69 protein-coding genes, 4 tRNA genes and 1 pseudogene (1 of these 74 running past the window's edge) are annotated in these 55,619 nt (G+C 41.3%); 21 read left to right on the plus strand and 53 right to left on the minus strand.

Annotated elements, in window-relative coordinates; all coding sequences use genetic code 11:
• Positions 1–415: 415 nt before the first annotated feature.
• The 3 genes from FTV09_RS03135 to FTV09_RS03145 are packed head-to-tail and all read right to left on the minus strand — an operon-like array spanning position 416 to position 3,245.
• Positions 416–1,486, minus strand: coding sequence for a DUF6670 family protein (locus FTV09_RS03135; protein WP_180056702.1), 1,071 nt, complete (start codon positions 1,484–1,486; stop codon positions 416–418).
• 28 nt (positions 1,487–1,514) lie between these two features.
• Positions 1,515–2,342, minus strand: coding sequence for a CDP-diacylglycerol--serine O-phosphatidyltransferase (pssA, locus tag FTV09_RS03140; RefSeq protein ID WP_180056704.1), 828 nt, complete (start codon positions 2,340–2,342; stop codon positions 1,515–1,517).
• A 45-nt stretch (positions 2,343–2,387) separates the two neighbouring features.
• A complete protein-coding gene (locus FTV09_RS03145) occupies positions 2,388–3,245 on the minus strand; it encodes a 23S rRNA (adenine(2030)-N(6))-methyltransferase RlmJ (protein WP_067762860.1) in 858 nt (285 codons plus the stop codon).
• Positions 3,246–3,361: 116 nt separating this feature from the next.
• Between FTV09_RS03145 and FTV09_RS03150 the strand changes: the two genes are divergently transcribed.
• On the plus strand, positions 3,362–3,964 hold the full coding sequence (locus tag FTV09_RS03150) for a 2OG-Fe(II) oxygenase (RefSeq protein ID WP_180056706.1): 603 nt from the start codon (positions 3,362–3,364) through the stop codon (positions 3,962–3,964).
• A gap of 71 nt (positions 3,965–4,035) precedes the next feature.
• Positions 4,036–4,563: a hypothetical protein gene (locus FTV09_RS03155; RefSeq protein ID WP_067762862.1), complete on the plus strand. Its 528-nt coding sequence runs from the start codon at positions 4,036–4,038 to the stop codon at positions 4,561–4,563.
• Positions 4,564–4,611: 48 nt separating this feature from the next.
• On the opposite strand, the gene FTV09_RS03160 is transcribed toward FTV09_RS03155, so the two are convergent.
• The 5 genes from FTV09_RS03160 to FTV09_RS03180 form a co-directional block, all read right to left on the minus strand.
• Positions 4,612–4,869, minus strand: coding sequence for a DUF2789 family protein (locus FTV09_RS03160; RefSeq protein ID WP_067762863.1), 258 nt, complete (start codon positions 4,867–4,869; stop codon positions 4,612–4,614).
• A 105-nt stretch (positions 4,870–4,974) separates the two neighbouring features.
• Positions 4,975–5,235 carry a DUF2789 family protein gene (locus tag FTV09_RS03165; protein ID WP_067762864.1) on the minus strand — a complete coding sequence of 87 codons (261 nt, stop codon included), beginning with the start codon at positions 5,233–5,235 and terminating at the stop codon, positions 4,975–4,977.
• A gap of 160 nt (positions 5,236–5,395) precedes the next feature.
• A complete protein-coding gene (locus FTV09_RS03170; protein WP_067762865.1) occupies positions 5,396–6,382 on the minus strand; it encodes a malate dehydrogenase in 987 nt (328 codons plus the stop codon).
• A 170-nt stretch (positions 6,383–6,552) separates the two neighbouring features.
• The gene (locus FTV09_RS03175) at positions 6,553–7,134 is read right to left on the minus strand and encodes a ribonuclease I (protein WP_257222784.1); all 582 of its coding nucleotides are present in this window, start codon (positions 7,132–7,134) and stop codon (positions 6,553–6,555) included.
• A 126-nt stretch (positions 7,135–7,260) separates the two neighbouring features.
• Entirely contained in the window at positions 7,261–9,237 is a 1,977-nt protein-coding gene (locus FTV09_RS03180; RefSeq protein WP_180056710.1) for a lytic transglycosylase domain-containing protein, read from the minus strand.
• Positions 9,238–9,544: 307 nt separating this feature from the next.
• Here FTV09_RS03180 and miaB point away from each other — a divergent pair, with 307 nt between their 5' ends.
• The 4 genes from miaB to FTV09_RS03200 all read left to right on the plus strand — a co-directional run bounded on the left by miaB (position 9,545) and on the right by FTV09_RS03200 (position 13,009).
• Positions 9,545–11,002 (plus strand): tRNA (N6-isopentenyl adenosine(37)-C2)-methylthiotransferase MiaB, encoded by a 1,458-nt coding sequence (gene miaB / locus FTV09_RS03185; RefSeq protein WP_067762868.1) that lies wholly within the window; start codon positions 9,545–9,547, stop codon positions 11,000–11,002.
• 38 nt (positions 11,003–11,040) lie between these two features.
• Positions 11,041–12,123, plus strand: a complete 1,083-nt coding sequence (locus tag FTV09_RS03190) for a PhoH family protein (RefSeq protein WP_067762869.1) — start codon at positions 11,041–11,043, stop codon at positions 12,121–12,123.
• Between the two features lie 18 nt (positions 12,124–12,141).
• Positions 12,142–12,624, plus strand: coding sequence for an rRNA maturation RNase YbeY (gene ybeY / locus FTV09_RS03195; protein WP_180056712.1), 483 nt, complete (start codon positions 12,142–12,144; stop codon positions 12,622–12,624).
• 88 nt (positions 12,625–12,712) lie between these two features.
• A complete protein-coding gene (locus FTV09_RS03200; RefSeq protein ID WP_180056715.1) occupies positions 12,713–13,009 on the plus strand; it encodes an antibiotic biosynthesis monooxygenase in 297 nt (98 codons plus the stop codon).
• Here the strand turns inward: FTV09_RS03200 and FTV09_RS03205 are convergent, their stop codons facing one another.
• Positions 13,010–13,867: an energy transducer TonB gene (locus FTV09_RS03205; protein WP_218949635.1), complete on the minus strand. Its 858-nt coding sequence runs from the start codon at positions 13,865–13,867 to the stop codon at positions 13,010–13,012.
• A 258-nt stretch (positions 13,868–14,125) separates the two neighbouring features.
• On the opposite strand from FTV09_RS03205, the gene FTV09_RS03210 reads away from it, so the two are divergent.
• From FTV09_RS03210 to FTV09_RS03225, 4 genes are all read left to right on the plus strand, one after another.
• Positions 14,126–14,809 carry a hypothetical protein gene (locus FTV09_RS03210; RefSeq protein WP_180056720.1) on the plus strand — a complete coding sequence of 228 codons (684 nt, stop codon included), beginning with the start codon at positions 14,126–14,128 and terminating at the stop codon, positions 14,807–14,809.
• A 158-nt stretch (positions 14,810–14,967) separates the two neighbouring features.
• Entirely contained in the window at positions 14,968–15,681 is a 714-nt protein-coding gene (locus tag FTV09_RS03215) for a DUF3108 domain-containing protein (RefSeq protein ID WP_180056722.1), read from the plus strand.
• 90 nt (positions 15,682–15,771) lie between these two features.
• The gene (locus tag FTV09_RS03220; RefSeq protein ID WP_180056724.1) at positions 15,772–16,347 is read left to right on the plus strand and encodes a xanthine phosphoribosyltransferase; all 576 of its coding nucleotides are present in this window, start codon (positions 15,772–15,774) and stop codon (positions 16,345–16,347) included.
• Between the two features lie 251 nt (positions 16,348–16,598).
• Positions 16,599–17,018 carry a hypothetical protein gene (locus FTV09_RS03225; RefSeq protein WP_180056726.1) on the plus strand — a complete coding sequence of 140 codons (420 nt, stop codon included), beginning with the start codon at positions 16,599–16,601 and terminating at the stop codon, positions 17,016–17,018.
• Between the two features lie 53 nt (positions 17,019–17,071).
• Here the strand turns inward: FTV09_RS03225 and wrbA are convergent, their stop codons facing one another.
• Complete coding sequence (gene wrbA / locus FTV09_RS03230) at positions 17,072–17,668, minus strand: NAD(P)H:quinone oxidoreductase (protein WP_180056727.1); 597 nt, start codon at positions 17,666–17,668, stop codon at positions 17,072–17,074.
• A 115-nt stretch (positions 17,669–17,783) separates the two neighbouring features.
• On the opposite strand from wrbA, the gene FTV09_RS03235 reads away from it, so the two are divergent.
• Positions 17,784–19,031, plus strand: coding sequence for a YihY family inner membrane protein (locus FTV09_RS03235; RefSeq protein ID WP_180056729.1), 1,248 nt, complete (start codon positions 17,784–17,786; stop codon positions 19,029–19,031).
• Positions 19,032–19,095: 64 nt separating this feature from the next.
• Here the strand turns inward: FTV09_RS03235 and FTV09_RS03240 are convergent.
• Positions 19,096–20,026, minus strand: a pseudogene (locus FTV09_RS03240) (DMT family transporter).
• A gap of 103 nt (positions 20,027–20,129) precedes the next feature.
• Here FTV09_RS03240 and FTV09_RS03245 point away from each other — a divergent pair.
• A complete protein-coding gene (locus FTV09_RS03245; RefSeq protein ID WP_180056731.1) occupies positions 20,130–20,945 on the plus strand; it encodes a helix-turn-helix domain-containing protein in 816 nt (271 codons plus the stop codon).
• Between the two features lie 117 nt (positions 20,946–21,062).
• Here FTV09_RS03245 and FTV09_RS03250 read toward each other — a convergent pair whose 3' ends face one another.
• Together FTV09_RS03250 and FTV09_RS03255 are read right to left on the minus strand one after the other, a co-directional pair.
• Positions 21,063–21,704, minus strand: a complete 642-nt coding sequence (locus FTV09_RS03250) for a fumarylacetoacetate hydrolase family protein (protein ID WP_180056733.1) — start codon at positions 21,702–21,704, stop codon at positions 21,063–21,065.
• A 28-nt stretch (positions 21,705–21,732) separates the two neighbouring features.
• Entirely contained in the window at positions 21,733–22,230 is a 498-nt protein-coding gene (locus FTV09_RS03255; protein WP_180056734.1) for a YcxB family protein, read from the minus strand.
• Positions 22,231–22,396: 166 nt separating this feature from the next.
• Here FTV09_RS03255 and FTV09_RS03260 point away from each other — a divergent pair, with 166 nt between their 5' ends.
• Positions 22,397–23,695, plus strand: a complete 1,299-nt coding sequence (locus tag FTV09_RS03260; protein ID WP_180056736.1) for an SRPBCC family protein — start codon at positions 22,397–22,399, stop codon at positions 23,693–23,695.
• A gap of 100 nt (positions 23,696–23,795) precedes the next feature.
• Here the strand turns inward: FTV09_RS03260 and FTV09_RS03265 are convergent.
• Positions 23,796–23,872: transfer RNA gene (locus tag FTV09_RS03265), tRNA-Arg, on the minus strand.
• Positions 23,873–24,222: 350 nt separating this feature from the next.
• On the opposite strand from FTV09_RS03265, the gene FTV09_RS03270 reads away from it, so the two are divergent.
• Positions 24,223–24,363, plus strand: a complete 141-nt coding sequence (locus FTV09_RS03270) for a hypothetical protein (protein ID WP_155857599.1) — start codon at positions 24,223–24,225, stop codon at positions 24,361–24,363.
• Between the two features lie 93 nt (positions 24,364–24,456).
• Here the strand turns inward: FTV09_RS03270 and FTV09_RS03275 are convergent.
• The 3 genes from FTV09_RS03275 to FTV09_RS03285 form a co-directional block, all read right to left on the minus strand.
• Positions 24,457–24,533: transfer RNA gene (locus FTV09_RS03275), tRNA-Arg, on the minus strand.
• Positions 24,534–24,580: 47 nt separating this feature from the next.
• Positions 24,581–24,657, minus strand: a tRNA-Arg gene (locus tag FTV09_RS03280).
• A gap of 15 nt (positions 24,658–24,672) precedes the next feature.
• Positions 24,673–24,762, minus strand: a tRNA-Ser gene (locus tag FTV09_RS03285).
• A gap of 265 nt (positions 24,763–25,027) precedes the next feature.
• Here FTV09_RS03285 and rnr point away from each other — a divergent pair.
• The 5 genes from rnr to FTV09_RS03310 all read left to right on the plus strand — a co-directional run bounded on the left by rnr (position 25,028) and on the right by FTV09_RS03310 (position 31,299).
• Entirely contained in the window at positions 25,028–27,448 is a 2,421-nt protein-coding gene (gene rnr, locus FTV09_RS03290; protein ID WP_180056765.1) for a ribonuclease R, read from the plus strand.
• A 163-nt stretch (positions 27,449–27,611) separates the two neighbouring features.
• Positions 27,612–29,651, plus strand: a complete 2,040-nt coding sequence (locus FTV09_RS03295) for a M3 family metallopeptidase (protein ID WP_180056738.1) — start codon at positions 27,612–27,614, stop codon at positions 29,649–29,651.
• Positions 29,652–29,691: 40 nt separating this feature from the next.
• Positions 29,692–29,901, plus strand: a complete 210-nt coding sequence (locus tag FTV09_RS03300) for a YheV family putative zinc ribbon protein (protein WP_171256675.1) — start codon at positions 29,692–29,694, stop codon at positions 29,899–29,901.
• 16 nt (positions 29,902–29,917) lie between these two features.
• Positions 29,918–30,355 (plus strand): hypothetical protein, encoded by a 438-nt coding sequence (locus tag FTV09_RS03305; protein ID WP_180056740.1) that lies wholly within the window; start codon positions 29,918–29,920, stop codon positions 30,353–30,355.
• Between the two features lie 62 nt (positions 30,356–30,417).
• Entirely contained in the window at positions 30,418–31,299 is an 882-nt protein-coding gene (locus FTV09_RS03310; protein WP_067762889.1) for a DMT family transporter, read from the plus strand.
• A 72-nt stretch (positions 31,300–31,371) separates the two neighbouring features.
• Here FTV09_RS03310 and FTV09_RS03315 read toward each other — a convergent pair whose 3' ends face one another.
• From FTV09_RS03315 to FTV09_RS03335, 5 genes are all read right to left on the minus strand, one after another.
• Positions 31,372–33,573, minus strand: coding sequence for a TRAP transporter large permease subunit (locus FTV09_RS03315; protein WP_180056742.1), 2,202 nt, complete (start codon positions 33,571–33,573; stop codon positions 31,372–31,374).
• A 190-nt stretch (positions 33,574–33,763) separates the two neighbouring features.
• Positions 33,764–34,336, minus strand: a complete 573-nt coding sequence (gene rrtA / locus FTV09_RS03320) for a rhombosortase (protein ID WP_180056744.1) — start codon at positions 34,334–34,336, stop codon at positions 33,764–33,766.
• Between the two features lie 46 nt (positions 34,337–34,382).
• Complete coding sequence (locus tag FTV09_RS03325; protein ID WP_067762891.1) at positions 34,383–35,462, minus strand: hypothetical protein; 1,080 nt, start codon at positions 35,460–35,462, stop codon at positions 34,383–34,385.
• A 519-nt stretch (positions 35,463–35,981) separates the two neighbouring features.
• Positions 35,982–36,368 carry a hypothetical protein gene (locus FTV09_RS03330; RefSeq protein ID WP_067762892.1) on the minus strand — a complete coding sequence of 129 codons (387 nt, stop codon included), beginning with the start codon at positions 36,366–36,368 and terminating at the stop codon, positions 35,982–35,984.
• Positions 36,361–36,618 (minus strand): succinate dehydrogenase assembly factor 2, encoded by a 258-nt coding sequence (locus FTV09_RS03335; protein WP_067762893.1) that lies wholly within the window; start codon positions 36,616–36,618, stop codon positions 36,361–36,363. The genes FTV09_RS03330 and FTV09_RS03335 overlap by 8 nt, the downstream gene beginning before the upstream one ends.
• Positions 36,619–36,798: 180 nt before the next feature.
• On the opposite strand from FTV09_RS03335, the gene FTV09_RS03340 reads away from it, so the two are divergent.
• Positions 36,799–37,971, plus strand: coding sequence for an acyl-CoA dehydrogenase family protein (locus tag FTV09_RS03340; protein WP_180056746.1), 1,173 nt, complete (start codon positions 36,799–36,801; stop codon positions 37,969–37,971).
• A gap of 47 nt (positions 37,972–38,018) precedes the next feature.
• Here the strand turns inward: FTV09_RS03340 and FTV09_RS03345 are convergent, their stop codons facing one another.
• The 31 genes from FTV09_RS03345 to FTV09_RS03495 all read right to left on the minus strand — a co-directional run bounded on the left by FTV09_RS03345 (position 38,019) and on the right by FTV09_RS03495 (position 55,190).
• Positions 38,019–38,807, minus strand: coding sequence for an alpha/beta fold hydrolase (locus tag FTV09_RS03345; RefSeq protein WP_180056748.1), 789 nt, complete (start codon positions 38,805–38,807; stop codon positions 38,019–38,021).
• A 128-nt stretch (positions 38,808–38,935) separates the two neighbouring features.
• A complete protein-coding gene (locus FTV09_RS03350) occupies positions 38,936–40,426 on the minus strand; it encodes an NAD(P)/FAD-dependent oxidoreductase (protein WP_180056750.1) in 1,491 nt (496 codons plus the stop codon).
• A 205-nt stretch (positions 40,427–40,631) separates the two neighbouring features.
• Positions 40,632–40,997, minus strand: a complete 366-nt coding sequence (gene rplQ / locus FTV09_RS03355; RefSeq protein ID WP_005012953.1) for a 50S ribosomal protein L17 — start codon at positions 40,995–40,997, stop codon at positions 40,632–40,634.
• Positions 40,998–41,015: 18 nt separating this feature from the next.
• Positions 41,016–42,023 carry a DNA-directed RNA polymerase subunit alpha gene (locus FTV09_RS03360; RefSeq protein WP_004281489.1) on the minus strand — a complete coding sequence of 336 codons (1,008 nt, stop codon included), beginning with the start codon at positions 42,021–42,023 and terminating at the stop codon, positions 41,016–41,018.
• Positions 42,024–42,040: 17 nt separating this feature from the next.
• Entirely contained in the window at positions 42,041–42,667 is a 627-nt protein-coding gene (gene rpsD, locus FTV09_RS03365) for a 30S ribosomal protein S4 (protein WP_067762897.1), read from the minus strand.
• A gap of 12 nt (positions 42,668–42,679) precedes the next feature.
• Complete coding sequence (gene rpsK, locus FTV09_RS03370) at positions 42,680–43,066, minus strand: 30S ribosomal protein S11 (RefSeq protein ID WP_001040166.1); 387 nt, start codon at positions 43,064–43,066, stop codon at positions 42,680–42,682.
• A 19-nt stretch (positions 43,067–43,085) separates the two neighbouring features.
• Positions 43,086–43,442, minus strand: coding sequence for a 30S ribosomal protein S13 (gene rpsM / locus FTV09_RS03375; RefSeq protein WP_067762898.1), 357 nt, complete (start codon positions 43,440–43,442; stop codon positions 43,086–43,088).
• A gap of 106 nt (positions 43,443–43,548) precedes the next feature.
• Positions 43,549–43,665 (minus strand): 50S ribosomal protein L36, encoded by a 117-nt coding sequence (gene rpmJ, locus FTV09_RS03380; protein WP_000867907.1) that lies wholly within the window; start codon positions 43,663–43,665, stop codon positions 43,549–43,551.
• A 20-nt stretch (positions 43,666–43,685) separates the two neighbouring features.
• Positions 43,686–45,005, minus strand: a complete 1,320-nt coding sequence (gene secY, locus FTV09_RS03385) for a preprotein translocase subunit SecY (protein WP_171256677.1) — start codon at positions 45,003–45,005, stop codon at positions 43,686–43,688.
• A 45-nt stretch (positions 45,006–45,050) separates the two neighbouring features.
• Complete coding sequence (gene rplO, locus FTV09_RS03390) at positions 45,051–45,491, minus strand: 50S ribosomal protein L15 (protein ID WP_067762900.1); 441 nt, start codon at positions 45,489–45,491, stop codon at positions 45,051–45,053.
• Between the two features lie 3 nt (positions 45,492–45,494).
• Positions 45,495–45,671: a 50S ribosomal protein L30 gene (rpmD, locus tag FTV09_RS03395; RefSeq protein ID WP_067762901.1), complete on the minus strand. Its 177-nt coding sequence runs from the start codon at positions 45,669–45,671 to the stop codon at positions 45,495–45,497.
• Between the two features lie 6 nt (positions 45,672–45,677).
• Positions 45,678–46,175: a 30S ribosomal protein S5 gene (rpsE, locus tag FTV09_RS03400; RefSeq protein WP_067762902.1), complete on the minus strand. Its 498-nt coding sequence runs from the start codon at positions 46,173–46,175 to the stop codon at positions 45,678–45,680.
• 2 nt (positions 46,176–46,177) lie between these two features.
• Positions 46,178–46,528, minus strand: coding sequence for a 50S ribosomal protein L18 (gene rplR / locus FTV09_RS03405; protein ID WP_067762903.1), 351 nt, complete (start codon positions 46,526–46,528; stop codon positions 46,178–46,180).
• Positions 46,529–46,542: 14 nt separating this feature from the next.
• On the minus strand, positions 46,543–47,076 hold the full coding sequence (rplF, locus tag FTV09_RS03410; protein WP_180056752.1) for a 50S ribosomal protein L6: 534 nt from the start codon (positions 47,074–47,076) through the stop codon (positions 46,543–46,545).
• 13 nt (positions 47,077–47,089) lie between these two features.
• Complete coding sequence (gene rpsH / locus FTV09_RS03415; protein ID WP_067762905.1) at positions 47,090–47,485, minus strand: 30S ribosomal protein S8; 396 nt, start codon at positions 47,483–47,485, stop codon at positions 47,090–47,092.
• A 12-nt stretch (positions 47,486–47,497) separates the two neighbouring features.
• Positions 47,498–47,803, minus strand: coding sequence for a 30S ribosomal protein S14 (gene rpsN / locus FTV09_RS03420; protein ID WP_067762906.1), 306 nt, complete (start codon positions 47,801–47,803; stop codon positions 47,498–47,500).
• Positions 47,804–47,812: 9 nt separating this feature from the next.
• Positions 47,813–48,349, minus strand: a complete 537-nt coding sequence (rplE, locus tag FTV09_RS03425; protein ID WP_067762907.1) for a 50S ribosomal protein L5 — start codon at positions 48,347–48,349, stop codon at positions 47,813–47,815.
• Positions 48,350–48,364: 15 nt separating this feature from the next.
• Positions 48,365–48,682 (minus strand): 50S ribosomal protein L24, encoded by a 318-nt coding sequence (gene rplX, locus FTV09_RS03430; protein ID WP_067762908.1) that lies wholly within the window; start codon positions 48,680–48,682, stop codon positions 48,365–48,367.
• A 9-nt stretch (positions 48,683–48,691) separates the two neighbouring features.
• Positions 48,692–49,060, minus strand: a complete 369-nt coding sequence (gene rplN, locus FTV09_RS03435) for a 50S ribosomal protein L14 (protein ID WP_067762909.1) — start codon at positions 49,058–49,060, stop codon at positions 48,692–48,694.
• 91 nt (positions 49,061–49,151) lie between these two features.
• Positions 49,152–49,409 (minus strand): 30S ribosomal protein S17, encoded by a 258-nt coding sequence (rpsQ, locus tag FTV09_RS03440; protein WP_067762910.1) that lies wholly within the window; start codon positions 49,407–49,409, stop codon positions 49,152–49,154.
• Entirely contained in the window at positions 49,406–49,603 is a 198-nt protein-coding gene (gene rpmC, locus FTV09_RS03445) for a 50S ribosomal protein L29 (protein WP_067762911.1), read from the minus strand. Before rpmC ends, rpsQ begins: the two co-directional genes overlap by 4 nt.
• Positions 49,603–50,016 carry a 50S ribosomal protein L16 gene (gene rplP, locus FTV09_RS03450; RefSeq protein ID WP_067762912.1) on the minus strand — a complete coding sequence of 138 codons (414 nt, stop codon included), beginning with the start codon at positions 50,014–50,016 and terminating at the stop codon, positions 49,603–49,605. The genes rpmC and rplP overlap by 1 nt, the downstream gene beginning before the upstream one ends.
• 3 nt (positions 50,017–50,019) lie before the next feature.
• Positions 50,020–50,772 carry a 30S ribosomal protein S3 gene (gene rpsC, locus FTV09_RS03455; RefSeq protein ID WP_067762913.1) on the minus strand — a complete coding sequence of 251 codons (753 nt, stop codon included), beginning with the start codon at positions 50,770–50,772 and terminating at the stop codon, positions 50,020–50,022.
• Between the two features lies 1 nt (position 50,773).
• Positions 50,774–51,103, minus strand: coding sequence for a 50S ribosomal protein L22 (gene rplV / locus FTV09_RS03460; RefSeq protein ID WP_067762914.1), 330 nt, complete (start codon positions 51,101–51,103; stop codon positions 50,774–50,776).
• 9 nt (positions 51,104–51,112) lie between these two features.
• On the minus strand, positions 51,113–51,388 hold the full coding sequence (gene rpsS / locus FTV09_RS03465; RefSeq protein WP_004281508.1) for a 30S ribosomal protein S19: 276 nt from the start codon (positions 51,386–51,388) through the stop codon (positions 51,113–51,115).
• Between the two features lie 19 nt (positions 51,389–51,407).
• Positions 51,408–52,232 (minus strand): 50S ribosomal protein L2, encoded by an 825-nt coding sequence (gene rplB / locus FTV09_RS03470; protein WP_067762915.1) that lies wholly within the window; start codon positions 52,230–52,232, stop codon positions 51,408–51,410.
• Positions 52,233–52,243: 11 nt separating this feature from the next.
• Positions 52,244–52,564: a 50S ribosomal protein L23 gene (gene rplW / locus FTV09_RS03475; RefSeq protein ID WP_067762916.1), complete on the minus strand. Its 321-nt coding sequence runs from the start codon at positions 52,562–52,564 to the stop codon at positions 52,244–52,246.
• A complete protein-coding gene (rplD, locus tag FTV09_RS03480; protein ID WP_067762917.1) occupies positions 52,561–53,163 on the minus strand; it encodes a 50S ribosomal protein L4 in 603 nt (200 codons plus the stop codon). The genes rplW and rplD overlap by 4 nt, the downstream gene beginning before the upstream one ends.
• Positions 53,164–53,174: 11 nt before the next feature.
• Positions 53,175–53,813: a 50S ribosomal protein L3 gene (gene rplC, locus FTV09_RS03485; protein WP_067762918.1), complete on the minus strand. Its 639-nt coding sequence runs from the start codon at positions 53,811–53,813 to the stop codon at positions 53,175–53,177.
• 59 nt (positions 53,814–53,872) lie between these two features.
• Positions 53,873–54,184, minus strand: a complete 312-nt coding sequence (rpsJ, locus tag FTV09_RS03490) for a 30S ribosomal protein S10 (protein ID WP_000070912.1) — start codon at positions 54,182–54,184, stop codon at positions 53,873–53,875.
• 268 nt (positions 54,185–54,452) lie between these two features.
• On the minus strand, positions 54,453–55,190 hold the full coding sequence (locus tag FTV09_RS03495) for a type 1 glutamine amidotransferase (RefSeq protein ID WP_180056754.1): 738 nt from the start codon (positions 55,188–55,190) through the stop codon (positions 54,453–54,455).
• 160 nt (positions 55,191–55,350) lie between these two features.
• Between FTV09_RS03495 and FTV09_RS03500 the strand changes: the two genes are divergently transcribed.
• Positions 55,351–55,619, plus strand: the start of a protein-coding gene (locus FTV09_RS03500) for a PLP-dependent transferase (protein WP_180056756.1). It continues 934 nt past the right edge of the window; only the first 269 of its 1,203 coding nucleotides appear in the window; the start codon lies at positions 55,351–55,353; its stop codon lies beyond the right edge, outside the window.

The raw sequence follows: 55,619 nt of genomic DNA on the forward strand, positions 1-55,619 counted from the left end.
CACCAAATCTGGCTCATCAATTTTCTGACATTAATTTCTCAAATAAACTTCGAGTAATTTCTACCATCAATCAATGAAAATAATTTCGACTGATCAACTAGTAAAAATCCACACAAGTTGTTCTTCATAATCTCTTAATGATCTTCTTGCTGATTCGTCACCAGCAAGCTAGGTCGGCTATATTACGCTTTATTTCTAAAGTGTCAACTAGTAATTCAAATTATTTTAAACTTTCTTTCTAAAACCCAACTTAATCAATCTTAACTAAGTCACTGTTTTATCAGAAGTTTTAATCTTCATCACCGCCGATGGATGTGCATTCTACAGCATTTCACACCCAACGCAACACCTTTTCCCATTTATTTTTTAAAATAGGCAACGTTTGTTTATTTATTCTGCAAAATAGGCTTTTTTTCTACTTTTTTAATGCTATTGGTGCTGTTTCTAGCTGTTGTTCTGTGTTTTTTGCTTCATTTTTCTTTTCTTGCCATTTGAGCGGCCTGCAATCAATGTATTCACAATAACCCGCTGTTCCCTCTTCTTCATAATCATTAATTTTAACTTGATAGTTAAAACTCCCCACATATCCTGCTGCTAAACCAAATTTAAAATCTCCGCGACTTTGTGCTTGAATCTGAATAGTGGTTTCTCCATCGCTAAATTGCCACTCAAACTCTCGGGGCAAATACATGTGTTGATGATTAGGCGTAGTCACTTTGGGATAAACACGATGCACTTTAAATAACACCTTTTCATCAAACATTACGGCTTTCACTGACGACACTTCACGCAGATAAATTCGCGACTGAATAATTTGATTAAAATTATTTCTCAACTGTGCCAATAATAGTTGGCGTTGATCTTTTAGATTAATAATTTGATAGGTAAAAAAACACAAAGGTAAATATGGGATATTAATCGCTCGAGCATATTCAAAAGCGCCTAATTGATTAATTTGAAAGCTTTGTTCTTTATAACGAATGCTACCGCGACATTCGCAAAGGAGTGACCAATGTTCAAATAGCCCTAATTTAAGTTTACTAAAATGTGAAAGAATGGGCTTAGTGGTAATCTGTAAATCTACTTCAAGCTCATCATCCTCGCGGTATAAATGAAATTCAGGAAAAGAGCCTGTCAGTGTTTCTCTATTTGCAAATTGAAAATATCCTTCTCGCATTTCACATTCATTTTCTAAAGAATAACTATGAAAGTGTCCAACCATTTGTGGGCTAATACTACTAATAACCGTTGCGGTATCAAGTGACGTAGTATGAATTGCGGATGCATTACGCATCATAGGAATATTAGGCTGTCCTAATATGGTGATGAAATTAAAATAATGTAGCGGTGCAGGTAGGTTTGGAATTACCAATCCTTGATGAATAATTTTAAACCAACCTTTAGGCGGGTGATATGCCAGATCAAATGGGAAACGAGCTTGATTGAGTTGTTTCGATTCATCGACTAGATTCATAAGCAACTGCATATCAAGCTCCTTTCTACATTGGACTAACTCATATTGTTGTATTCTTCTTGGCCATTAAAGTGGTAACAAATCCTGATAATGCATAGATAACAGAAAGTACCAAAATTCCTACAGGAATATTGTAAGTCACCGCCGCTAAAATAAATACGATCACAGGTAGCACTGCGAAAGGAACTCGACGACGATCCACTGTTTTAAATGAATAATATTTCACATTCGAAATCATCAACAAACCAATCGCGATGATTACTACAGCGTTAATTGCTTGAATACCACGCTCACGCAAATCAAATACTTCTGGAATATCAAGACCAACCCAAACCAATGAAATAATCATCACAGCAGCCAAGGGGCTTGCAACACCAATAAAATAACGTTTATCGACCACACCAATTTGTACGTTAAAACGCGCCAAACGGAAAGCTGCACATGCGGTATAAACAAAACATGCAGCCAGGCCGATACGACCTAAATCATTAAGGCTCCAGCTATACATCAAAATAGCCGGTGCAACACCAAAAGCCAGTAAGTCTGACAATGAGTCAAATTGCTCACCAAATGGACTTTGTGCACCAATTGCACGTGCGACGCGACCATCTAAACCATCAAATAGTGCCGCAATAAAAATGGCATAAATCGCTTGTTGGAATTCACCATTCATACTCGCAATAATGGAGTAAAAACCTGACAACAACGCAGCGGTTGTAATTAGGTTTGGCCACAGATAGATCCCACGACGCTTCACTTTCTGCCCTTCATGGGTATGTTCCTCTTCTTCAACTTCAAATGTAATGCCATCAAACGCATTTTCATCCTTCGAAGAAATGTCCCGTTCAGGTTTATTGGTATTTGTCATTCTTTGATCCTAACTGTGACCTATTTTCTTATTTAAATATAACTGTTATTCGCCAACTAACCAGCGTACAGCAGCATGACCACCATTTTCGTTCATACGAAGATGTGGGAATAACCATTGTAGCGCTTCATCAGCATCTTCTGAGAATTTCCAAGGTGGGTTAATCACCAGTAAACCACAACCATTCAAACCAACTGGAGTGTCATCAGGCCACACACAAATTTCGCATACCAACTGACGACGAATACCGGTTTTGTACATTTTCTTTTCAAAACGTTCAATCATCGCGCGATCTTTAATTGGATACCATACTGCAAAAACACCTGTCGGCCATTTTTTATAAGCAGCAACTAATAGCTCTACTAGCTGTGGAAAATCCTTACGTTCAATTTCGTAAGGTGGGTCAATCATAACTAAACCGCGCTTCTCTTTTGGTGGAATAACCCCTAAAAGCCCTTCATAAGCATCACGTTCATGCAGACCAGCACGTTTATCAAAAATATTGTGGCGCAACTGCTGAAATACATCACGCTGCATTTCAAATATTGTTGCTTTATCAATATCACGCATCCCTTCAAGCGCAAACCATGGTGAGCCTGGATATGCCCCTTTACCAAAGTTTTCACGCATCTTTTCAACAACTTTTAAGTATTGTTGAACACCTTCAGGCGCATTACGTTTAATTGAATCATCAAGTTTAACCAAACGATGAATACCATTTAAAAACTCACCAGACTTTTGCGCTTCAGAAGTCGACAAGTCATATTTACCTGCACCACCATGCGTATCTACATAGCGATAAGGTTTATCTTTATTATTGAGACGACTCAATAACTGAAGCAACAAAACGTGCTTCATGACGTCGGCAAAGTTGCCAGCATGGAAATGGTGACGGTAATTCATGTTTCATTAATTCCTGATATCAACGGATATTTTAGCATGAAAAATAGTTTCATTCCGATGCTATTCTTGCTCTAGAATACGTCACCTTTTTTCTGCTCTATTTAGGGGTTTTGTACATGGAAGCAGCCTATCTCCCAAAGTCTTGGCCGGTTGATCAAATTCTTGATGATTTAGATCAACACGGTTTTACAATTATTGATGATGCTTACACACTCACATATATACATGCACTTGTTGAAGAGTGTCTTTCCAACTTAAATCAGTTCCGTGATGCAGCCATTCAAAATGGCGTGGTCAGCAATATTCGCAGTGATCATATTTTATGGATCAATGAAAACTTAGAATACGCACAACAACATATTCAAGCTTTAAACGCCCTCGCACAAGAATTCAATCGGGCATTTTATTCGGGTATTCAAGATGTAGAAGCCCATTTTGCATGTTATAACGCCGGCGAGTACTACGCCCTGCACCGTGACAATCCACAAGGTAAAAATGGCCGTGTCATTTCTGCGGTTTATTATTTGCATGAAAATTGGCAAGCAAATTGGGGCGGCGAATTACGTCTACAAGATAAAAATGACAAATGGCACATTGTGCAGCCTAAACCCAACCGCATTGCGTTATTCCAAAGTGATTTACTACATGAGGTTCTCAAAGCCAAGCATCAGCGCTTATCGATTACAGCATGGCTACGTAATGACAATACGATGTGGTAAATCACTATTCCATCCTTTAAAAATTTTAAATTATCCTCATATATGAGGCATTCATAGATGAGGATTCTCCGATGCGTCAAAACACCAAGCAAATCATTCAGCGTATTGGCGAAACTGATCAATTGTTCTTACAAGCGAATACGCCAACATTAGCACTGGAACGTGCTGATCTTCGTCTACAATTAGTCGATATCAGTAAAAACCAACAGGAAAAAGTGCATTTCCTTCAGGAAGCGATTGTGCTGCTTGAACAAGGCCGTATGGAATTTGAAGAAATGCCGATGGCTTTGTATATTGATTTATCGCTGCATTTAGCAAAAGCCTATATGGTGTTCTTTGAAATTACTCAAGAGCAACGTTATGCCCTGATTACTCAGCAAATTATGAAGCCAATGTCCAAAGCTGAGCATGGCGGTATTTATTTCTATCTAGCATACGCTTCTGCCGTTAAAAATGAGCCCGCAATGACTCGACACTGGTTAAACAAATATTGCAAAACATCAGAATTTGAAATGGCGACCTTATTGGAACACCCATCATTCTTAAACTTTCATCAAGAAGATTGGTTTAATCAGTTATGCCAAAGTAAAATGCATTAAATAAAAAAAACACCTCCTATGAGGTGTTTTTTTATTCGAAGAAACGACTTAGACTGGCTGTAATTTATAAGCATCCATATGTAACTGCTGATTCAGTTCATCTACCCAAATTGCCCAGTCATCATCTTGAACCAAATGACTAATGAGAAAAGAGCGCTGAGACTTATTCCAAAATGGTGCATCGTGCAAAGATACATTGGCCGGCAATTGATGCGTACGTACATAAAGTTCGATCGCAGCCGCACTATTGGCTAACCCCAATTGAGAAAACAATAATTCTAAGGATGGTTTATTTTGATTGAGCATCTCGCCCTCCTTATCAACTAATCTGTCATTTATTATTTAATTAACTTATAAGATATTGATTAAAAAACCTAGCAAAACTGCTAGGTTTGTTGTTTCAAATTGTATTTAGATTTTGCATGACCCTGATAACTTATGTTCTGTATGCAATTGCTCATTTAACACATCGACCACAATGGCCCATTCATCATCTTTCTTCCAATGACTAATAATGAAATCTCGCTGTGACTTAGTCCAAAATGCCGCTTCGTGTAAAGGAATATCCATGGTCAACTGGTGGGTCTCAATGAATTGCTCAATACCCTGCTCGGATGAGTCCAACCCCAATTGATCAAAAAAAAGCTCCAAGGTCGGTTGTTGATCAAACATTATGTTCTCCTTCAGCCTATGCTTATTATTCTTTTAAGTTAGCGCGAAGCCTGACGAGTGTCAGTTACATCATCTACATGAGTTGTTATTTTTTGTTCAATTTTTAATAAAAAAAAGCACCCCAAAAGGAGTGCTTTTTCTAACTTAGTAAAATACTAAATTATTTAATCATGTCAGCAACTGCTGCACGTTCTTCTTCAAGCTCATTTAGAGTGAAGTTGATACGCTCACGGCTGAATTCATCGATTTCAAGACCTTGAACGATTTTGTATTCGCCATTTTCGCAAGTTACAGGGAAACCGAACATTACGCCTTCAGGGATACCGTAAGAACCATCAGAAGGAATACCCATAGTTACCCATTCGCCGTTTGTGCCAAGAGCCCAATCGCGCATATGGTCGATTGCAGCATTTGCAGCAGAAGCAGCAGAAGACAAACCACGTGCTTCGATAATCGCAGCACCACGTTTACCAACAGTTGGAAGGAACACATCTTTGTTCCAAGCAGCATCGTTGATTTTGTCTTTTAAGCTTTCGCCGTTTACAGTCGCGAAACGGTAGTCAGCATACATTGTTGGAGAGTGGTTACCCCAAACTGTCATAGTTTTGATGTCAGAAACTGCAACACCAGCTTTTTGAGCCAATTGAGTTAACGCACGGTTGTGGTCAAGACGAAGCATCGCTGTGAAGTTTTTCGCTGGAAGATCTGTAGCAGATTTCATTGCGATGTAAGCGTTAGTGTTTGCAGGGTTACCTACAACAAGAACTTTAACGTCACGGCTAGCAACTTCGTTAAGCGCTTTACCTTGACCGATGAAGATTTCACCGTTTACTTTAAGAAGGTCAGCACGTTCCATGCCTGGACCACGTGGACGTGAACCAACTAAAAGAGCGTAGTCAGCATCTTTGAATGCAACTTTAGGATCATCAGTACCGATCATGCCTTCTAAAAGAGGGAATGCGCAGTCGTCAAGTTCCATCATTACGCCTTTAAGCGCTTGTTGAGCTTTCTCAACTGGAATTTCTAATAATTGAAGGATAACTGGTTGGTCTTTACCCAACATTTCACCGCTTGCGATACGGAATAATAAGCTATAACCGATTTGACCAGCTGCGCCAGTAACGGCAACACGAACTGCTTGCTTCATGTAATTATCTCCAATTGAGGAAGGTCATAATGATTAAATAGCTGTTCTATCTAATCTTAATAATCATAAACGGCAAAGATTGTACTCCAATCTTTTGGCAGTTGCATGTAAAAGAGAATGCTTTTCAACAAAAGTATGATAGGAAATACAAATAAAATGCAGAAAAAAGCTTAAAACGAACCTTTAATTGTGAATGAAGCTGGACAATTTCCCACAACTGTGGTTGGGCAATGTTTGTACTGACCATTGTTTTTATAACAAATTTGAATTTCAGTCAGCATGCTACTGCCGTGGGTCTGCATACAATTAAACTCTATACTTTGTCCAGCCAAACCGCTATTCATACGTACCATCTTATTTCGTAAAACGCCGGCTTGCATGACACGTGTTTCCTGACTGGTTAATTCTTCAGGAACTTTCAGCTTGTCTGCATGGTTAATCACGGTACGGAAATACTGACTCGCATTCATTGGTACACAGCCCCCTATATTATGCCAAAGCGCAACACGCGCATTTTCATCGGGCATAATTCGTGCCACCACTTTGGCTTGCAATGGTGGCAGCTTAGGTGAACTATTGGTTGTACAATCTTTGCTATTAGTCTCTGGATACAGACCCGTAATATTTAAAGAATAGCCTTCCAAACATTTGCGCTTTTTATTTTTTAATGGGTCATAAGCACAAACTGCAGGGACCATTTGCACATCCATCACATATCCATTAACCACAGGTGCTGCCAAAGACACAGACATGCAAAGTCCCGCACCACTACCTAACAGTAGTGATGTCAGTACCCGAAATGCAGGTCTGTTTTCAAGTCTCGGCATCAATCAATTACCTGTGTTGATACGTGTTAAAAAACGATAAAATTAAAAAACTTATTGCGCACTACGCAACGGAATCATTTGCATACGCTTTTCAATTGACTGCGGTCCTTGTCCCAGCAGTAAACCGTAATGCGTTGCATTGGTCATCACATGTTTGACATAGTCGCGGGTTTCAGTCAGCGGAATCGATTCCGTATATTGATCCGCTGCAATCGCTTGGTATTCTGGCTGCCAGCGACGTGCACGATTCGGCCCTGCGTTATATCCCGCGGTTGCTAAAACTGGGCTATTGCTCAGCTGACGCTGAATCATTGATAAATAATAAGTACCATAACGAATATTGGTATTCATATCACTCAATGCGGCTGGGTTATAACTCTCTCCCATTTGTCGCGCGACCAGTTTTGCAGTATCTGGCATAATTTGCATCAAACCACCTGCTCCAACATGAGAGCGCGCACTCGTCACAAAGCGACTTTCTTGACGCATCAAACCGTAAGCCCATGCTGGATCAATACCAGCATTTCGACTATGACTCACCACATAGCTTTGATGTGGCATTGCATAACGTAAAGAATAATTGTGTTTATTGGTGGTTCGATCTGCCGCATAAATTGCACGATCATACCAACCAATATCAGTAGCACGTTTAGCTGCGGCAAGAATCATGCCATCATCATGCTTTAAATAGGCCTGACGGACAGCCCAGTTCCATTCACGGTTAATATAGCTGTCAGATGCATTAATATTGCGCAATGCAAAGGCACGATTAAAATGAATATCCTGACTCAATCGCTGCGCATCCTGTGCACTAGGCTGCACATTTGACGGAATATTGTTATAAGACTGACCAATTTTGTCACGTGCTAACAAATTATGGTAATCATCCCCCACTGCTAATTTTCGATAAATGTCTTGTGCCGTTCGTTTTGAAGAGGCATCGCCACGCTGCTCTGAAGCACGTGCCAACCAATATTGCCAACGATCTTCTTGCTTTTGTGTCACATTCATTGCATCAATGGCGCGAATCAAACTTTCCCATGCACCAAAACGAATGGCTTGACGTGCATAAATTTCAGCTTCTTCTGAGCTAAACGGCAAACCATAACTGGCATCTAAATAGTTCAGCACTTCACGGTTGAAATTGTTTTTCATCACCGTGGTTCCACCAATATAACCGACACTGCGATACAACGCTTTTTGTACGCTTTCAGGTGTGCCTTCCGCAGCACGCTTAACAGATGACATTGCACCATTTAAATCTGTATCCGCTAAGCGCCCCATCGCATAAATCAGATAAGCATGATCTTCTGCCGTCGCTTTGGGTGCTGCCCAAAGGTAATTTAATGGATTGGCTTGAATGGTATTGAGCTGGGCAAGACTAATATTCACACCAATGGTTTGTGCAGTTGCAATGGCCTGACCGGATTGCCCTGCACGCAATTGCCCCCACATGCGCTGATGACGATCATCTTTCGTCATTAATGGGCTCGACAACATCATGCGGCCTAAGCCTGTACATGAGTCGGGTTGCGAATTGGTGGTCAGCCAAACATCTTTAAATTCGGCGTAGACCAATGGATCGCCAGATTTGGCACGTACTTGAGCAATCGCACAGGTTTCCGCACGATCCGCATTTGAAACGTATTGCAAGACGGGCTGTGCAGTTGCGAAGTCTGCTTGTTTTACTTTTTCTTCAACATAATCGGCAGCAAGTTTTTCAGCCATTGCCGATTGCGGATAACGCTGCGCAAAACTTGTAATGGCGCTAGCAGGTTGCGAAGCCAAGTTATTATTCAAAATCCAATACTCTGGGTAGTAGCCCAAAACATCATTTTGCATTGAGTATTGATATTGCTGGAGCAAAGAGATGTTGCCTGAATTGGCCGCTCGTAAAGCATCATTAAATTGCTCATCCGCAGCATGTGCTGACAATGAAAGTCCGGATGCAGCCACAGTTAAAGCCAGCAATTTATAGTAATTTTTCTGTGTAAATTTCTGTTTTAACATCCACTTGCCTTCTTTCATGTCAATCTGTCCAATTACAGTACATCTAACCTTACTCGGAATTAGTTTAATAATTCTAAACTCAGCATTGTGTTCTGTTGTGTAACCTTATGATTACCCAATATTAATTTTCAAACATTTTTACTCCATAAATCAATATGAGCCAGTTGTTATTTTAAGCTGTAAGTTTGCCCTCAATTGCTGCTAAAATATCGGGCATTCTTAAAATCCTCTTTTTTGACCTCCGCAGCTGCACATTTCAACTCTTGATCTGTCTGTCAGCCACGTATGGTTTATTGATTTTCATAAAATTCCTTTAGGAGCCTACATGACGGTTCAAACCTTCATTCCCAATGGTGCCCAAGCTGCCTCAGAAAACACTGTAACCCAGCCACAGCACACCCCAGCCAACGATGGCTCAGTGAAAAAACTGTACATCGAAACGCAAGGGTGTCAGATGAATGAGTATGACAGTCAACGTATGGGCGACCTTTTAGGTGATTCACATGGTTATGTCCTAACCAATGATCCGAAAGAAGCCGATATTCTGCTCATGAATACCTGCTCGATTCGTGAAAAAGCACAAGAGAAAGTGTTCTCAGAATTGGGTCGCTGGCGCAAACTGAAAGAAAAGAATCCTGATCTTGTGATTGGTGTCGGTGGTTGTGTGGCATCTCAAGAAGGCGACAACATTCAAAAACGTGCGCCTTATGTCGATATGGTCTTTGGCCCACAAACTTTGCATCGTTTACCGCAAATGCTGGATCAACACACTGAACAAGTGGTTAAGCCGAAAAAAGAAAAAATTCAATTGGTGGATATTTCATTCCCTGACATTGAAAAATTCGACTTCTTACCAGAACCGCGTGTAGAAGGTTTTAAAGCCTTTGTCTCGATTATGGAAGGCTGCTCAAAATACTGTTCTTTCTGTGTGGTTCCTTACACACGTGGAGAAGAAGTATCACGTCCACTGGATGATGTATTGGCAGAAATCGCAACTTTGGCTGAAAAAGGTGTCCGTGAAATCAGTCTTTTAGGTCAAAATGTTAATGGTTACCGTGGTGAAACCTTCGAAGGTAATATTTGCACCTTTGCAGAGTTACTGCGTTTAGTGGCCGAAATTCCGGGCATTGGACGTATTCGTTACACGACATCACATCCACTAGAATTTAACGATGATTTGATTCAATGCTATCGTGATTTGCCACAAATGGTTTCTCACTTGCACTTACCTGTTCAAAGCGGTTCAAACGACGTACTTCAAGCCATGAAGCGTAACCACACCATTGATGTCTATATCGATAAAATTGCACGTTTGCGTCAAGTTCGTCCAGACATGCACTTATCTTCAGACTTCATTATTGGTTTCCCTGGCGAAACAGATGCACATTTTGAAGAAACTTATCAATTCATTAAAGATATGGACTTTGACCATTCTTATAGCTTCATTTATTCAAAACGTCCAGGTACACCTGCGTCTGAACTTGAAGACACGACCTCTGAAGATGTGAAAAAAGAACGTTTAGCGAAAGTTCAACAATGGATTAAACAATCAAGTATTGATAAGACCGACGCGATGTTAGGCACGATTCAACGTGTCTTGGTAGAGTCTGTTTCAGACAAAGATCCAAACTTATTGATTGGTACTGCGGACAATACTCGTTTGGTGAGCTTCATCGGTGATCCTGCATGGGTAGGTCGTTTTGCTGAAATCGAAATTACCGACATTAAAACTTTGAAGTTTGTTTATGGTGAACTCTTGAATCTTGAGCCTGACGTGGCGTAATGTAAGACTAATCGTCAGACCAATATAAAGGAATTCTCTTGACTGCAGCGATTCGACGTACTGTAACTTTTGCTGGTATTCCACTTGACCGTTTACAAAGCATGCTCGGTGCTTATAACGGTCATCTCAAACAAATTGAACAACGTTTAGAAGTCAAAATTTCCCATCGTGCAGATGCATTTTTTGTCGATGGGGAAATCGATGCGGTTGAGAGAGCCGAAAGCCTCCTTCACCGTTTATATGAAGAGTCCGAAACCAACCCACAAATCAGTGCAGATACACTGCATATGATGATTCAAGGCAGTCAAACCGATCGTGAAATTCAGGAAGATTTTTCTGAAAATGAACATTCAGGTTTAGACAATGTCTACTTGCAAACACGTAAAGGTCGGATTAACCCACGCGGTGCCAACCAAAAACGCTATGTGCAACGTATTTTACAAAGCGATATTTCCTTTGGTATTGGCCCTGCTGGTACAGGTAAAACTTACCTAGCTGTGGCCGCTGCTGTCGATATGCTAGAACGCAATGAAATTCAGCGAATTTTACTAGTTCGTCCTGCGGTCGAAGCGGGTGAAAAACTCGGTTTCTTACCTGGTGATTTAACCCAAAAAATTGACCCTTACTTGCGTCCCTTATATGACGCCTTGTATGAAATGTTGGGCTTTGAAAAAGTTGCAAAACTGATTGAACGCCAAGTGATTGAAGTTGCACCTTTGGCCTACATGCGTGGTCGTACTCTAAATCACTCTTTTGTAATTTTAGATGAAGCACAAAACACTACCCCTGAACAAATGAAAATGTTCTTAACCCGTTTAGGTTTTGGTTCTCGTGCGGTCATTACTGGTGACGTTACACAGGTCGATTTACCACGTGGTCAGCAATCAGGCTTGGCACATGCGCTACGTGTGATTGATAAAATTAAAGAAATTCACATTACTCGCTTCCACTCCCGAGATGTAGTACGTCATCAATTGGTTCAAAAAATTGTTGAAGCCTACGAAGGATGGGATAGCGAACAACAACGCCTAACGGCAGAACAACGTGCTGAACGTAAAGCACGTCAAGAAGCCTTAGTTGCGGACAATGATGCTAAAGCTGATGAGCAGCATCAGGACTAAACCATTTAAGGATTCATTTTGAAACTTAATCTCTCCTTGCAGCAAAATTTTCAATCACCTGAGTTGGTGGTGAAACGTGCGCATATCAAAAAAGTGGTGGAAACTGCTTTACGTCATATTGAAACTCAAAGTGATTGTGAAATTGGCATCGCATGTGTCGATAATGACGAAAGCCACAAATTAAATTTGGAATATCGTGGTAAAGACAAACCGACCAATGTGTTGTCTTTCCCGAGTGATCTTCCAGATGAAATGGCTGCGATTTTGGATTCATTTCCAATTGGCGATTTAGTCATTTGTATACCTGTGGTACTTCGTGAGGCCAGTGAACAAAATAAAGCAGCCCTTACCCATTTCACTCATATGCTGGTACACGGTACGTTGCACCTCATGGGCTATGACCATGAAACATCTGACGAAGATGCGGAAGAAATGGAAGCTTTGGAAATCGAAATTTTGGCCAAACTCGGTTTTGACAATCCATATCTAGAACGAGATTAAGCCCTCAAATAAAAAAAGCGAGCTACGGCTCGCTTTTTTTATGCCTTTATTCCATCATTCTTTCACACAAAAATAAAATGCCACCACTATGACCTATGTCGTAATTTTCAAAGCTCGAATTAAGCATCTCGATTCAAAGTATTTTCAAACAGCGCAGCGCATGCGTGATCGAGCATTATCCACATTCAACTGCCAAAAATTTGAAGCGTTGACTGAAGGTGAAAACGAAATTGCATTGTCTTATTGGAAGGATTTAGCGGATATTCACGCATGGCACAATGATGCAGAACATCAAGTTGCACAAGCCCTCGGCAAAAAAAGCTGGTATCAATTTTTTAGTGTCGAAGTCTGTGAGGTCATTCGACACTATCAATCGACCTGTTAACTAACGTACTTCAAACTCGGCTTCCGCAGGGTCAAAACGCCACGTCCGTACAATACGTAATTCAGAAATATCTTTCATTTTGGCATCAAACTGGCCAAATGGTGCCGCTTTACGTACCGAAGTTTTCGCTGCGTCATCAAGCAGAGTCGAACCTGAGCTTTCAATTAAACGAATCGCGCGAATACCACCATTGGTATTCAATATCACCATCAGACGTACTTCACCTGATAATTGCTGTTGTTTAGCAGCTTCAGGATAGTAGCGATTGCCATAAAACTCGACTTTTTGACGGAATTTTTCCATATAGGCAGCTGATACATCTTGCTTGGCTTGAATCCCATCAATGGTTTTAATTTTTTGCTGACGGCTAAAGTTTTGTTGGCGTTGTAAATATTGCGCTTCAATACTTGCCACCATAGCCGCTTTCGCTTGGAACTGGCTATTGAGTTCTTCAACAGCTTTTTTACGACTATTTTCTTCGGCTTGCTTTTGCCAACTTAAAGTGGTCATTAAAACTTTTTCTTCAAAGCTTAATTGTTTCTTTTGCTGTAATTGCTCAAGTGCTTCATTTTTTTGCTCGCCCGCTTTCTGTTCAATCATGGGTGCTGGCATATCACTCGACATACGATGTGATTCACGAAAAGTACCTGAACCTTGTTGATCAGCTTGTGCCAAAAAGTCAGCATGTTCTACTTCATCGGTGGCAGGACGCAAAGAAACGGCTATTTCTTTGGTATTGTATTCACCTTCTTGCGGCATGGTAAATTGCATTGTCAAAAATGCCAGATGTAACAAAGCCGCCAGTAAAACCGCAGTCGTAAAAACTGGATCTTTCCACCACTCTTTGACCAACGGCATAAACGTTATTTTTTTCAGCATCACATTAAACCGACAATTTGCCGCATTCCCCAAACTGCATAAAACAGTATAAAATAAACCTCGTTTTCATTTTTTTATGAAAATGAGAAATCCATCAACACATCGATAACGCACAATTAAAATCATGAAAATGGTGCAATTTATTTTGCTAAACTGCAAGATCAAAACCTTGTGTTTTTATAGAAATCGACAAGATACACCCAGTCAAAAATCATAATTTGCCAGGATGCGCCTCTTATGCAAACGCTAATTTCCAATATCTCTAAACGTATACGACAAGTGTACCAAAAAGCAGAAGGGTTTATTGAAGATGAGCGTGAATTCCCGATGTCTCAAGTGTTCCTAAATGCGACCTTTGAACGCTTTGTGACTGATAATGTGAAGATGCTCAAAGACTTGCATGCTGATCTGCACGATGACTGGCTTCGACTATATGCCACACTGGATTATAACGGCCTGGTCATTACACTCTCTGTCGATTTAAAACTGGTACAGATGGAACTCAACAAACAAACCCAACTGATTGTATTTGAACAAATTAGTGATACACAAGTGATTGAAGCGAAGTATCCAAATGTTCTGTATAAGGTGGGCGTGCGCATGGCCTTATGGTTCTATCAAAAAGTACTCAACCAAGATCCATTGGGTATGATTTTGGAAAAGCTGAACGTCATCAAAGTTAAAGATGATTTACTGTATTTAGACCTGAATCGCTGGCTCGGTAAAAGCCGCTCGATTATCGACACACTAGGCAAAGTCCATGTCAATCATGCTGTTTTACGTGAGGCTGAATTGGTGGTCATCGGTAACGTTAATCTAACAGCGCTGTTTACTAAAATGGCACAACAGCGGATTGAAGATTGGGATGATTCAAATTTAAAAGTCGATGAAGTCACGCCTATAAAGCAAAAGGAAAGCTAGACTTATCCTGTACTTAGACATCTTGAACCTATAAAAACGCTACACAATATATACATTAGGCACGGATTTGTGACGTGATTCTCCACAATCCAGCCGCATAATAAACATATCAAGTGGTTTAGCCCACCGCACTTCTATTGAATAGGAAAACCATACTTATGGCACATTCAGTTTTGAAAAATTTAGGTCTTGTTGCTGGGGTATCGACTACACTGCTTTTGACTGGTTTCTCAAGTCAGTCATTTGCCATGAGTCCATTCCAAGCAAGCTACCAGTTTAATTACAACGGTAAAAATATGGGTTCAGCAACACGTACCCTGAAACAATCTGGGAATAATTGGACCTATGTATTTGCTGCCAAAGCAGGCGCAATTGCCTCTGCAACTGAAACCAGTCGTTTTAGTTTGAATGGCACACAAATTAATTCAAATAGCTTTAGCCGTACCAGTAAAATTTTGGTGCACAACAACACCATGAACATCAATTTCAATGCTGGTGCAAAAACCATTAACACCAAAAAAGATGACAAAGCACGTTCATTTACTTGGAAGTCTGGTGTGCTAGATGAACTGAATGCCGAATTGCAAATCCGTGAAGATCTGAAAAAAGGCGGTTTGAAATCGAATTACTATATTGCTGATGCCAAAGAAGTTGAAGGCCGTAAATTCGTCAAACAAGGTACTGAAAAAGTCACAACTGCATACGGCAGTTTCGATACAGTTAAAGTCGTTATGAAACATGATAAACCGGGTCGTCAAACCACCTTCTGGTTGGCTCCAAAACTTGACTACTTACCTGTGAAAGTATCGCATCAAGACAACAAAACCTCATATGGTCTGCTTTTGACAGGCTATAAAGGTGCAACAAATTAATTGATTTGATCAATTTCGCTTGCATTTTTCTCGGTGCTTTTTAAAATACGCTTTTGCTTTAAAAAGCACCTGCCCCTCGAGGATTCTCCCGTGCACGCTCTGGAACAGAAAATCTTAGCTGAAGGTATCGTTCTCTCTGAAGAAGTTCTGAAAGTCGATTCTTTCTTGAACCACCAAATTGACCCTGTAATGATGCAGCAAATTGGTCAAGAATTTGCCCGTTTATTTAAAGATGCTGGCATTACCAAAATCATCACCATTGAAGCTTCAGGTATTGCACCTGCAGTTATGGCGGGTCTTGAACTTGGTGTTCCTGTGATTTTTGCACGTAAATATCAGTCTTTAACATTAAAAGACGATCTATATCGCTCTAAAGTATTCTCTTTCACGAAACAAACTGAAAGTACGATTGCAATTTCTAAGAAACACATCAACGCTGCTGATAAAGTTTTAGTCATTGATGACTTCTTAGCTAATGGTCAAGCAGCATTAGGTTTAGCTGACCTTATTCATCAAGCAGAAGCTGAAGTACTCGGTATTGGTATTGTGATTGAAAAATCATTCCAACCAGGCCGCGATATTTTGCTTGAAAAAGGCTACCGCGTAGAATCATTAGCACGCGTTAAATCACTCGCAAATGGCACTGTCGAATTTGTTCGTAACTGATTTATTTCAGCACGATAATAAAATGAGAACACTTCGGTGTTCTTTTTTTTGCTTTAAATCTGCCATAACCGTGACAGAACCAGCATTTTCTTGGCACTTTGTTACAAGCTGACTAAACATCTCTTAGAAAAAATCGATAAAATTCAGTGAAAATGTAGTGATTGATCATATTCGTCAAGGTTTTGACCCTGAAATTGATTTAAGCTGCAAGATAAATTCAGCCACATTATTTATTAAGGCTACAGGATGTTATGAATACAGAAAATCAATTGATGGAACACGCTGTAAAATGCTCAAAATGCGGTTCAACAGATGTTGAAAAACGTAACCACGAACAAAACTTACAAAAAATTGGTGGGGTCTTACTCAGCGGTGCAGGAACAGCAGCCGGCACAGTGGGTGGTGCTGCGTCTGGAGCATCTATTGGTGCAGCCATTGGTGGTGTTACAGCTGGCCCACTTGGCGTGATTATGGGCGGGACAATTGGTACATTTGTTGGGGCGATTAGCGTTGGCATCACAGGCGGCTTTTTAGGCCATCGCTTTGGTAAAAAAGCAGGTGTGATTGTAGATCAAAATATTTTTTTAGATTATCAATGCAAGGCCTGCAAACAACGCTTTGAAGTTGAATCTCAACCTGAAGATGCAGCAAAAACTGAAGATCAAGACTAATTTTGATTGCTGCTAAATTAAAAAAGAGCGTTTCTACGCTCTTTTTTATTTCATCATCCTGCAATTAATTTTTTAACTACTTCACCCAGTCGTTTACCCTGATCTTCACATAAGGCACGTTCATCTTGACTTAATGTTTGATCATGGCGTGCCCCACTAACATGACTCGCACCATAGGGTGTACCGCCAGTTTTAGTATTCGACAACGCAGGATGTGCATTGCTCAAACCCATAATCATCATGCCATGATGAAATAAAGGCGGCAGCATGGTCAGTAAAGTGCTTTCTTGCCCACCATGCATTGAACCTGAACTGGTAAATACGCATGCCGGCTTACCATGCAATGCCCCGTTCAGCCAAAGCGCGGTAGTTTGATCTAAAAAATATTTCATTTCTGATGCCATATTACCAAAGCGTGTTGGTGAACCGAGTGCTAGACCAGAGCAATTTGCTAGATCATCTAATGTGCAATAAATATCGCCTTCAGCAGGAATACTTGGTTCAGCTTCTTTTACCACAGACGAAAGATTCGGAACAGTGCGAATCTTCACAGCCATACCTGTCGCTTCAATACCATTGGCAATCAAATGCGCCATTTCCCGTGTAGAACCATATTTGCTGTAATACAACACCAGTACATATGCTTGCATGATTTTTATTAATTCGATTAAAAAAGAAAACTATACGGTATTTTTCCTATTTTTTGGTTAAGCTAAACCATGAAAATTGCATAAACATGAATAAAATAACTCGAGACCGATACGCATGATCGAAGCATTTTTAAAAAAACTTCCCTTTTATGACAAGAAATGGTTTCAATTTATTTTATTTGTCATTCGCCGCTTTGAGGCTGATCGTTGTCGTGAACAGGCTGGCTCTTTAACGTATACCACCCTGTTTGCTGTGGTACCGATGTTGACGGTTTTCTTGGTTATTATCTCTTCCATCAATGCCCTCGAACCCGCACGTCAACAGTTACAACAACTGATTTATAGTAATTTCCTACCAAAAACCACCATCGCTTTTGATAAAGCCCTCAATGCCTTTACTGATAAATCCAGCAATTTAACCGTCATTGGTGTGCTTTTTTTATTCGTCACTACAGTGATGATGCTAACCAGTATCGAAACCGTGTTTAACCGTATTTGGAGAGTGCGTGAAACGCGTGGCGGCATCATTGGTTTCATGCGCTATTGGACTATTATTTCCTTAGGACCGATTTTACTCGGCAGTGCCTTTGTGGTGTCATCAACTTTGGCATCCATGAATGTGCTGAGTAATAATTTTGCTGGTTATGAACTCGATGGTGCTTTTTTACTGTGGGTTATCTCCTTTTCATTAACCATTTTAGGTTTCTTTATTTTGTACTGGACCATTCCCAATCGAAGTGTGCCGATTAAAGCAGCTTTGATTGCCGGTGTATTTAGTGCGGTGGTTTTTGAACTTTTGAAAAATTTGTTTGGCTTTGTCATGTCAAACTTCACCAGTTATCAAATTGTCTATGGTGCTTTCGCTGCCGTCCCCATTTTCCTACTTTGGATATTTTTGTCTTGGAATATTGTACTGATTGGTGTGGAAATCAGTTATGCCCTCACCGCCTTTAATTCAGGCAAGGACCAAAAGCGCCATCCCGTGATTATGCTGATGGACTTACTCGAACTGTTTTATAAAAAACAAAAAATTGGTGAAAGTGTTTCTGAGAAAGAAGCTCTTGAAGTTTTAGGTCGCGATGAAATTGGACGACTGCCAACCTACATGGCTTTATTTGAAAAGCAAAGTTTGATTAAGCGCACAGATGACGATCGCTATGTATTGGTACGTAATTTATCGCAAGTGGATTTTTGGAGTTTCTATAGTCATTTACCCTATCCACTTCCAGACCGCCAAGACCTTAGTAATGTCTGTCCAGACGATGAATGGATGCAAAAAATTGGTCCGCAGCTCATTGAGTCTGACGACTATCTTGCAGCAAAACTCTCCATTCCTTTGTCTAAAATATTTGAAGAAAAATAACGCCACATCAACTAAAAAGGAGAGCAATGCTCTCCTTTCAATAGATTAATGTGTAAATACTCTACTAACCCGCAGATTTCGTATGCGGAATAAATTTAGCCAGCCAACGGTGCAAGGTCACGGTCATCACACCTAACATCACCAAGGCTGTGCCAAGTATAAAATTTAGTTCAATTGTTTCGTTTAAAAATACAATACCAAACACCATACCAAAAATAGGCGTTAAAAAAGAAAATACACCTAAACCATTGGCACGGTATTTACTGAGTAGCCAAAACCATAGCATCAAACTAAAAAACGAAATAATAAACACATGGAAAAGCATGCTACTGATCGAGATAGCCGTCCAATGTAAAGTGGTTTGACCTGTAAGCCAAGCCACAGGCAAGAGGAATACAAAGCCACCCACCAACTGATAAAATAATGTCTGAGTCGGTGGTGCATCAGCCAATTTACTTAAACGTAGCGATATGGTTGTTAATGCCCACATTACACCCGCAAGCAATGCCATGACATCGCCTATTAAGGCTTGAGCGTTATAACCAGCATTACCCTCTCGCCCTATAAAGGACAGCACAATACCTGAAAAATGCTAGGAAAATACCGCCCCATTGAATTGGACTTAACTTTTCATCGGGTAATTTCCAATGTAAACCCAAGGCAACAAAAATTGGTGCGGTATATAGTAAAACCACTGTATGTGATGCTGAAGTGAAACGAAGTGACTCAGCCACTAAAATAAATTCTGCGGAGAATAAAAATGCCAACCAAATTCCAGGCATTAAATATTCACGCGTATATAAATGTGTGCCAGCTTTTAAGCGAATTAATGGAAAGACCAGCAACGCAGCAAGACCTGAACGAATGGCAATTTGCATGATGGGTGCAATATCAGCAGCAGCTAACTTAAGTACCACCTGCTGCGCACCTAAAATCATGCACAAAATAATCATCAGACCTGATGCTTGCGCATCAAGTGCTTTACGCTGTCCCACAAGATTCACTCGATAATATGATAGATGACACTATAAAGCTGTCTGAAATAAAATATATACTTCAATACAGACAAAATATCTTCTTATTCAGGCAAATTTAATCATGCGTCATAAAGCTCATTTAGAAACAGCATCATTGAAGCAGCTGCCAACCAATGACCTCATTCAAGCCCCGCTTTGGATGAGCTTTCGTAACGACCCTGCTTTGTCTGTCTATCCTGTCCATGGGCATGCGTGGGGAGAATTTGTTTATGCCTTTAATGGTGTGATGGAGGTCAATATTGACCACGTCGATTACATTACACCTCCACCGTATGGCATTTGGTTACCACCAAATTTAGAACATAGCGGTTTAAACCGTACCGCTGTTTCGCATGGTACGTTATATATTCATGAATCTTTATGTCACCAGCTTCCCAAGCAAGCAGGAATCTTACTCAGCTCGCCATTAGTCACGGCATTATTTACCCATCTTAGAGTTCTACATGACAATCCTGAGCTAGATGAAAATTCGGTTGAATATCAGCGCTTATTACATGTCTTGCTCGACCAACTTCATCAAGCCAATTTAGTCAGTAGTTATTTACCGCACTCCGAGCATCCTGCGCTAAAACAAATTTTAGACTTTCTCCATCAACATCCTGCCGATCAAAGCACGTTAGATGAATTGGCCCAACGCATTAACATGACAGAGCGTACCCTTGCACGCTACTGCCAAAAAGAATTAGGCATGTCTCTACATGAATGGCGTCAACGACTTAAAGTGACCAAAGCCATGACAATGCTGAATTCTGGCCAAAAAGTCGAAAGTATCGCGCTCGAACTGGGTTATGCCAATGCATCCGCCTTCATTAATATGTTCAAAAAATGGATGCTGTGTACTCCTGATCAATTTCGTAAGTCAGGACTCAGTGGATAATTTTTGCAAATTCAAATTAGTTTACGCAATTGTCTTTTCAATGCATTTATTTATGCTGTACTTATCTTATAAAAAAGGCTGCACCAAGCAGCCTTTTATTTAACTCACCGATAAAGATTACTTCACAAAGGTTTTCCACACGTAGTCTTGATCTTTACCTTTAAGCGTCATGCTTAATTGATCACCTGCATTTAATGCAGCAACACCTGCTGGTGTACCCGTCATGACCACATCACCCGCTTCTAAGCTAAATACTTGGCTAATATCTGCAAGCAATGTACCCACATCAAAAATAAGCAATGCGGTATCCCCTTTTTGGCGCAGCTCATTGTTAATTTCAAAGGTGTAATGTACATCTTTCCAATCAGTTACCACATCTGCTACATCAACCCAGTCCGCAAGCATACACGAACCATCAAAGGCTTTTGCACGCTCCCAAGGATGACCTTTTTTCTTCAAATCATCTTGTAAGTCGCGTAAGGTTAAATCCAAGCCTAATGTCACTGCACCTACCGCTTCTAATGCTTTTGCAGGATCAGTTTCAGCCTTCAAAGGGCGGTCAATACGTAAACTTAATTCACATTCATAATGACAGTTGCCCCATTCTACGTTCCAAGCAATGCCATCCTCTAAAGAAATGAGCGCACTCGGTGGCTTAATAAACAATACCGGATGATCTGGAATAGCATTGCCTAACTCTTTGGCATGATCGGCATAACTACGACCCACACAAATAATTTTAGATGGACGTGATGACATGGGCTTCCCTCCGATGAAATGTTTAAATTTATTTTTTAAAAGTATTCACAAAGATACTTTGATCTGCCGGATTAGCAAAAGCACTTTTAGGCACAATGATGACCGTCTTGCTTTTTAATTCGATCATATAGGTGTGTTTACCTTCAGCAAAAGTTACAACTTCAGCATAATTGAAGACATTTTTACGACCGTTGGCATGAATCTCCGCATAGTCTTGAAATAAATCAATACCTTGCTCACTTTTGCCTAATTGATATTTTACAAACTGACGTTTAAACATCATCGGTAAAAACCAATAGCGCATTAACCCTTGTAATAACAAGAAAAATGCACCAAGCCCCACATAGTAAGCACCAACACCATTTACACCAAGGTAAATACCCCAAATGATAATCCCGACACTAATCGCAGGCGTTAAAAAGCGAGTAAATTGCTTTTTGCCAAAGGTTGCCAATGCAAAACCATCCTGTGATTCTTCAAGATTTAAAAAATAGCGCAGTGATAATGCTGGTTGAGTCTCAGACATAAGCGTAAATACATGAAAAGTTAATTTGGGCTAAATACTACACCACATTTCTATTGATCTTCATGCTTTTTAAGCTTTGGATGTAACACTTCACTACTTTCAAACACGCAAAAAATGTTTTAAAACATCTGCAATAAAAAATACGCAGATACAGGAAGTATTGCAGATGAAAAAAATAATAATGTCTGTGCTGCTATGTACGTGCTGGATGAGCACGACAAGTTGGGCACGCATGATTCACTGGCAAGCTGATGTACCAAGCAGCCTTGATTTGTTTCAGGGTCAAGCCCATGCTTTAGCTGATCTGGCCGCAGATCGTATCGTCATTTTTGCCCATCCAACCCAACACATTCGCTTACCCACCATGGGCACTCGTCAAAGTAAAATTGGGCAATACCAAAGCGCTGCGGTGGTCGTTCCAACTAACAGTAAAAATGTCGCGCGACTGCTGTCGAATTACAGCAATTATGCTGGCTTATTTCCCACGCTCAAATCCGCTGAAGTCGTTGAGCAACACGGTAATCTCAGCCAAGTACGCTATAAAATTCATATCCCAACCCCGATTCCGGTACTGAATTTTAAAGAATCAGTATTGATGCAGCACCAACTTCAGGGCAACAGTTTGACCAGTTTAATTTTAGAAGCACCTGTTCCCTTTGGTGCAGGGAAAATTGAATGGTTTGAACTGGATAAAAATCACACCTTAATTACCATTACCCAGTGGGGCGATCTCGATCAGCCAAAAGGATTTTTATTCAGTAAAATTTTAAAGGCTTTACCAGATGCCAAATTGGGAATACCCGCAGGAACCAATGGCTTCCTTCTTGAATCCTTACAGCGTCGCTTCAAAGCATTTAGCAGTGAAACACTTGCCGCTGGTCAACTCCCAAAGCTGCAACTTAATCGTAACCAACTTGAAAAAATCAGTCAGCTGAGTCAGCGCTCTCAAGCACCAGTGTCATTTATCCTACCTGCTCAGCGTGTTCCTTACGGGCAAAATTATGAACTTATGCGCTTTAGTAGCAGTTATCAATATTACTTGCAAAATCCATCTAAACTACAGCACTGGATAGCCGCACCTGCATTTCAAAAACTTTTTCCAAGACAAGTCAAAGAAATGCAGATCACCAAACTTAATGCAAAGACCATTGATGCAGACTATAAAATTTCAGTTGGTCTTGGGGTAATTAATATCCCCTTCGATTTTAAAATGCGTTTTGATTATCCAGATTTGTTGCAAAACCAATATACCGCGACAGGGGGGGATCTACAGTTTGTCCGAGGTTCAATGCAAATTCATCCACAACAGCAAGGTTCTTTATTACAACTGACCAGCGCCATGAAAATTGATGATAAAGCACCGTTTTTACTACGTGCAATGCGCAGTCTGCCTTATCACGATATGCTTCCAGCTTTGGGTGGAAATACGGTTTTTGCATTGAAAGTTAAAGAAAAACTCAGCTGATTAAATCAACTGAATGATGTGAAATTATATAATCGGTTTTAGCTATATTTCAGACACAAAAAAACCGCAACATGTGCGGTTTTTTCTAACTTGATCAAGTTGGTGCGCTCAGAGAGATTCGAACTCCCGACCCCTTAGTTCGTAGCCAAGTGCTCTATCCAGCTGAGCTATGAGCGCGACGTCTTGATGTGGCTCATTATACGTGATTATTATTATTTGTTAAGTGCTATTTTAATAAAATTGATACAACTGCCTAGATATTAAACATTAATAGCTTTGAAGTATTAAAAATTAAGCAAATGTAGTCGAGCTATGCTTATTTTATATGACAACGTTCCTACCCTTTTGAATGATTACACAGAAAAATAATAAGACCATCAAAAAACACTGGTCTTTAAAATCCAGCATCACAGATCCAACTTAAACACTCAACACCTAACATTCAATCATTAAATAACAAAACCAAAGCAGCGAATTTAATCACTGCTGCAAAAAATCAGGCATTGATTTTATTGGGGTAAATTTTTATGTACTATTTTCTATGTGGTACTTTTCTATTTGGTGCTGTAAATTTTGTTCATCATATTGACCGATCATTTACCAACCTAAAACCAATACGCATTGGCTATGCACTCATTGCACTTGATGGCTTTCGCTCTATCCACTGACTTGCACAGACAATCATGGCATTGTTAAATATTTGATGTAACTCAAATTTCAGGCACAAAAAAACCGCAACATGTGCGGTAATTTGTTCAAGTTGGTGCGCTCAGAGAGATTCGAACTCCCGACCCCTTAGTTCGTAGCCAAGTGCTCTATCCAGCTGAGCTATGAGCGCTAAACTTGTGTGCCTTTAACGGCTTACGTTACTTTAAACTTACTTATTGGTGCGCTCAGAGAGATTCGAACTCCCGACCCCTTAGTTCGTAGCCAAGTGCTCTATCCAGCTGAGCTATGAGCGCGACATAAGTAAATCGTGGCGGTGAGAGAGGGATTCGAACCCTCGATACAGTTGCCCGTATGCATCCTTAGCAGGGATGTGGTTTCAGCCACTCACCCATCTCACCGTAACGTGCGGCCATAATACAAAGATCGAGGGGGGACTGCAAGCTCCGTCTTTATATTTTTTTCATTTTTTTGTTCAATTAGATACTTTTTAAACGATTTGAATAAATCCTTCTGATAAAAGTCGATATTCCGTCCATCTCTACGGCTTTTCATGCTTAAACATCGTAAAATATGTTTTGAAAACACTTTATTGCAATCAATTACGTGCAGTATCGCGCAGCATGTCTTATGCTAATCCTAATCTTCTAATTTGAAGTCAAATACATTATGAAAAACTGGGTCGACCCCGAAGCGAAAGCTGAAGCCGAACGTTATGAAAATCCAATTCCGAGTCGTACTTTAATTCAAGAGACGATTGAACAACTGAATACTCCCCTATCTCATGCTGATTTTGTGGAGCACTTTGCAATTGCTGATCAAAAAAGTATTGATGCATTAAGTCATCGTCTGATTGCGATGGTTCGTGATGGTCAGTTGATGAAAGATGGATTTAAGTTCCAGCTTGCAGCTGAGCAACCGACTCATGAAGCAACGGTTTATATCAATTCTAAAGGTATGGGAACTGCAAGTGTCAGCGGTTCTGACGACTTATTATTACCAGAGCGTGAGCTACGCCAAGTATTTAATGGCGACCGTGTTAAAGTACGTCAAACTTCAGTTGACCGTAAAGGTAAAGCGTGGGGCTTTATTACTGAAGTATTGCAACATCGTGTTAAACAAATTATTGGTAAAGTGTCGGAATATGAGGGTGAATATTTTATTCAACCTGCCAATCCAAATGCACACCAACCGATTACCCTCGAAAAAGAATTAATTGAACATGCCAAAGTAAAATTAGGCGATTCAGTACGTGTCGAAATTGACGACTATCCAACCAAAGAAGAATTTGCGACAGGCCACATTATTCAGTCTATGGCGGACAAAGCAGATACTGAAATCATCATTCCACAAACCATTTTGGAATATGGTCTGCCTTACGAATTCCCTGATGAAGTTCAAAAAGAAGCCGATAGCTTTAAAGAACCATCAGAACAAGATCGTCAAGGTCGTGTCGATTTACGTGATTTAGCTTTAGTCACCATTGATGGTGAAGATGCCCGTGACTTTGATGATGCCGTTTATGCTGAAAAACGTCCGGGTGGCGGTTATCGTGTGGTTGTTGCGATTGCCGATGTGAGTCACTATGTTCGTCTAGGTAAACCATTGGATGATGAAGCACAGGAACGTGGTACTTCGGTGTACTTCCCTCACTTCGTTTTACCGATGTTACCAGAAGCACTTTCCAACGGTTTATGTTCGCTGAATCCAAACCTGGACCGCTTATGTATGGTTTGTGATTTGAATTTATCACGTGCCGGTCGTGTGACGAAATTTGAATTCTATCCGGGTGTGATGCATTCCAAAGCACGTCTGACCTATACCCAAGTTGCGGAATACTTCGATGGCAACAGTCAAGCCATTCCAGAAGACCGTGATGTACGTAAATCAGTCAATACTTTATTCCAACTCTATCAAGTCCTCAAAGGCTTACGTGCTGAACGTCATGCCATGGAATTTGAAACCGTTGAAACGTATATGACCTTTGATGAGCTGGGTGGTATTAAAGAAATCCTACCGCGTACACGTAATGATGCACATAAGCTAATTGAAGAGTGCATGTTACTGGCAAACGTTGCCGCAGCTGAATATGCATTGAAAAATGAAATTCCGATGCTTTACCGTGTACATGAGCCACCAGAGTTTTCACGTATTCAAAAGGTTCGTGACTTTGTTAAATTGCTGGGCTTACCGTTCCCTGAACAACCAACGCAAGCAGATTATCAAGCCGTAATTGAAGCAACCAAAGACCGTATTGATGCCCCGAGCATTCATGCCGTTTTATTACGCTCCATGATGCAGGCATATTATGGTGCCAATAATTCAGGACACTTTGGTTTAGCATATGAGGCTTATACTCACTTCACATCACCAATTCGTCGTTATCCTGACTTATTACTTCATCGTGCGATTAAAGCACAATTGAAGAAAAAACCATATCCTATTTCAGGTGCTGCTTTAGATGATGCGGGTGAGCATTTCTCTGCGACTGAACGCCGTGCTGATGAAGCCTCTCGCTCTGTGACTACATGGTTAAAATGCCATTATATGCAGCAGCATTTGGGTGAAGAGTTTGTTGGTACCATCAGTGCAACAGCTGAATTTGGCCTATTCGTGACCCTCAAAGATTTGTACGTCGATGGCATGATTCATGTTAGCCAATTGGGTGATGACTTCTTTGTTTATGACCAAGCCAGTCAAAGTCTTGTCGGTCAAGCACGTGGTCAAGCCTTTAGTTTAGGAGATGAAGTCAAAATTAAAGTTGCGGGGGTAAATCTCGAAGAACGTAAAATTGATTTTGAGTTAATTCAGCAACTGAGCCACGGTGGTCGCGCTATTCGTGCACGTGCGCCCCGCGTTGCCAAAGCTACAGCGAAAGAAGAAGTTTTTGGTGAGCGTAAAACTACGGCCAGCGAAGATGGAGAACAGCCCATACGACGCAAAAAAAGCAAATCGAAGCCCAGTTCTTTCAGCAAAAAACCTGCTAAAAAATCTGCAGCAAAGTCTGAAACAAAGGCTAAAGATAAAGTGAAGAAAAAATCTAAACCGAAAAAGAAAAAATCCAATGCAAAATCATCTGCGGATTAAGGTTTAGAAATAAAGAGCGCTTCGGCGCTCTTTTTTTATCTTTATAAAATCCCCATATTCCAAAATAGCTAGAAAAAACCAATTAAAAAGGACTGAGCCTTGATTTCCTTAGCTTGAAGCCTTACTTCTATAGTTAACACAAGAGATTAATGTAGACATCAACATGACTTTAGAAAAGGCAACATTACCTGTTCCACAATTTGACCAAATCACATTGGAACAGCTGAAAGAAAAAATTCAAAGCGCCATTCAACAAGGTCAGCAATTTCTCAATGAATTAACAGAAGTCCCTGATTCGATTCAGCAACAACTGAATACCTTAGAACAAGTTGATCGCCTAGAAAATAATATGAGCGAAGCTTGGGGCGTGTTGTCACACTTAAATGCCGTGATGAACAATGCTGAAACCCGTGAACTTTATCAGTCCTTATTACCAGGCCTAAGTGAGTACTACACTCAACTAGGTCAACACACTGCTTTATATCAAACCTATCAACATGCGCATGATAATGGTTTATTTGATACCTTCCCTGCAGCACAGCAAAGTGCGATTAAATTAGCACTCCGTGATTTCAAACTTTCAGGTGTGGCTTTAGAAGGCGAAGCCAAAAAACGTTATGCTGAGATTTCAGCACGTTTGTCACAGCTATCATCAGACTTCTCCAACCATGTTTTGGATGCAACCCAAGCCTACTTTAAGCCTTTAACAGAAGCTCAGTTAAAAGGTTTACCTCAAGGCAGCATTGAATTACTCAAACAGTATGGTCAGCAACGCGAATTAGGCCAAGCTGTCGCAACATTAGATTTTCCTTCGTACATTGCAATTATGACCTATGCGGAAGATCGTGACGTCCGCGAAGCATTGTATAAAGCATATACCACTCGTGCGTCTGATCAATCTGAGCAAACTCAATTTGATAACACACAAGTAATGGAAGAAATTCTGCAACTACGTCAGGAAATGGCGACGTTATTAGGTTTTAATAACTACGCCGAACTTTCATTGGCCAGCAAAATGGCGCCCAATGTCGAAACAGTCGATCAGTTCCTCATTGAACTAGCAGAACACGCACGAGCACCAGCGGAAAAAGAAATCGCTGAACTCAAAGCCACCGCTGCACAAGACGGCATAACAGAGCTACAACCCTGGGATGCAACCTATTATTCTGAAAAGCTCAAGGTCCAACAATTCAACCTGTCTCAAGAAGACCTCAAACCCTACTTCCCTGCACCCAAAATCATTCAAGGTTTGTTCAGCATCGTCAACCGTCTATACGGCATTGAAATTATTCAACGTGAAGCGCCAGTATGGCATACGGATGCTCATTACTTTGAACTTGAAGATCAAGGCCAAGTGATTGGTGGTTTCTACTTTGACCTGTATGCGCGAAGTGGCAAACGTGGCGGTGCGTGGATGAGTGGTTTCCGTTCTCGTATGCAAACTGAGAAAGGCTTACAAAAGCCAATTTGCTATATGGTGTGTAACTTTACCCCACCTGTAGGTGACCAACCTGCACTATTAACCCATGATGAAGTCACCACTCTATTCCACGAGTTTGGACATGGTTTACATCACATGCTGACTGAAGTGGATAATATTGCTGTGGCAGGCACACATGGCGTGGCATGGGATGCGGTGGAATTACCTAGTCAGTTCATGGAGTTTTGGACGTGGGATCAAGAAAGTTTAGATCTACTCAGCGAACATATCGAATCAAAACAAACATTACCTGCTAAGTTACTTAAAGCTCTACAAGATGCTCGTTTCTTCCAATCAGGTATGCAAACCTTACGTCAAATTGAATTTGCCATGTTCGACTTAAACATCCATAAAGCAAACCCTGCTTTAGATGCATCTGGTATCCAATCGACCTTAGACGAAATTCGTCAAAAATATGCTGTTGTACCAACTGTTAGTTACAACCGTTTCCAACATGGCTTCAGTCATATTTTCGCAGGCGGCTATGCAGCTGGTTATTATTCATACAAATGGGCAGAAGTTTTGGCCAGTGATGCCTTCGATCGCTTCGAAAAAGAAGGAATTTTTAACACTGCGACTGGCAAGTCGTTTAGACAATTTATTCTAGCAGTTGGCGGAAAAGATACAGCACTTGATGCATTTATCAATTTCCGCGGACGCGAGCCAAAAATAGATGCTTTGCTTCGTCATCAAGGTTGGACTAACGCATCTAAAAACGCTTAAACTAACGACCTTAGTTAGATTCAAGGTAAGTATGATGACCATTAAACGACGTTTCATTGCAGGCGCTAAATGTCCAAAATGCCAGGCGATGGATCGGGTTGTCATGCTCACCTCTGGTGAAGACGAGTGGATTGAATGCATTGATTGTGGTTACAGTGAAAATCGACCGACTCATGTCGATCAACCTGAACAACCCGCCGTGCCAGACGATATCGGTGTGATCCAATTTAAGCCACGTCAGCCTAAATAAAAATTAAGGTCAAACAATGACAGAAGATCAAAGACATAATCCAAAATTGTTAGTGGGAATCATTGGGGGCTTAACCATTCTGATTGCAGTATTTTTTGCATATCAATGGTTCAGCAACAATACTGAACAAAATAATGTTCATGAAGAAGAGATGGTTACTAAGCCTGCAAAACCGGCTGTGGCTACGCCAATTGAATCTATGTCAGAAGCCTCAGCACCATTAGCTGAAACTGAAATGGTTAAACTGGTAGAAGAAAATATCACTGAACTTCCTGTTCCAGAGAATGCGTCCTTGGCGAAAGAAGAAATTGCCAAACTGGATGACATTCAATCTCAGTTAAATGATCAAGAAACAACATTAAAGCAACAACATAATGATGCTGATGAGTTAATCAAACTCAAAGAAGAACAAATCAAATTACTTGAAGCGCAGTTAGCTCAACAAGCTAAATAATGCAGCAGTATAATTCGCACTATATGGGCTAGAATACCAACAGATATTCTGGCCTTATTTTTATGTCTTACATCTCCAGTACACCCAACATTCCCAAAGCCATTGGGTTACTCATGCTTTCTGCATTGCTGTTTTCTTTAATGGGTGTTTGTATTCGTTATGCGTCACATACCGTGGACAATGCCAGCATTGTTTTCTTTCGTAATGTGGTCGGATTATTTATTTTTCTGCCTTTTATTCTAGGTAAAGGTACAGTATTTTTTAAAACTGAAAAACTCTGGATGCATACTTGGCGCTCTGTCGTCGGCTTGATTGCCATGTATGGATTTTTCTACGCCATTGCAAATCTAAAACTATCAAATGCCATGGTCTTTACCTATTCCTCTCCCATCTTCATTCCATTGATTGCTTGGCTATTTTTAAAAGAAAAAATGACAGCATCTATGCTGTTGGCCGCCATCGTTGGCTTATTTGGCGTGCTATTCGTCGCCAAACCAGATGCAGGAATGTTTAACCAATTGTCTTTGATCGGCCTTACTGCCAGCTTCCTTGCTGCGATGGCGTTTGTCACTGTACGAGCCCTCACTGCAACCGAGCCACCCGAACGTATCGTCTTTTATTTTTGCTTTTTCGGTACACTCATTTCAATGATTCCCATGTTTTGGCTGTGGCGACCATATACTTTAAAGGAACTGGCCTTTTTAATCGGTGCCGGTCTACTTGCCAATATCAGCCAAATTGTGATGTCCAATGCCTACAAATTAGCACCTGCAGGTCAAATTGGCCCTGTGAATTATGTCGCCATCATTTTTGCAGGTATTTGGGGATATTTGATGTGGCAAGAAGTTCCTGATCTATATAGCTTAGTCGGTTTTGCTTTTATCTTAATAGCGATTATTTTGTGTAGTCCCATTTTACAAAGCAAACTAAAAAAATCCGAGTAACAAACGCTACAAACTAAATAAAAAAGCACCCGAAGGTGCTTTTTTAAGTTTTAATGGGTTTAAGCCAAATTTTTATTTATACCAATCAAATAATTTGAAAATGTAAGGTGCGTACGTCACGATCAGTAGCGATGGGAACAATACCAAAATCGGTAAAATCCAACGCTCATAACGGTAGTAGAAATTGGTGTATTTCTCTTTTGCTTCCGCATCTGCTGCACGCACTTCTTCGTCCCCGACCGACAATCGTGTCAGCAAGTGATTCAATGCAACAGGTGGAGATACATAGCCCAACTCGAATGCAACCAATACAATCATCCAGAAATGAATCGGATGGATACCATTTTCATAAGCCACAGGTGCAATCGTTGCCGCCACTAGAATCACCGCACCAAATGGGTCTGTCGTCATTCCAATAATTGCCAGTAGAAGTGCAATGAATGCCAATGAAATGTAGATATTACCTAAATGTGTCGGTAACAATTCCACAATTTCAGTACGCTCGATTAAACCACCAACACTTGCTGAGAGTGCCATCAAAATAATCAAAGCACCAATATGTCCAACCGTTTCAGAAGACGCATACCAAATTGAACTGCGGAACCCACGACGGTTGACCCCATGCCCACCATGTTCACGCATAAATTCAGATTTTTGTTCATGCTGCAAACTAAGCTGTGCATGCGCATCGACAGTCTGAGATGTAAAACGATCTGAGAACCAGCGATCAAACATGATGTAGACAATTAAAATGATAGGCAACACAACTGGTGCTGTGAACTCGTCCATTTGGGTGTCTAGACCGTATTTATAGAAAGCAATCACAATCAGTGTCAGTACAATGTAAGGGATTACTGGAACGAATGCTTTTAACATACCCGGAACAGCAACTTTTGGCGACGCAACACGGAAGCGCGTTTCAGCCAAGAACAGTGAAATACCGAGGAATAAAAATGCCGTTAGCCAGAAGACATAAATACCATGATCAAATAATTCATCCGAGGTTACATGACGACTATCTAACATCGAAATTAAGATAATCAATAGACATGGACGAATCACTACACCCAATGAACCTGACATCGCTGAAACAGCTAGAGCAAACTGACGACGTGAACCTGCATTCCACACTTCTTTATAAATGATCGCACCTGCTGCAACAACGAAGATCCCCGATGCACCGGTATAGGCGGTAGGAATTGCGGCAGCGATTAGAATCAACCATGTCAATGTTTCAGGCGCTAGATTCCATGGACGTAAAATTCCAAGGAACAAATCCATCACACGGGTTTGTGTCAGCAACATCCCCGCCCAGATAAACAGTGCAAGGTTTAAGAAAATGCCTGAGAACTCAACCAACTGTCCGAGGTAAATCCCTTGCCCCATTGGATAATCCATGAAGAAGGTAAAGGCAATACCTGTGATAATGGCCATAAAGGCATATAAAGGTACACTCAATAATGCCAAACCAATATTTCCGGCCCCTGGCTCTTTTGCTGCAGGTGGCTTGAAAAATTGATAAATACTAATCAGTGTGACAATTCCAAAGAGTGCTAACCACAACCAATATACTGCCAAGGTTTCATTGGTCGATTTCACCCCAGAGTTCAACACAGAATTGAATTGGCTATACACAGAGAATGTCAGTAAGCCGTTACCAATCGCCATGAACAATGCATAAACTTTATAATCCAAGCGAGTGGTCGGTGCACGAAGTCCGATATGATGGAATTTGACTGAAGCAGTAATCGCTGAAACCAAAACCATCAACAGTAAAATCAGGACACGGTTTTCAGAACCAAATTTAAAAATACCAAAGAACGTCGTTTCAATCGTACGGTAAGTACGAATACTTGGATGTTCATCTAAGTAATTTTTAGCTTTGTCATAAAATTGGAATTTTTCTTCACATTGCTGTACGCCCGCCATGACAGAAGCACGTACATCTGCTTCAGTCGCTGTCCCAAAAATATCAGCAAACTCATCAGCAGCATTGGCTTTCATTTGTGTTTGTACCAACGCATCTACGTTGGGGTGGCGGTCACAATCTGGCTTTGTGGGTTCCGCACGTAAGAATGAATATTGCATGCCAATACTTTCATTGCCGTACAAACGCTCACCAGTACGTAAAAGCTGACCATGAATCATCTCCCCTGTACCAATAATCAATGTAAGCAGAAGCAAGATCAACACGACTAGAGTCGAAATCCATTCTGTCCAGACATAACGTAACAGCCCGACGATGCCGGATCTGTTGTGTTCATCATTTTGCATGAGTCTTCCTATTTTTTATTTTGGATGACTGCATCAACAGTTCATCCCTGTCCTTTTTGGCTCGAGTATTTCCTTCCTCTTGCCACACTGTTTTATTATTGCCTTTCAATGTGCATGAATTTGATCAGAATAAAATGACAATATGTATTTTCTTTTCTGTTTTTTTGTCAACTCTGTCGCTATTCAATCATTATTTATCAAATAAATAGCTACCGACGATATAACCTATCGCAAGGATAACACCACCAATCACACCCAATAAATGCGCTTCCACCAATACTGGACTGCCAATTAACTCTGCGGTTCCAGTATTCCCAATGGTATTTTCCCACACCAATTTTGCCAAGATTAGAAACAACACAAATGCGGCGAAATTACGCTCGCGTTTATACATGAGGTGCACACATGCAACTGCAACATAAGCACCATGTAGCACGCCAGATAATCCAGCATAGGCTTCAATATCAGGTAAAAAGAAATAAAAGCTGAGACTAATCAGCGGCGATAAAATGAGTAAAATCGCAATGAAATGCCATACTGCGGCACGCGGAAAAATGAAGGGTAAGCAAATAAATGCCAACATATTAAGGAAAAAATGAATCCAGCCTACATGCACCCAATGCGCAGTCCACAAACGCCAAAAGTCGTGAAATAAGGTATCTTGCCAATAAATGAAATGGTCTTTAAATACCTGTAAACATGCGCAAAGAGAAACGAAAATTGCTAAAAAAACAATTTTCTGTACCAAAAATTGTGTTTTCATTTTCATTTCTCCTGCTACTTAGAGGTGGAGTTCAGAAAGTGAATGCTTATTCAGAGGATTCACTCGTAGTTGCTGTGCTTGCTCCATCTGCATCGCCACCAAATAAATCATCCAACTCTGAACTGTCTGAAGATTCATCCCAGAATGATTCCATACCATCATCTCCAGTACGTACACCTGTGTGCTCGGTCCAGTAGCGATCAGATATCCCTTTCACCATACTTTCAGCCATACTATCAATCAGTTTAAATTGTGGATTGACAGGCTTTTCATCTGAACGTGCTTTTGCAAAGGTACGTAATGCATCACGAATTTTGGCATCATCACCACTGGCTTGTGCTGCAACAGCATAGAGTGCATGTGATAAACGCACGCCTTTTTGCTCACCAATCTGAGTCGATTGTTTTAAGGTTTGATATGGATCAGGTTTGCCATCACCCGCACCTGGTAATAAGGTCCAAATGACCGCACGTGTCGCATTTGGTGCACCCCAGAATTTTTCATTGTTTAGGCAAACCATGCCACGCTCAACGATCGCAGCAATATCTTTCGGCACGTTTACTGCGCCACCAGAATTAATATCGTTGGTCATTGACTGCAAACCGCTCAACATACCGAGCATGTAAACGGTTTGATCAATATCGCTGTTCATTTTTGGGCAACCTTCGCCCAATTCTTTCTTATATTTTTTTTCGTAACGATCTTGGAAAAGCTTATAGCCTGTGTATTGACGCTGTGCAGCGAGTGCAGCCCAACGCTTTTGTTCAACACGGGCATCTTGTGCTTCAGCCACTTGGTTTGACTTCGATGCACGTAGATAACGCAACTCAGCTTCTAATGCTTTTTGTTCGGCACAAATCCCTGCTGCGGAATACATTAAAACTGCAACACGCGTTGGATCTGCCCCCATATCTTTGGTCGCCATAATGGCTGGGGTTAATGATGTTCCGCTATTACACACCATTTCAGCATCTTCCATCGCTAGAATCGGCGGAACAATATGCTTTTCGGTAAATCCAAGTGCAACGTTGGCACCCGTTTTCACAACCTGTGAACAACCCGCTAATAATGTACTTGTTATTGCTATAACTGCCACACCCTGGCATATTTTTTGGACGCTCGACATTTTCCTGTCCTCTATAATTGTGTTTATGTCCATCTCGACAAACATATCAGAAGCAAAAAGTGAATTAAAGAGTATTTGCTCTAATTTGAGTGACACACTCTGCCATGTTTCAAAATCGAAGCAATTGACTGTTTTTTTAGAAATACCAAATTTTGGGCAAAAAAAAGTAGCATAGCGACGGTTCGGCACATGCTACTTATTAACTGTGAAAGCGTTGTATCGCTTATTTTTGGGTTAACTGTTCCTTCAGCACTGTTCCTAGTCGTCCAACAACAATCGCCAACACAATTGCTATCACCAGAAACATCCAAGTAGGCATCATCATGATGTTTTCCTCAATACGCTGTGGGTAAAGCTAATATAGCTGTAGAAATATTCGGCAGGCGTTTAAATTGTCTGACAATCTAAATATTTTACCAATTGTTTGTCATTTTGTTAGACAAAACAATTGGTAAATAGAATTAAGAATTTGTTTTTTAATGTTTTTTATTTTCAATTATTTTGAAGCGTGTCTAACAATCAGAGCATTTTTGCCAATACTTTGAGTGATTTCCACTGTTTGAATGGGAGCTGATCTCGCCAAATAATGATGGGTTTGGCACGTGCATGTAAGAAATACACAACGATATAGGCTTGGTGATCTAGAATATGACTGATTTGCACACGCTGCACTGGACGGTTAATTAACTGCAAATTCCAGTCGCTACCATCCAAGTATTCCAAAGATGTAATTTTTAAAGTCTTACGGAAAAAAAGCACATACACAACCAAGCCGAGCATAAAACAAATCGCCCAAAGTACGACAGGTAAAAGCTGGTATAGAAGTGTCATTAAAACTGCGAAAATAAAAAACTGAAACGCATGTGACAAAAAACTGCGTTTCAGTTTGAAGTGCCGATTATCCATGTACGTAATGTTTTAGCTTATGAATAAAAGTTTTTAATTCTGGACGTGGAGGTTCACTCACTTCCATAAACCAATCCAATAGATCTGGATCTTCTGCAGCAACCAATTCAGCAAACATTTCTTTTTCAGCTGGATCTGCTTGCAAATAGTAGCCTTTTACATAGGGATCAAAATAAACATCTATCTCTTTTAAGCCACGACGCGCACGGTAAATCACCTTGCGTTCTTCTAAGCTGATTTCATCAGTCATAGTATTCCCCAATCTTAGAACTTGCTTAGTTTACCTTATCCTCTTCAATTTGGTTGTACGTTTTCATTAAATTGACCAAATCCTTCAGCAAATTTAAGCCTTTTGAATATTCTGCACATTGCAGCGCAGTGGTCATTCTTATACTTTGAAACAAAGAAAGAAAAACACAGGAAAATAATCATGCAATCCGGAGCGATTCGCCCAATCAATAATATGCTGCCACGTCAATTATTTAACGCTGAGCATGAAGCTTTCCGTGAAACGGTACGTAAGTTTTACGAGAAAGAAGTGGTTCCCAATATAGAAAAATACGAGTCTCAACAGCATGTGGATCGTGATTTATGGAATAAGGCAGGTGCCATGGGCTTGCTCTGCCCCACAATGCCAGAAGCTTATGGTGGTTATGGAGTTGATCGCCTTTACAGCATGATCTTAATTGAAGAACAAGCGTATGCCATGGACTCATCCACTGGTTTTTCCTTGCATTCAGATATTGTAGCTAACTACATCAACAACTTCGGCAATGAAGAACAAAAATTACATTGGTTACCTAAAATGGTTTCAGGTGAAGTCGTGACTGCCATTGCCATGACCGAACCCGGTACAGGCTCTGACCTCCAAGCAGTCAGAACCACAGCCGTCAGTGATGGAGATGATTTCATTATTAATGGTTCAAAAATTTTCATCACCAATGGTTACTTATGTGACATGGCAATCGTCGTATGTAAAACGGGCAGCAGTGAAAAAGGGTCAGCAAATTTATCCCTAATTATGGTTGAAGCTGATCGTGCTGGGTTTAGTAAAGGCAAGCCATTAAATAAAATAGGAATGAAAGGACAAGATACCTGTGAGTTATTTTTCGATAACCTGCGTGTGCCCAAAACAAATTTACTCGGCATGGAAGGCATGGGCTTTATGATGTTGATGAAGGAACTGGCTTGGGAACGGATGTTAGTTGCGATTATCTGCCAAGCAGGTGCTGAAGCAGCCTTTGCGCATACTGTCCAATACACTAAAGAACGTAAAGCTTTTGGCAAAACTGTATCCAGCTTCCAAAATACACGCTTTAAATTGGCTGAACTGCGTACTGAAATTGACTTCTGTCGTGCTTATTTAGATCGCTGTATGGAATTGCAACTAACTGAAAGTTTAGGTATTGATGCCGCAGCAGCTGCAAAATATAAAATTTCCGAAATGTTCTCCAAAGTAGTTGATGAATGCCTACAGTTACACGGCGGCTACGGCTATATGTTGGAATATCCAATTGCACGAGCTTATATAGATAACCGTGCGAATCGCATATATGCAGGAACCAATGAAATTATGAAAGAATTAATATCACGCTCCTTATAATTTTTATTTTGTTGATCAAAGTCCATCCTATGATGGGCTTTTTTTATTTATGGCAACGCCTGTATAAATTCATCAATTAAAGCAATAACCAGATCAGGCTGCTCTTTATGTGGCAGATGATGCAAACCTTCTAAAATATGTAACTCAGCATTTGCCTCAATTCCCTCAAAAAGCTGCTGTGCTTGTGCAGTCGTACCATATTCATCCAACTTACCATGTATGATCAGGGCTGGGCACATCACCTGAGCCAACACCTGACTTAAATTCCAATTGGCAAAAGTTGGAGATAACCATGTTTCCGTCCATGCATCTAGCACCCATTGAGCTTTATTGGGATGATATTTTTCCAAACGCTCCAATTGCCCTGCTTGTTGAAACATTTTTTTAGCAGTTCGAATGCCAGACAATGTCAATTCTTCAACTTCATATTGCGCGGCAATAGTGATTAAGCCTACACACTGCTTTGGGTACTGTGCAGCAATTGCTGCAGCCATACCACCTCCGACACTATGACCTAAGACCAAAAACTGACTGAACTGAAAATAATCCAACAATGCTTTAAAAGTCGTGGTCGCCTCAGTAAATACAAAATCATTTGATAAATTTTGTTCACAAACATCAGATAGACCAAAGCCCAAGCGATCATAAGCAATGACTTGGCGGCCAGTTTGTACGGCCAATTGTTTTGGAAAATCACGCCAGAGAGCGACACTGCCTAAAGAGTCATGTAAAAGAATGATTGGACAAGCATTTGATCCACCCAATTTATGCCAAGATTGAGCAAAGATCCGATGTTTACCAATATTAAAAAGATGCGTTTGCGTGTTGGTATCCATATTGAGCACAAATACTTTATTTATTATTCATCTCATCATGTACAGACAAATCGATTAGCTCAAGCTTTAGAACCTTAAGGTCATAAAAAAGGAGCATTACAGCTCCTTTTTTCAATCCATGTGTCTCATTAAGAGACTAAACGCGGCTTAACATTTGATGAACTGCTTTTTTTTTCAAACTTTAATACACCATCATCAAAAGAAGCTTGTTTAAGCTCTTTACGATCAGCTAAATAATTATTGCTTACTTTCCAAGGTGCGTGTTTGCCTTGTTTAGGCATAACATCTGCAGCACGTGCAATGTAACCTGAGCTTAAGCTCCCCATAACAGTATCTTCCATCAGCTCTGTAGCATCACCCTGAGGAAGCACCTGATCATAGCCATTTTTGTCCATATGATTAATAAGCTTGCAGATATATTCAGATGCAATATCCACTTTAAGCGTCCATGATGCATTGATGTAACCAATAATCATTGCCATATTTGGAACATCACTCACCATCACACCACGGTAAAGCATATGTTGTGAAGTATTCAAGGGTTGACCATCAATTGTCGCTTTGATACCACCCAAAATCTGGATATTCAAACCCGTTGCAGACACAATAATATCCGCATCTAAGTGTTTACCAGACTTCAACTGAATACCAGTTTCAGTGAACTTTTCAATTTGATCCGTTTCAACAGAAGCACGGCCTTCGCGTAAGATTTTAAATAAATCGCCATCAGGAACCACACATAAACGCTGATCCCAAGGATTATAATCCGGGGTAAAGTGTTTCATATCCACTTTACCTTTCAACTGCATTTCAATCGACTTTAATAAGAACTTACGCAACAGCTTCGGTTGCTTTTGTGCAACTGCATACACAGCACGCTGCACACCTATATTGCGTGCACGTGTGAGTTTGTAAGCAACATCTTCTGGTAAAACTTTACGCATCTTATCGTAAATCATATCTACAGATGGAATGGATGCAATATAGGTTGGTGAGCGTTGTAACATTGTCACATGCCCTGCTCCACCTTTTGCCATCGCAGGTACAAGGGTAATTGCTGTAGCACCACTACCAATAATCACCACTTTTTTGCCTGCGTAATTAAAATTTTCTGGCCAGTGCTGTGGGTGAATGAAAGTCCCCTTAAAATCGGATTGGTTCGGAAATTCTGGCTGGAAACCTTGATCATAGTTGTAATAACCCGTACAACCGAAGACAAAATTTGCTACCCAAGTTTGTTGCTTTTGTTTGTCATCTTCAATCACTACGGACCATTTGTGGCTTTGTGAGTCGTAATTAGCACTTATCACGCGATGTTGAAAATGAATTTTTTGCTTTAACTTAAATTCATCAATAACTTCAGCTAAATAACCCTTAATTGATGAACCATCAGCGAGTACGCTGGCTTTTTGCCATGGCTTAAAATTAAAGCCAAAAGTAGACATATCTGAATCTGAACGAATGCCCGGATATTTAAATAAATCCCAAGTGCCGCCAAAGCTTTCGCGACGTTCAATAATTTCAAATGAGCGTTGAGGACTATGTTTAGAAAGATGGGCTGCTAGACCGATTCCAGAGATCCCAGCACCGACAATAAGAATATCAACTTGTTTTTCCATGTTGTTCTTTTAACCTGTTTTAGATTTATATTTATTAAAACACATTTTTGACAATGCACAATGTCAAGTTTATAAAAAACCGCTAAAAAATTTATCTTTTCAGGACAAATTAAAATATTGTCTAACAATCAATTTCACCAGACATAAAAAAAGGCCGGTTAAACAACCGACCTTTTCCGAACAACGTGCGCTGTTCTACACGAAATTAGTTAACTTCGCGATCTACTAGCTCAACGTAAGCCATCGGTGCAGCATCACCTGCACGGAAGCCCGCTTTAAGAACACGTAGATAACCGCCGTTACGTTCTTTGTAACGAGGGCCAAGAACGGTAAATAATTTACCTACAGTTGCTGCTGAACGAGTACGAGCAAACGCTAAACGACGGTTTGCTACAGAATCGACTTTAGCTAAAGTGATTAAAGGCTCAGCAACACGACGTAATTCTTTTGCTTTAGGAACAGTAGTTTTAATTAACTCGTGTTCGAACAAAGAATTAGCCATGTTTTGGAACATCGCTTTACGATGACTGCTTGTACGGCCTAATTTCACACCACTATTACGATGACGCATGGTGATAGTCCTACTTAATTAACGACTACGATAAGCAAAGCGATCGTCCATGCGGAGACTAGCTGGTGGCCAGTTCTCTAAACGCATGCCCAATTGCAAGCCTTTCGATGCCAGAACATCTTTGATTTCAGTAAGCGATTTTTTACCTAAGTTAGGAGTTTTTAACAACTCAACTTCAGTACGCTGTACTAAATCACCGATGTAGTAAATATTTTCTGCTTTCAAACAGTTAGCAGAACGAACAGTAAGCTCTAGATCATCTACTGGACGAAGCAAAATCGGATCAACTTCTTCACGAGGTTCTTGAGCAACTGGTGCTTGATCTTTCTGAAGGTCAACGAAAATCGCAATTTGTTGCTGCAAAATTGTTGCAGCTTTGCGGATCGCTTCTTCAGGATCTACAGTACCATTTGTTTCAAGATCAATGATCAATTTATCAAGGTCAGTACGTTGTTCTACACGAGCATTTTCTACTGTGTAAGAAACACGTTTAATTGGGCTATAAGACGCATCTAATTGTAAACGACCCACTGGGCGAGTTTCGCCTTCAGGGAAGCGTGAATCAGAAGTCTCATAACCACGACCTTGAGCAACTTTCAGGCGCATTTTTAATGAGCCTGAAGCACTTAATGTGCCGATCAAGTGTTCAGGGTTAACCACTTCAACATTGTGCGGTAAACGAAGATCAGCGGCTGTTACGTCGCCTGCACCTTGTTTTTCCAATGTCAGATAAGCTTCATTTTGATCGAACAGCTTAATAGACAATCCTTTTAGGTTCAGCAAGAGCTCGACGATGTCCTGCTGCAAGCCTTCCAAAGTACTGTACTCGTGCTCGACACCTTCAATCTCAACTTCAACCACGGCTGCGCCAGGTAAAGAAGACAAAAGGATACGACGTAAAGCATTACCAAGAGTATGACCAAAGCCACGCTCTAATGGTTCTAGAATAACTTTTGCCGAGGTCCCGCTTGCCGCTTCGACCTTGATCGCTTGCGGAGTTAGAAACTCATTTGCAGTACGCGTCATTATTGCTACCTCAAGGATTATTTAGAATACAATTCTACAATCAAGCTTTCGTTGATTTCAGCAGGTAAATCAGAACGATCTGGTGCAGCTTTAAACGTACCTTCAAGTTTAGAATGATCAATCTCAATCCAAGCAGGAATGCCACGTTGAGTCGCTAATTCAACCGCGTTTTTAATACGCAATTGTTGTTTAGCACCTTCGTGAACTGCAATCACGTCACCCGCTTTAACTTGGATAGAAGCGATGTTAACGCGACGACCATTTAAAGTGATTGAACGGTGAGATACAAGCTGACGAGCTTCTGCACGTGTAGAACCAAAACCCATGCGATAAACAACGTTATCTAGGCGGCTTTCAAGAAGTTTCAACAAGTTTTCACCTGTTGCGCCTTTAACACGAGCAGCTTCTTTATAGTAATTACTAAATTGACGTTCTAAAACACCGTACATACGACGTACTTTTTGTTTTTCACGTAATTGTAGTGAGTACTCAGATTGTTTGCTACCACGAGCCCCGCCATGTTGGCCAGGAGCTTTAGCATGTTTTTTTGTCTTAACATCAAACGGTTTAACGCCTGATTTAAGTTGCAGGTCTGTCCCTTCGCGGCGAGAGAGTTTGCATTTTGGACCAATATAACGAGCCATGAATGTTTCTCCTTACACGCGACGTTTTTTAGGTGGACGGCAACCGTTGTGCGGAATTGGCGTCACATCGGTAATGCTGTTAATTTTATAACCCACTGCACCTAAAGCACGAACCGCAGACTCACGACCAGGACCAGGACCTTTTACAAGGACGTCCAAGTTTTTCAAACCGTAATCTAAAGCAGCTTTACCAGCAACTTCAGCAGCTACCTGAGCAGCAAACGGAGTTGATTTACGTGATCCACGGAAGCCTTGTCCACCAGAGGTAGCCCAAGCCAGTGCATTACCTTGACGATCGGTAATAGTCACAATGGTGTTATTAAAAGAAGCGTGAATGTGTGCAACACCTTCAGAGACGGTACGAGTGACCTTCTTGCGTGTGCGAGTATCTTTAGCCATCTTTTAGCTTCCAGAAATCTTATTTCTTAATTGGTTTGCGCGGACCTTTACGGGTACGTGCGTTAGTTTTGGTGCGTTGACCGCGGACAGGCAAGCTGCGACGATGACGAAGACCGCGGTAGCAGCCTAGATCCATTAAACGTTTAATGTTCATGGAAATTTCGCGACGTAAATCACCTTCGGTCGGAACCTTAGTAATTTCTGCACGAATCGCATCAAGCTGAGCGTCATCTAGTTCACGAATCTTAGTAGTTGGTGCAATACCTACAGCAGCTAAAATAGCTTTTGCAGTGTGGCGACCAATACCAAAGATATACGTTAGAGAGATAACAGCATGCTTGTTATCCGGAATGTTTACACCGGCAATACGAGCCATTCAATTTTCTCCAAAAAGGCAGTTAAGATAATCAACCGCCCGACAAAATCTTGAGGGGCGGATAATAACCTAATTAGCCTACTGAAATCAACAGGTCTTGATCAGATTAACCTTGACGCTGCTTATGACGAGGTTCTGCGCTGCAAATTACGCGAATAACCCCATTACGACGGATAACTTTACAGCTACCACAAATTTTCTTTACAGAAGCTTGAACTTTCATAATGAAATCTCTAAGTGCGCTTATCCTTTCGGATGAGCAGTCGTTTTACGCATTAACGATTGATTGTCATATTGATGCGATGTGAGATGAGCTTGAAGCTGAGCCATAAAGTCCATCACAACAACCACTACGATCAGTAAAGACGTACCGCCTAAGCTAAATGGAATACCAAAAGAGCTTTGCAGGATCATCGGCATTAAACAGATGATCGTGATATAAATCGCGCCAATAAAAGTCAAACGATTGAGAATATGGTCTAAATAACGTGCTGTTTGCTCACCAGGACGAATCCCTGGAACATATGCACCACTGCGCTTTAAATTCTCAGATACTTCTTTCGGGCTAAATACAAGCGCCGTATAGAAATAACAGAAGAAGATGATCAAAGCACCGAATAAAACCAAATACATCGGTTGACCTGGCGACAATATGAGCGCCAAATCTTGAAGTCCACGTTTGATAATCCCAGCATCAGGATCTGCACTACCCACCCATTGACCTAAGCTCGCAGGGAACAAAAGTAATGAACTAGCAAAAATTGCAGGAATCACCCCCGCCATATTAATTTTTAATGGCAAATGGCTTTGCTGAGCAGTAAATACACGACGACCTTGTTGTTTTTGGGCGTAGTTTACTGGAATACGACGCTGCGCCTTCTCAATAAATACAATTGCTGCAAGAACACCGACAGATAACAGCGCAAAAATTGCTAAACCAATCAAGCTTGATTGACCATTATCTACAGAAGTTAAAGATTGCAGAACTAAGTTCGGCAAGCCAGCAACAATACCAGCGAAGATGATCATGGAAATACCATTCCCCACCCCACGCTCGGTGATTTGTTCACCCAACCACATTAAGAACATTGTACCAGCAACCAAAGAAGTTACTGCTGGAACGTAAAAAGCAAGTCCACTAGTCAGCGTAATATTCTGGCTAATCAAACCTGCACACATCCCAATCGCTTGCACAAGTGCAAGAAACAATGTGCCTTGTCGCGTATATTGATTAATCTTACGTTTACCTTGCTCGCCTTCTTTCTTTAAAGCTTCCAGCGAAGGAACAACCGTAGACATTAACTGCACGATAATCGAAGCAGAAATGTACGGCATGATCCCGAGCGCAAGAATTGACATACGCTCTAATGCACCACCCGAGAACATGTTAAACAAACCCAGGATCGTGCCTGAGTTTGCATTAAACAAGTTTTCAAGTGCGGCATTGTTAATGCCCGGTACTGGAATATGAGCTCCCAGTCGAAAAACCAACAACGCCCCGATGAGGAACATCATACGGCGAATAATTTCACGGTATTTCACATGAAATGGTTGACCTTTCATCATGTTAACATGACCTGTCGAACTAGGAGTCATAGACACTGGGGATTACTCCTCGACTTTACCGCCAGCAGCTTCAACAGCAGCTTTAGCGCCTTTAGTCAATGCAACACCTTGGATAGTGAATGCACGAGTAATTTCACCAGAAAGTACGATACGAGCACGAATCATGTCTTTACGAACAACATTCGCCGCTTTTAAAGTTTCAAGTGAAACGATATCACCTTCAACTTTAGTAAGCTCAGATAAGCGTACTTCAGCAGTTTTCAAAGCGAGTTGGCTAGTGAAGCCGAATTTTGGTAAACGACGATATAACGCTGTTTGACCGCCTTCAAAGCCCGGACGAGTACCACCGCTCTTACGTGAGTTTTGACCTTTGACACCACGGCCACCAGTCTTACCAACGCCAGAACCGATACCACGGCCTAGACGAAGGTTATCACGTTTAGCACCTTCTGCAGGTGCAATTGTATTTAAACGCAGAGTCATGGCTTATTCCTCTACACTAACCATATAGTAAACTTGGTTGATCATACCACGGTTAGAAGGCGTATCTTGCACTTCAACAGTATGACCAATACGACGCAGACCTAAACCCTTAAGGCTAAGCTTGTGATTTTTCAAGCGATGCGCAGAAGATTTAGTCTGGGTAACTTTAATCGTTTTCATGATTGATTACCCTTGAATTTGTGCTACTGAAAGACCACGTTTCGCAGCAACCTTCTCAGGAGAAGTCATATCACGCAAACCATTGAAAGTTGCGTTAACTACGTTAGCAGCGTTAGTAGAACCATAACACTTAGTTAATACGTTACGTACACCTACAGCTTCTAAAACTGCACGCATAGCGCCACCAGCAATTACACCAGTACCTTCAGAAGCAGGTTGCATGTAAACGCGGCTTGCACCGTGACGAGCATTAATAGGGTGTTGTACAGTACCGTCAACAAGGTCAACAGTGATCATGTTACGACGAGCAGCTTCAAGTGCTTTAGAAATAGCAGCTGGAACTTCACGTGCTTTACCACGACCAAAACCTACGCGACCATTACCATCACCTACCACAGTTAATGCTGTGAAAGAGAAGATACGACCACCCTTAACAACTTTGGCTACACGATCAACGGCAACCAGCTTTTCAACAAGACCTTCGTTTTGTTCAACTTTAGCCATGATTAGAACTCCAAGCCGTTTTCACGAGCAGCATCAGCCAAGGCTTTGATACGACCATGATATTTGAAACCAGAACGGTCAAATGCAACTTTAGTTACACCAGCCGCTTTAGCACGTTCTGCGATTAAAGCACCAACTTTCTGAGCCGATTCAACGTTACCAGTAGTACCAGCACGTAGAGTAGCGTCTAAAGTAGAAGCTTGCGCTAATACTTTGCCACCATCTGCAGAGATAACTTGAGCATAGATGTGACGCGGAGTGCGGTTTACACACAAACGAGTCGCACCCAACGCACGGATGTGCAAGCGTGTGCTTTTCGCACGACGCAAACGGGATTGTTTCTTTTCGTTCATAAGAACCTCGCGCCTTATTTCTTCTTAGCTTCTTTACGAAGTACAACTTCGTCAGAATAACGAACACCTTTACCTTTATAAGGCTCAGGAGGACGGTAACCACGAATTTCCGCAGCAACTTGACCTAAAGCCGCTTTATCAGCAGATTTAAGAACGATTTCAGTTGCAGTAGGAGTTTCAGCAGTTACACCTTCAGGAAGGTTGTAGTCGATTGGGTGTGAGAAACCAAGGTTAAGGTTAATTACATTACCTTTAACCGCAGCTTTATAACCAACACCAATCAGTTGTAACTTACGTTCGAAACCTTCGCTAACACCTTTTACAAGGTTGTTAAGAACAGCGCGAGCAGTACCAGCTTGCATCCAAGCGTCTTTCGACTCAGCTTTAGGAGCAACAACTAATGTACCGTCTTCCTGTTTTAGCTCGACCAGCGCATGCAGGTTGAAAGACAATGTACCTTTAGTGCCTTTCACTTCGACCTGCCGGCCGTTCTGAGTAACTGTTACACCGTTAGGTACAGTTACTGGGGCTTTAGCCACACGAGACATGAGGAATCACCTATTAAGAAACAAAAGCAATAACTTCACCACCGATGCCTGCAGCACGTGCAGCGCGATCAGTCATGATGCCTTTGCTTGTAGAAACAATTGCAACACCTAAACCTTGCTTAACGCTAGGAAGTGCATCTTTACCGCGATATTGACGTAGACCTGGGCGGCTTACGCGTTTCACAGTTTCGATAACTGGTTTGCCTTCGAAATATTTTAAAGTAATCGTTAAAGTCGCTTTGCCTTCGTTGTCAGCAACAGCTACATCAGCGATATAACCTTCTTGTTGAAGTACGTTAGCAATCGCAACTTTCAACTTTGAGTTTGGCATAGAAACAGTTTGTTTCTTAGCCATTTGTGCGTTACGAACACGTGTTAGCATGTCGGCAACGGTATCTTGCATACTCATTTATAGTGCTCCTTACCAGCTTGCCTTAACAACGCCCGGTACATCACCTTGCATTACTGTTTCACGTAATTTGTTACGGCTTAAACCGAACTTACGGAAGTAACCATGAGGACGACCAGTTAAACCACAACGGTTACGTAGACGTACTGGAGACGCATTACGTGGTAATGCTTGAAATTTCATCATCGCTTCGAAACGTTCTTCGTCTGATGCATTTACGTTTGCGATAATTGCTTTTAATTCAGCACGTTTCGCAGCGTATTTAGCAACAGTAGCTTCGCGTTTCAATTCGCGATTAATCATACCTTTCTTAGCCATATCGACCTCTTATTTGAACGGGAAGCCGAATGCACGCATAAGCGCACGGCCTTCGTCATCGGTGCGAGCAGTCGTAGTGATGGTAATGTCCATACCACGAATACGATCAATCTTATCAAAATCGATTTCAGGGAACATGATTTGTTCCTTAAGACCCATTGAGTAGTTACCACGACCGTCAAATGATTTCGCAGAGAAACCACGGAAGTCACGGATACGAGGGATCGCGATAGAGATCAAACGGTCTAAGAATTCGTACATACGTTCGCCGCGTAAAGTAACTTTACAGCCAATCGGCCAACCATCACGGATTTTGAAACCAGCGATAGATTTACGAGCTAAAGTAAGTACTGGTTTTTGACCAGCAATTGCTTGCATATCAGAAAGAGCGCCATCTAACAATTTCTTGTCAGCTGATGCAGCACCAACACCCATGTTGATGGTGATTTTTGTAATGCGTGGAATATCCATCACATTCTTAACGCCCAATGTTTCTTTTAATTGAGCCTTAAGTTCGTCGTTGTAACGCGTTTTAAGTCTGGCCATTGCCTAGTCAACCTATTACTTCGCTACCGCCACTGATTCACCATTTGATTTGAATACGCGAGTTTTCACGCCTTCAATCGTTTGGTAACCAACACGGTCAGCCTTTTGGGTTGTAGCATTAAAAATTGCCACGTTAGAGATATGAAGCTCAGCTTCTTGAGTTACGATGCCGCCTTCGGCGCCAGTAGCTCGGTTAGGCTTTTGATGCTTCGTTACCAAGTTAAGGCCTTCAACCTTAACACGGTCATTAGAAACAGACAAAACAGTACCTTGTTTGCCTTTTTCTTTACCTGCGATCACAATTACTTGATCGCCTTTTTTAATCTTAGCCATGAGTGCCTCTTATAGAACTTCAGGAGCCAATGAAATAATTTTCATGAACTGTTCAGTACGAAGTTCACGAGTCACTGGTCCGAAAATACGAGTTGCAATCGGCGCTTTGTTGGTGTTCAAAATAACAGCTGCGTTATCATCGAAACGAATAACTGAACCATCTGGACGACGGATGCCGAATTTTGTACGTACAACAACAGCATTCATCACGTCACCTTTTTTAACACGGCCACGTGGAATTGCTTCTTTTACAGTAACTTTAATAATGTCGCCAACAGAAGCATAACGACGATGTGAACCACCAAGTACTTTAATACATTGTACGCGGCGAGCACCACTGTTGTCTGCTACGTCGAGCATACTTTCGGTTTGAATCATTGCCCTACTCCAAAACCGAGCATCACCGGTCGCAATTTCGAAAGGCTCAAAGAGTACTCGAAATTGACCGATGATGCAACAAGAACGTTAATTACTCAGCAGCTGCTTCAACTACTTCAACTAGAGTCCAAGACTTAGTTTTAGAAATTGGGCGGCTTTCTTTGATTGTTACAACATCGCCTAATTTAGCAGTGTTGCTCTCATCATGAGCGTGTAATTTAGTTGAACGGCGGATTGATTTGCCATACAACGGGTGTTGAACGCGGCGTTCAATAAGTACAACGATAGACTTGTCCATCTTGTCACTTACAACTTTACCGGTTAACGTGCGAACTGTTTGTTCACTCATTGTCCGTTCCCCTGTTTTGCGGTTAGGAGTGTCTTAATACGAGCAATAGTTTTACGAGTAAGCGCAACTTCGTGCGATTTACCCAATTGACCAGTTGCTTTCGCCATACGAAGACGGAATTGGTTAAGCTGTTGCTCATCAAGCAAAGCTGTCAACTCTTCAACCGACTTTTCACGTAGATCTTTAGTTTTCATTACATTACCGTCCGAGTCACGATAGCGGTTTTAAACGGAAGTTTAGCAGCAGCAAGCGTGAACGCTTCGCGAGCCAATTCTTCGTTAACACCATCAATTTCGTACAAGACTTTACCTGGTTTGATTTGGCAAACCCAGTATTCCACAGAACCTTTACCTTTACCCATACGAACTTCTAATGGTTTTTCAGTAATTGGTTTGTCTGGGAAAACACGGATAAAGATTTTACCACCACGTTTAATACGACGGCTAATTGTACGACGCGCTGCCTCAATTTGACGTGCAGTCATTTGACCACGTTCAATTGATTTAAGTGCAATAGTACCAAAAGATACAGAGCTACCGCGGTGAGCTAGACCAGTATTACGGCCTTTCTGCACTTTACGGAATTTAGTACGTTTAGGTTGCAACATGGATTATTCTCCTTTTTCAGCAGAACGATCATTGCGACGACCACGACGCTCTTGACCTTCACCACGACCGCGACCGCGTTTAGCTGGACGTTCTTCAGCAGGAGCCGGGTTCATGACTTGTTTCATGCCACCCAAGATCTCGCCACGGAATACCCAAACTTTAACGCCGATCGTACCGTATGTAGTTTCAGCACGAACAGAAGAGTAGTCGATGTCAGCACGAAGTGTATGTAGAGGTACACGACCTTCACGATACCACTCAGTACGCGCAATTTCAGCACCGCCTAAACGGCCAGAAACTTCAACTTTAATACCTTTAGCACCAGCACGCATAGAGTTTTGTACCGCACGCTTCATAGCACGACGGAACATAACACGTTTTTCTAATTGAGAAGCAATTGCTTCAGCAACTAAACGAGCGTCTAAGTCTGGGCGATCGATTTCGTTGATGCTTACTTGCGCAGGAACACCCATAATAGATGTTAATTCGCGCTGTAATTTCTCAATGTCTTCGCCTTTTTTACCGATTACGATACCTGGACGAGCAGTGCTAATTGTAATTTTAGCAGCGCCTGTAGGACGTTCGATAAGAATATTGCTTACCATTGCATTCTTAAGTTTTTTTGTTAAAAACTCACGAACTTGCAAATCTTTAAGCAAGTATTCAGCATATTGTTTCGGATTCGCGTACCAGTTAGCGTTATGACGTTTCACAACACCTAGGCGGATACCGATTGGATGAACCTTCTGACCCATATCAAACCCCTACCTTAACGGTAATGTGACAAGTACGCTTAGTAATACGATCCGCACGGCCTTTAGCACGTGGCAAAATACGTTTAAGGCTAGTGCCTTCATCAACGTAGATCGTAGAAACTTTAAGGTCGTCTACATCTAAACTGTTATTATGTTCAGCGTTTGCAATCGCAGATTCCAATGCTTTTTTCACTAAAACTGCAGCTTTTTTGTTGCTGAAGTTCAAGATATTTAAAGCGTGAGCAACTGATTTGCCACGGATTAAATCTGCAACCAAACGAGTTTTTTGTGCCGAGATAGCGGCACCGCGTAATTTAGCAGTAACTTCCATCATCGCACCTTAACGTTTAGATTTCTTGTCAACACCGTGACCACGATAGGTACGAGTTGGCGCGAATTCACCGAGTTTATGACCAACCATGTGTTCAGATACGATCACTGGAACATGGTTACGACCATTGTGTACAGAAATTGTTAGACCAACAAAATCCGGGAGGATCATCGAACGACGCGACCAAGTTTTGATCGGCTTACGGTTATTAGCCGCGATAGCCGCTTCAACCTTAGCGAACAAGTGCGCATCGACGAATGGGCCTTTTTTCAGAGAACGAGGCATTGTCAGATTCCTTTACTTGTTACTTAACGCGACGGTCGCGAATGATCATCTTAGTCGTACGCTTGTTGGTACGTGTTTTGTACCCTTTAGCTTTTTGACCCCATGGACTTACAGGTTGAATACCTTTGTTACGTCCTTCACCACCACCGTGTGGATGGTCTACTGGGTTCATCGCCATACCACGAACGGTAGGACGAACGCCACGCCAGCGAGATGCACCAGCTTTACCCAATGAACGAAGGTTGCTTTCTTGGTTAGAAACCTCACCAAGAACTGCACGGCATTCAACGTGAACTTTACGCATTTCGCCTGAACGTAGACGAATGATTGCGTAAGAACCGTCACGACCCAACAATTGAGCAGAAGTACCAGCAGAACGTACTAATTGTGCGCCTTTACCGATTTTAAGCTCGATGTTGTGAAGAGTAGAACCGATTGGCATGTTGCGAAGTGGCAAGCAGTTACCTGGACGGATTGGAGCATCGTTACCAGATTGTACTTGATCACCAGCGCGAAGGCCTTTAGGTGCAATAATATAGCGACGTTCACCGTCAGCATATTTCAATAAAGCAATATGAGCTGTACGGTTAGGATCGTATTCAATACGCTCAACTACAGCTGGGATGCTGTCTTTGTTACGTTTGAAGTCAACGATACGGTAGTGCTGTTTATGACCACCACCAACGTGACGAGTCGTAATGTGACCATTGTTGTTACGGCCGCCAGTACGTTTTTTAGCTTCAACCAACGGAGAGTACGGTGCGCCTTTGTGAAGGTGATCGTGAACCACTTTCTCTACAAAGCGACGTCCTGGAGACGTTGGCTTACATTTTTGAATCGGCATAATTTTCGTCCTTATTCCGCTGCGTTTTCAGCGGTATCGCCCAAGTCAGCCATTTCAACATCTTGGCCAGCTTTCAGGGTGACGTATGCTTTTTTAACATCAGAACGACGTCCTAATGTTTTACCAAAGCGTTTAGTCTTACCTTTAGTGATAGTCGTGTTAACTTTAACAACTTCCACACCAAATAGTTGCTCAACAGCTTTTTTGATTTCAAGTTTGTTAGCGCTTAAAGCAACTTTGAAAACTTGAACACCAGCAGTTTCGCCTAAAACTTGTGCTTTTTCTGAGAATACAGGTCCTTGTAGGACTTGATAGATACGTTCGTTGTTCATCCGAGTTCTACCTCAATTTTCTTAGCAGCAGCAACAGACATAACAACTTTATCGAACGCGATCAAGCTAACAGGATCGATTGCAGTAGCATCAACCACATCAACGTGTGGAATGTTGCGAGCAGCAAGATACAAGTTCTCATCAACAGCATCTGTAACGATCAATGCACGAGTAGCATTCAAGTCGTTAAGTTTTGCAAGCAATTCTTTAGTTTTTGGAGCAGCAACAGCAAACTCTTCAACCAAAACTAGACGATCTTGACGAACAAGTTCAGCTAGGATGCATTGCATAGCACCGCGATACATTTTACGGTTTACTTTTTGAGACCAATCTTGTGGACGAGCAGCAAAAGTTTTACCACCGCCAACCCAGATAGGGCTACGAATAGAACCAGCACGCGCGCGACCAGTACCTTTTTGACGGAATGGTTTTTTACCACCACCAGATACGTCAGCACGAGATTTCTGAGCTTTCGAACCTTGACGACCACCAGCTAAGTAAGCTGTAACAACTTGGTGTACAAGAGCTTCGTTAAAGTCACGACCGAAAGCAACTTCAGATAATTCAACAGCAGAGCCGGAAACAGTATTTAAATTCACAATATTTCCCCTCAGGCCTTGATCGTAGGGCGAACGATAACGTCGCCACCAGTAGCACCAGGAACCGCACCTTTAACAACAAGAACTGAACGCTCTGTGTCGATAGATACAATTTCAAGACCCTGTGTAGTTACGCGTTCAGCACCTAAATGGCCAGCCATTTTTTTGCCTTTGAATACGCGACCAGGAGTCTGGTTTTGACCAGTAGAACCTAAAACACGGTGAGAAAGTGAGTTACCGTGAGTTGCGTCTTGCGTACGGAAGTTCCAACGCTTAACACCACCTTGGAAACCTTTACCTTTAGAAGTACCAGTTACGTCAACGATTTGACCAACTGTGAACAACTCAACAGTAAGAGTGCCACCAATTTCACGACCTTCAAGATCAGCTTCTGTAGCGCGGAATTCTTGAACTAGACGACCAGCAGCAACACCCGCTTTAGCGAAGTGACCTTTCTGAGCGTTAGTTACGCGAGATTCGCGACGTTCACCAGTAGTGATTTGAATCGCTTGATAACCATCAGTTTCAAGCGTTTTGATTTGTGTGATGCGGTTAGGATCAACCTCAATCACTGTTACAGGTACAGAAACACCAGCATCTGTAAAGATACGTGTCATACCGCACTTGCGACCGACTAAACCAATAGCCATGTGCATAAACCTCTAAAAAAGCGGCCTAATTAACTTAGAGCGTTAATTAACCGAAAGCCTTAACCCAAAGCGATCTGAACATCAACACCAGCTGCAAGATCTAACTTCATCAATGCATCAACAGTTTTATCTGTAGGTTGAACGATGTCGATCAAACGTTTGTAAGTGCGGATCTCGTATTGGTCACGCGCATCTTTGTTAACGTGTGGTGATGTTAAAACGTTAAAACGTTCGATACGTGTAGGCATCGGAATTGGACCACAAACTTGTGCGCCAGTACGTTTTGCTGTTTCTACGATTTCTTGAGCTGATTGATCAATTAAACGGTGATCAAAAGACTTAAGACGGATACGAATTCTCTGGTTAGACATACCAGTTAACTCCAAGCCAAATATATAAAGAATCACCCTTGACGCATCTCACCCCACTTTAAAGAGGCAAGTGTCAAGAGCAGTGAAATATCACTAAGGTCACGATCGATGCCGCGACTGTCACGATGTTAACTACTTTATTCGTAGCTAACCCCCTTTCATTAAAGGGTCGCTCATTATAGCTATTGTTTATTGCATAAGCAAATCTCTTTTGCTGTTTTTCTTATATTTTTCATTTTTTATGCAAGATCAATCGCTTAACTTTTAATCAGCAAGCAGTTTTTCTTAACACATACTCTATTGCTTGGTTTAGTATTTGATTTCCTTGAATAAATTTACTTTTCGCACTTTTACGCAATTCATTTACTGGTTGCACATGATTGCCTGTAAAAATTGCAACTTCTTCATCATTTTCTAAAAATAAATCGAGCACTTCAGGGGTTATTTCAGGGTGAAACTGAAAACCCAACACATTACTTCCTATTTGATACATCTGATTACGACAAACATCATTTTCTGCAAGCAACACTGCTCCGCGTGGAATTTCAAACGTTTCGCTGTGCCACTGCATGACTTTAAAGTTTTCAGGTAATTCAAAACATTCTAGAGGTACATTTGTCACTTTACGCACAGTCGTCCAACCCAATTCTTGTTGCGGATTACGACTGACCGCCCCACCCAACGCATTGGCAATAAGCTGACCACCAAGGCACAAACCAATGGCAGGTTTACCGAGTGCCAAATAGCGTCTTAACCATCGTTTTTCAATTTTTAACCATGGAAAGTTTGCCTCATCATTGACACTCATGGTTCCTCCCATAATGATCAATAAATCCACATCCTCAACATAAGGGAGTGCTTCAAGATCTAAGGCCTGATCTATAGGTAAGGCAAAAAATTCAGTTGCGCTAATTTGCGCATTTTGCTGTTTTAAAAAATCATGACAACTTCCGAACCCTTCACCAGCAATGTGCTGAAAATAATGTACTTTTAAATGCGACTTCATGCGCTCAAACCTATTGTTGTTGCTCTGATTCAGGTTTTGCAAAAATGAAGCCAACTTTTGTTATAAAGTATCTCTTTATACAAATTCATCTTAAATCTGCGTATTTAAGACACATTCCAATACGATACACTGCTATGCAGCACTATTTTCGAGTTGAGCCGTGAAAAAAAATCCACAAACAGAATTAATTCATGCACCAAGAAAAGCCCCTCAATACGTTTCAACGGTTCAACCTCCCCTGTATCGCGCATCGACCATTATTTTTGAAAATACCAATGCCCTATTTAATCGCCATTGGACCGATGACTATGACTATAGCTATGGTACGCATGGCACACCAACCACATTTACTTTAGGTGATAACATTGCGCAAATTGAAGGTGGTCTACACCACTTACTTGCACCAAGTGGTCTGTCTGCAATTAACCT

The organism is Acinetobacter sp. YH12227 (assembly GCF_013417785.1).
Taxonomy (GTDB): Bacteria; Pseudomonadota; Gammaproteobacteria; order Pseudomonadales; family Moraxellaceae; genus Acinetobacter; species Acinetobacter gandensis.

Bases quoted from the DNA above. Each gene is read 5' to 3' on its own strand.
- FTV09_RS03135 (WP_180056702.1), bottom strand. From the start codon at position 1,486: ATGCAGTTGCTTATGAATCTAGTCGATGAATCGAAACAACTCAATCAA.
- pssA (WP_180056704.1), bottom strand. From the start codon at position 2,342: ATGACAAATACCAATAAACCTGAACGGGACATTTCTTCGAAGGATGAA.
- FTV09_RS03145 (WP_067762860.1), bottom strand. From the start codon at position 3,245: ATGAATTACCGTCACCATTTCCATGCTGGCAACTTTGCCGACGTCATG.
- FTV09_RS03150 (WP_180056706.1), top strand. From the start codon at position 3,362: ATGGAAGCAGCCTATCTCCCAAAGTCTTGGCCGGTTGATCAAATTCTT.
- FTV09_RS03155 (WP_067762862.1), top strand. From the start codon at position 4,036: ATGCGTCAAAACACCAAGCAAATCATTCAGCGTATTGGCGAAACTGAT.
- FTV09_RS03160 (WP_067762863.1), bottom strand. From the start codon at position 4,869: ATGCTCAATCAAAATAAACCATCCTTAGAATTATTGTTTTCTCAATTG.
- FTV09_RS03165 (WP_067762864.1), bottom strand. From the start codon at position 5,235: ATGTTTGATCAACAACCGACCTTGGAGCTTTTTTTTGATCAATTGGGG.
- FTV09_RS03170 (WP_067762865.1), bottom strand. From the start codon at position 6,382: ATGAAGCAAGCAGTTCGTGTTGCCGTTACTGGCGCAGCTGGTCAAATC.
- FTV09_RS03175 (WP_257222784.1), bottom strand. From the start codon at position 7,134: ATGTCTGTGTCTTTGGCAGCACCTGTGGTTAATGGATATGTGATGGAT.
- FTV09_RS03180 (WP_180056710.1), bottom strand. From the start codon at position 9,237: ATGAAAGAAGGCAAGTGGATGTTAAAACAGAAATTTACACAGAAAAAT.
- miaB (WP_067762868.1), top strand. From the start codon at position 9,545: ATGACGGTTCAAACCTTCATTCCCAATGGTGCCCAAGCTGCCTCAGAA.
- FTV09_RS03200 (WP_180056715.1), top strand. From the start codon at position 12,713: ATGACCTATGTCGTAATTTTCAAAGCTCGAATTAAGCATCTCGATTCA.
- FTV09_RS03205 (WP_218949635.1), bottom strand. From the start codon at position 13,867: ATGCCGTTGGTCAAAGAGTGGTGGAAAGATCCAGTTTTTACGACTGCG.
- FTV09_RS03210 (WP_180056720.1), top strand. From the start codon at position 14,126: ATGCAAACGCTAATTTCCAATATCTCTAAACGTATACGACAAGTGTAC.
- FTV09_RS03215 (WP_180056722.1), top strand. From the start codon at position 14,968: ATGGCACATTCAGTTTTGAAAAATTTAGGTCTTGTTGCTGGGGTATCG.
- FTV09_RS03225 (WP_180056726.1), top strand. From the start codon at position 16,599: ATGAATACAGAAAATCAATTGATGGAACACGCTGTAAAATGCTCAAAA.
- wrbA (WP_180056727.1), bottom strand. From the start codon at position 17,668: ATGCAAGCATATGTACTGGTGTTGTATTACAGCAAATATGGTTCTACA.
- FTV09_RS03235 (WP_180056729.1), top strand. From the start codon at position 17,784: ATGATCGAAGCATTTTTAAAAAAACTTCCCTTTTATGACAAGAAATGG.
- FTV09_RS03245 (WP_180056731.1), top strand. From the start codon at position 20,130: ATGCGTCATAAAGCTCATTTAGAAACAGCATCATTGAAGCAGCTGCCA.
- FTV09_RS03250 (WP_180056733.1), bottom strand. From the start codon at position 21,704: ATGTCATCACGTCCATCTAAAATTATTTGTGTGGGTCGTAGTTATGCC.
- FTV09_RS03255 (WP_180056734.1), bottom strand. From the start codon at position 22,230: ATGTCTGAGACTCAACCAGCATTATCACTGCGCTATTTTTTAAATCTT.
- FTV09_RS03260 (WP_180056736.1), top strand. From the start codon at position 22,397: ATGAAAAAAATAATAATGTCTGTGCTGCTATGTACGTGCTGGATGAGC.
- FTV09_RS03270 (WP_155857599.1), top strand. From the start codon at position 24,223: ATGTACTATTTTCTATGTGGTACTTTTCTATTTGGTGCTGTAAATTTT.
- FTV09_RS03295 (WP_180056738.1), top strand. From the start codon at position 27,612: ATGACTTTAGAAAAGGCAACATTACCTGTTCCACAATTTGACCAAATC.
- FTV09_RS03305 (WP_180056740.1), top strand. From the start codon at position 29,918: ATGACAGAAGATCAAAGACATAATCCAAAATTGTTAGTGGGAATCATT.
- FTV09_RS03310 (WP_067762889.1), top strand. From the start codon at position 30,418: ATGTCTTACATCTCCAGTACACCCAACATTCCCAAAGCCATTGGGTTA.
- FTV09_RS03315 (WP_180056742.1), bottom strand. From the start codon at position 33,573: ATGCAAAATGATGAACACAACAGATCCGGCATCGTCGGGCTGTTACGT.
- rrtA (WP_180056744.1), bottom strand. From the start codon at position 34,336: ATGAAAACACAATTTTTGGTACAGAAAATTGTTTTTTTAGCAATTTTC.
- FTV09_RS03325 (WP_067762891.1), bottom strand. From the start codon at position 35,462: ATGTCGAGCGTCCAAAAAATATGCCAGGGTGTGGCAGTTATAGCAATA.
- FTV09_RS03330 (WP_067762892.1), bottom strand. From the start codon at position 36,368: ATGGATAATCGGCACTTCAAACTGAAACGCAGTTTTTTGTCACATGCG.
- FTV09_RS03335 (WP_067762893.1), bottom strand. From the start codon at position 36,618: ATGACTGATGAAATCAGCTTAGAAGAACGCAAGGTGATTTACCGTGCG.
- FTV09_RS03340 (WP_180056746.1), top strand. From the start codon at position 36,799: ATGCAATCCGGAGCGATTCGCCCAATCAATAATATGCTGCCACGTCAA.
- FTV09_RS03345 (WP_180056748.1), bottom strand. From the start codon at position 38,807: ATGGATACCAACACGCAAACGCATCTTTTTAATATTGGTAAACATCGG.
- FTV09_RS03350 (WP_180056750.1), bottom strand. From the start codon at position 40,426: ATGGAAAAACAAGTTGATATTCTTATTGTCGGTGCTGGGATCTCTGGA.
- rplQ (WP_005012953.1), bottom strand. From the start codon at position 40,997: ATGCGTCATCGTAATAGTGGTGTGAAATTAGGCCGTACAAGCAGTCAT.
- FTV09_RS03360 (WP_004281489.1), bottom strand. From the start codon at position 42,023: ATGACGCGTACTGCAAATGAGTTTCTAACTCCGCAAGCGATCAAGGTC.
- rpsD (WP_067762897.1), bottom strand. From the start codon at position 42,667: ATGGCTCGTTATATTGGTCCAAAATGCAAACTCTCTCGCCGCGAAGGG.
- rpsK (WP_001040166.1), bottom strand. From the start codon at position 43,066: ATGGCTAAAGATACTCGCACACGCAAGAAGGTCACTCGTACCGTCTCT.
- rpsM (WP_067762898.1), bottom strand. From the start codon at position 43,442: ATGGCTCGTATTGCCGGTGTAAACATTCCGGATAACAAGCATGCTGTT.
- rpmJ (WP_000867907.1), bottom strand. From the start codon at position 43,665: ATGAAAGTTCAAGCTTCTGTAAAGAAAATTTGTGGTAGCTGTAAAGTT.
- secY (WP_171256677.1), bottom strand. From the start codon at position 45,005: ATGAAAGGTCAACCATTTCATGTGAAATACCGTGAAATTATTCGCCGT.
- rplO (WP_067762900.1), bottom strand. From the start codon at position 45,491: ATGACTCTGCGTTTAAATACAATTGCACCTGCAGAAGGTGCTAAACGT.
- rpmD (WP_067762901.1), bottom strand. From the start codon at position 45,671: ATGAAAACGATTAAAGTTACCCAGACTAAATCTTCTGCGCATCGCTTG.
- rpsE (WP_067762902.1), bottom strand. From the start codon at position 46,175: ATGGCTAAAGTTGAACAAAACGAAGGTCTTGTTGAAAAGCTGGTTGCC.
- rplR (WP_067762903.1), bottom strand. From the start codon at position 46,528: ATGAACGAAAAGAAACAATCCCGTTTGCGTCGTGCGAAAAGCACACGC.
- rplF (WP_180056752.1), bottom strand. From the start codon at position 47,076: ATGTCTCGTGTGGCTAAAGCCCCAGTAACTGTACCTAACGGTGTAACA.
- rpsH (WP_067762905.1), bottom strand. From the start codon at position 47,485: ATGAGTATGCAAGATACCGTTGCCGACATGCTAACACGTGTTCGTAAC.
- rpsN (WP_067762906.1), bottom strand. From the start codon at position 47,803: ATGGCTAAGAAAGGTATGATTAATCGCGAATTGAAACGCGAAGCTACT.
- rplE (WP_067762907.1), bottom strand. From the start codon at position 48,349: ATGGCCAGACTTAAAACGCGTTACAACGACGAACTTAAGGCTCAATTA.
- rplX (WP_067762908.1), bottom strand. From the start codon at position 48,682: ATGGCTAAGATTAAAAAAGGCGATCAAGTAATTGTGATCGCAGGTAAA.
- rplN (WP_067762909.1), bottom strand. From the start codon at position 49,060: ATGATTCAAACCGAAAGTATGCTCGACGTAGCAGACAACAGTGGTGCT.
- rpsQ (WP_067762910.1), bottom strand. From the start codon at position 49,409: ATGAGTGAACAAACAGTTCGCACGTTAACCGGTAAAGTTGTAAGTGAC.
- rpmC (WP_067762911.1), bottom strand. From the start codon at position 49,603: ATGAAAACTAAAGATCTACGTGAAAAGTCGGTTGAAGAGTTGACAGCT.
- rplP (WP_067762912.1), bottom strand. From the start codon at position 50,016: ATGTTGCAACCTAAACGTACTAAATTCCGTAAAGTGCAGAAAGGCCGT.
- rpsC (WP_067762913.1), bottom strand. From the start codon at position 50,772: ATGGGTCAGAAGGTTCATCCAATCGGTATCCGCCTAGGTGTTGTGAAA.
- rplV (WP_067762914.1), bottom strand. From the start codon at position 51,103: ATGGAAGTTACTGCTAAATTACGCGGTGCCGCTATCTCGGCACAAAAA.
- rpsS (WP_004281508.1), bottom strand. From the start codon at position 51,388: ATGCCTCGTTCTCTGAAAAAAGGCCCATTCGTCGATGCGCACTTGTTC.
- rplB (WP_067762915.1), bottom strand. From the start codon at position 52,232: ATGCCGATTCAAAAATGTAAGCCAACGTCTCCAGGACGTCGCTTTGTA.
- rplW (WP_067762916.1), bottom strand. From the start codon at position 52,564: ATGAACAACGAACGTATCTATCAAGTCCTACAAGGACCTGTATTCTCA.
- rplC (WP_067762918.1), bottom strand. From the start codon at position 53,813: ATGGCTATTGGTTTAGTCGGTCGCAAGTGCGGTATGACACGTATCTTT.
- rpsJ (WP_000070912.1), bottom strand. From the start codon at position 54,184: ATGTCTAACCAGAGAATTCGTATCCGTCTTAAGTCTTTTGATCACCGT.
- FTV09_RS03495 (WP_180056754.1), bottom strand. From the start codon at position 55,190: ATGAAGTCGCATTTAAAAGTACATTATTTTCAGCACATTGCTGGTGAA.